This window comes from Pseudomonas sp. AC463, assembly GCF_979253585.1.
In genome coordinates this window covers 114,506-164,150 of the sequence record NZ_CEEDDZ010000015.1, presented here as the reverse complement: position 1 = coordinate 164,150, position 49,645 = coordinate 114,506, and the positions used below count along the sequence as shown (strand labels likewise).

46 protein-coding genes and 2 tRNA genes (2 of these 48 cut by a window edge) are annotated in these 49,645 nt (G+C 61.2%); 32 read left to right on the top strand and 16 right to left on the bottom strand.

All coding sequences use genetic code 11. From position 1 onward, the window contains the following. Positions 1 to 57: transfer RNA gene (locus AC0IYH_RS19845), tRNA-Leu, on the bottom strand; it reaches 130 nt to the left of the window's first position. A gap of 153 nt (positions 58 to 210) precedes the next feature. Next, positions 211 to 297, bottom strand: a tRNA-Leu gene (locus AC0IYH_RS19840). Positions 298 to 522: 225 nt separating this feature from the next. Between AC0IYH_RS19840 and rnr the strand changes: the two genes are divergently transcribed. The 10 genes from rnr to AC0IYH_RS19790 all read left to right on the top strand — a co-directional run bounded on the left by rnr (position 523) and on the right by AC0IYH_RS19790 (position 11,775). Next, positions 523 to 3,153 (top strand): ribonuclease R, encoded by a 2,631-nt coding sequence (gene rnr / locus AC0IYH_RS19835; protein ID WP_471835852.1) that lies wholly within the window; start codon positions 523 to 525, stop codon positions 3,151 to 3,153. Then, positions 3,150 to 3,905, top strand: a complete 756-nt coding sequence (rlmB, locus tag AC0IYH_RS19830; RefSeq protein ID WP_017734971.1) for a 23S rRNA (guanosine(2251)-2'-O)-methyltransferase RlmB — start codon at positions 3,150 to 3,152, stop codon at positions 3,903 to 3,905. Before rnr ends, rlmB begins: the two co-directional genes overlap by 4 nt. Positions 3,906 to 4,212: 307 nt before the next feature. Next, positions 4,213 to 4,635, top strand: a complete 423-nt coding sequence (gene rpsF, locus AC0IYH_RS19825; RefSeq protein ID WP_003236224.1) for a 30S ribosomal protein S6 — start codon at positions 4,213 to 4,215, stop codon at positions 4,633 to 4,635. 28 nt (positions 4,636 to 4,663) lie between these two features. Beyond that, positions 4,664 to 4,894 carry a 30S ribosomal protein S18 gene (rpsR, locus tag AC0IYH_RS19820; RefSeq protein WP_002551829.1) on the top strand — a complete coding sequence of 77 codons (231 nt, stop codon included), beginning with the start codon at positions 4,664 to 4,666 and terminating at the stop codon, positions 4,892 to 4,894. Between the two features lie 36 nt (positions 4,895 to 4,930). Beyond that, entirely contained in the window at positions 4,931 to 5,824 is an 894-nt protein-coding gene (locus AC0IYH_RS19815) for a hypothetical protein (protein WP_116627332.1), read from the top strand. A gap of 18 nt (positions 5,825 to 5,842) precedes the next feature. Continuing rightward, entirely contained in the window at positions 5,843 to 6,289 is a 447-nt protein-coding gene (rplI, locus tag AC0IYH_RS19810; protein ID WP_003171376.1) for a 50S ribosomal protein L9, read from the top strand. Positions 6,290 to 6,399: 110 nt separating this feature from the next. Then, entirely contained in the window at positions 6,400 to 7,794 is a 1,395-nt protein-coding gene (gene dnaB, locus AC0IYH_RS19805) for a replicative DNA helicase (RefSeq protein ID WP_101265926.1), read from the top strand. A 99-nt stretch (positions 7,795 to 7,893) separates the two neighbouring features. Further along, on the top strand, positions 7,894 to 10,197 hold the full coding sequence (locus tag AC0IYH_RS19800; RefSeq protein ID WP_471835849.1) for a YgiQ family radical SAM protein: 2,304 nt from the start codon (positions 7,894 to 7,896) through the stop codon (positions 10,195 to 10,197). A gap of 211 nt (positions 10,198 to 10,408) precedes the next feature. Next, the gene (locus AC0IYH_RS19795) at positions 10,409 to 11,335 is read left to right on the top strand and encodes an NAD synthetase (protein ID WP_116627329.1); all 927 of its coding nucleotides are present in this window, start codon (positions 10,409 to 10,411) and stop codon (positions 11,333 to 11,335) included. Next, positions 11,335 to 11,775 (top strand): hypothetical protein, encoded by a 441-nt coding sequence (locus tag AC0IYH_RS19790; protein ID WP_116627328.1) that lies wholly within the window; start codon positions 11,335 to 11,337, stop codon positions 11,773 to 11,775. Before AC0IYH_RS19795 ends, AC0IYH_RS19790 begins: the two co-directional genes overlap by 1 nt. A gap of 2 nt (positions 11,776 to 11,777) precedes the next feature. Here the strand turns inward: AC0IYH_RS19790 and AC0IYH_RS19785 are convergent, their stop codons facing one another. Continuing rightward, positions 11,778 to 12,266: an Hcp family type VI secretion system effector gene (locus AC0IYH_RS19785; RefSeq protein ID WP_471835847.1), complete on the bottom strand. Its 489-nt coding sequence runs from the start codon at positions 12,264 to 12,266 to the stop codon at positions 11,778 to 11,780. 186 nt (positions 12,267 to 12,452) lie between these two features. Between AC0IYH_RS19785 and AC0IYH_RS19780 the strand changes: the two genes are divergently transcribed. The 5 genes from AC0IYH_RS19780 (at position 12,453) to AC0IYH_RS19760 (ending at position 20,824) form a co-directional block, all read left to right on the top strand. Next, a complete protein-coding gene (locus tag AC0IYH_RS19780; RefSeq protein WP_471835845.1) occupies positions 12,453 to 13,367 on the top strand; it encodes an NAD synthetase in 915 nt (304 codons plus the stop codon). Next, positions 13,364 to 13,858: a hypothetical protein gene (locus tag AC0IYH_RS19775; RefSeq protein ID WP_471835844.1), complete on the top strand. Its 495-nt coding sequence runs from the start codon at positions 13,364 to 13,366 to the stop codon at positions 13,856 to 13,858. The genes AC0IYH_RS19780 and AC0IYH_RS19775 overlap by 4 nt, the downstream gene beginning before the upstream one ends. A 201-nt stretch (positions 13,859 to 14,059) precedes the next feature. Further along, positions 14,060 to 17,350: a transglutaminase family protein gene (locus AC0IYH_RS19770; protein WP_471835843.1), complete on the top strand. Its 3,291-nt coding sequence runs from the start codon at positions 14,060 to 14,062 to the stop codon at positions 17,348 to 17,350. Between the two features lie 97 nt (positions 17,351 to 17,447). Next, a complete protein-coding gene (locus AC0IYH_RS19765; protein ID WP_471835842.1) occupies positions 17,448 to 19,934 on the top strand; it encodes a circularly permuted type 2 ATP-grasp protein in 2,487 nt (828 codons plus the stop codon). Beyond that, positions 19,934 to 20,824, top strand: coding sequence for a transglutaminase-like domain-containing protein (locus tag AC0IYH_RS19760; protein ID WP_116627322.1), 891 nt, complete (start codon positions 19,934 to 19,936; stop codon positions 20,822 to 20,824). The genes AC0IYH_RS19765 and AC0IYH_RS19760 overlap by 1 nt, the downstream gene beginning before the upstream one ends. A 46-nt stretch (positions 20,825 to 20,870) precedes the next feature. Here the strand turns inward: AC0IYH_RS19760 and AC0IYH_RS19755 are convergent, their stop codons facing one another. Beyond that, the gene (locus AC0IYH_RS19755; protein WP_471835841.1) at positions 20,871 to 21,053 is read right to left on the bottom strand and encodes a hypothetical protein; all 183 of its coding nucleotides are present in this window, start codon (positions 21,051 to 21,053) and stop codon (positions 20,871 to 20,873) included. A 331-nt stretch (positions 21,054 to 21,384) separates the two neighbouring features. On the opposite strand from AC0IYH_RS19755, the gene azu reads away from it, so the two are divergent. Continuing rightward, positions 21,385 to 21,831, top strand: a complete 447-nt coding sequence (azu, locus tag AC0IYH_RS19750) for an azurin (protein WP_116627320.1) — start codon at positions 21,385 to 21,387, stop codon at positions 21,829 to 21,831. A gap of 126 nt (positions 21,832 to 21,957) precedes the next feature. Here azu and nadE read toward each other — a convergent pair whose 3' ends face one another. The 3 genes from nadE to AC0IYH_RS19735 form a co-directional block, all read right to left on the bottom strand. After that, a complete protein-coding gene (nadE, locus tag AC0IYH_RS19745; protein ID WP_471835840.1) occupies positions 21,958 to 22,785 on the bottom strand; it encodes an ammonia-dependent NAD(+) synthetase in 828 nt (275 codons plus the stop codon). A 3-nt stretch (positions 22,786 to 22,788) separates the two neighbouring features. Continuing rightward, positions 22,789 to 24,003 (bottom strand): nicotinate phosphoribosyltransferase, encoded by a 1,215-nt coding sequence (pncB, locus tag AC0IYH_RS19740; RefSeq protein ID WP_116627318.1) that lies wholly within the window; start codon positions 24,001 to 24,003, stop codon positions 22,789 to 22,791. Between the two features lie 206 nt (positions 24,004 to 24,209). Continuing rightward, entirely contained in the window at positions 24,210 to 25,100 is an 891-nt protein-coding gene (locus tag AC0IYH_RS19735) for a LysR family transcriptional regulator (RefSeq protein WP_116627317.1), read from the bottom strand. A gap of 153 nt (positions 25,101 to 25,253) precedes the next feature. Between AC0IYH_RS19735 and amaB the strand changes: the two genes are divergently transcribed. From amaB to AC0IYH_RS19690, 9 genes are all read left to right on the top strand, one after another. After that, a complete protein-coding gene (gene amaB, locus AC0IYH_RS19730; protein ID WP_471835838.1) occupies positions 25,254 to 26,744 on the top strand; it encodes an L-piperidine-6-carboxylate dehydrogenase in 1,491 nt (496 codons plus the stop codon). Positions 26,745 to 26,924: 180 nt separating this feature from the next. After that, positions 26,925 to 28,208 carry an L-pipecolate oxidase gene (gene amaA / locus AC0IYH_RS19725; RefSeq protein ID WP_471835836.1) on the top strand — a complete coding sequence of 428 codons (1,284 nt, stop codon included), beginning with the start codon at positions 26,925 to 26,927 and terminating at the stop codon, positions 28,206 to 28,208. Positions 28,209 to 28,582: 374 nt separating this feature from the next. Further along, positions 28,583 to 29,719 (top strand): branched-chain amino acid ABC transporter substrate-binding protein, encoded by a 1,137-nt coding sequence (locus AC0IYH_RS19720; RefSeq protein ID WP_116627314.1) that lies wholly within the window; start codon positions 28,583 to 28,585, stop codon positions 29,717 to 29,719. 139 nt (positions 29,720 to 29,858) lie between these two features. Beyond that, positions 29,859 to 30,773, top strand: coding sequence for an ABC transporter permease subunit (locus tag AC0IYH_RS19715; RefSeq protein WP_012721939.1), 915 nt, complete (start codon positions 29,859 to 29,861; stop codon positions 30,771 to 30,773). A gap of 2 nt (positions 30,774 to 30,775) precedes the next feature. Further along, positions 30,776 to 32,053: a high-affinity branched-chain amino acid ABC transporter permease LivM gene (gene livM / locus AC0IYH_RS19710; protein WP_116627313.1), complete on the top strand. Its 1,278-nt coding sequence runs from the start codon at positions 30,776 to 30,778 to the stop codon at positions 32,051 to 32,053. Then, entirely contained in the window at positions 32,050 to 32,925 is an 876-nt protein-coding gene (locus AC0IYH_RS19705) for an ATP-binding cassette domain-containing protein (RefSeq protein WP_116627312.1), read from the top strand. Before livM ends, AC0IYH_RS19705 begins: the two co-directional genes overlap by 4 nt. Then, positions 32,922 to 33,638 carry an ABC transporter ATP-binding protein gene (locus AC0IYH_RS19700; protein ID WP_116627311.1) on the top strand — a complete coding sequence of 239 codons (717 nt, stop codon included), beginning with the start codon at positions 32,922 to 32,924 and terminating at the stop codon, positions 33,636 to 33,638. The genes AC0IYH_RS19705 and AC0IYH_RS19700 overlap by 4 nt, the downstream gene beginning before the upstream one ends. A gap of 779 nt (positions 33,639 to 34,417) precedes the next feature. After that, positions 34,418 to 35,182, top strand: a complete 765-nt coding sequence (locus tag AC0IYH_RS19695; RefSeq protein WP_471835833.1) for an SDR family oxidoreductase — start codon at positions 34,418 to 34,420, stop codon at positions 35,180 to 35,182. A 211-nt stretch (positions 35,183 to 35,393) separates the two neighbouring features. Next, complete coding sequence (locus AC0IYH_RS19690; protein ID WP_471835832.1) at positions 35,394 to 36,299, top strand: cation diffusion facilitator family transporter; 906 nt, start codon at positions 35,394 to 35,396, stop codon at positions 36,297 to 36,299. A 58-nt stretch (positions 36,300 to 36,357) separates the two neighbouring features. Here AC0IYH_RS19690 and AC0IYH_RS19685 read toward each other — a convergent pair whose 3' ends face one another. The 5 genes from AC0IYH_RS19685 to ureE all read right to left on the bottom strand — a co-directional run bounded on the left by AC0IYH_RS19685 (position 36,358) and on the right by ureE (position 40,030). After that, positions 36,358 to 37,467 carry an AGE family epimerase/isomerase gene (locus AC0IYH_RS19685; RefSeq protein ID WP_471835830.1) on the bottom strand — a complete coding sequence of 370 codons (1,110 nt, stop codon included), beginning with the start codon at positions 37,465 to 37,467 and terminating at the stop codon, positions 36,358 to 36,360. A gap of 171 nt (positions 37,468 to 37,638) precedes the next feature. Next, positions 37,639 to 38,211, bottom strand: a complete 573-nt coding sequence (locus tag AC0IYH_RS19680; RefSeq protein ID WP_122774782.1) for a HupE/UreJ family protein — start codon at positions 38,209 to 38,211, stop codon at positions 37,639 to 37,641. A gap of 22 nt (positions 38,212 to 38,233) precedes the next feature. Continuing rightward, entirely contained in the window at positions 38,234 to 38,848 is a 615-nt protein-coding gene (gene ureG / locus AC0IYH_RS19675) for an urease accessory protein UreG (protein WP_003188109.1), read from the bottom strand. Between the two features lie 10 nt (positions 38,849 to 38,858). Then, a complete protein-coding gene (locus AC0IYH_RS19670; RefSeq protein ID WP_116627306.1) occupies positions 38,859 to 39,533 on the bottom strand; it encodes an urease accessory protein UreF in 675 nt (224 codons plus the stop codon). Then, entirely contained in the window at positions 39,530 to 40,030 is a 501-nt protein-coding gene (gene ureE, locus AC0IYH_RS19665; protein ID WP_116627305.1) for an urease accessory protein UreE, read from the bottom strand. Before ureE ends, AC0IYH_RS19670 begins: the two co-directional genes overlap by 4 nt. Before the next feature lie 276 nt (positions 40,031 to 40,306). Between ureE and AC0IYH_RS19660 the strand changes: the two genes are divergently transcribed. Beyond that, positions 40,307 to 40,801: a C40 family peptidase gene (locus tag AC0IYH_RS19660; protein ID WP_122774781.1), complete on the top strand. Its 495-nt coding sequence runs from the start codon at positions 40,307 to 40,309 to the stop codon at positions 40,799 to 40,801. Positions 40,802 to 40,806: 5 nt separating this feature from the next. Here AC0IYH_RS19660 and AC0IYH_RS19655 read toward each other — a convergent pair whose 3' ends face one another. Further along, a complete protein-coding gene (locus tag AC0IYH_RS19655; RefSeq protein WP_116627303.1) occupies positions 40,807 to 41,439 on the bottom strand; it encodes a TetR family transcriptional regulator in 633 nt (210 codons plus the stop codon). A gap of 151 nt (positions 41,440 to 41,590) precedes the next feature. Further along, the gene (locus AC0IYH_RS19650) at positions 41,591 to 42,001 is read right to left on the bottom strand and encodes a hypothetical protein (RefSeq protein WP_471835827.1); all 411 of its coding nucleotides are present in this window, start codon (positions 41,999 to 42,001) and stop codon (positions 41,591 to 41,593) included. A 370-nt stretch (positions 42,002 to 42,371) separates the two neighbouring features. Here AC0IYH_RS19650 and AC0IYH_RS19645 point away from each other — a divergent pair, with 370 nt between their 5' ends. Further along, the gene (locus AC0IYH_RS19645; RefSeq protein WP_471835825.1) at positions 42,372 to 44,441 is read left to right on the top strand and encodes an AsmA family protein; all 2,070 of its coding nucleotides are present in this window, start codon (positions 42,372 to 42,374) and stop codon (positions 44,439 to 44,441) included. Between the two features lie 142 nt (positions 44,442 to 44,583). On the opposite strand, the gene AC0IYH_RS19640 is transcribed toward AC0IYH_RS19645, so the two are convergent. Continuing rightward, entirely contained in the window at positions 44,584 to 45,114 is a 531-nt protein-coding gene (locus AC0IYH_RS19640) for a ferritin-like domain-containing protein (protein ID WP_116627300.1), read from the bottom strand. Between the two features lie 176 nt (positions 45,115 to 45,290). Here AC0IYH_RS19640 and AC0IYH_RS19635 point away from each other — a divergent pair, with 176 nt between their 5' ends. Further along, the gene (locus AC0IYH_RS19635) at positions 45,291 to 46,181 is read left to right on the top strand and encodes an esterase/lipase family protein (protein WP_471835823.1); all 891 of its coding nucleotides are present in this window, start codon (positions 45,291 to 45,293) and stop codon (positions 46,179 to 46,181) included. Here AC0IYH_RS19635 and AC0IYH_RS19630 read toward each other — a convergent pair. Continuing rightward, complete coding sequence (locus tag AC0IYH_RS19630) at positions 46,178 to 47,047, bottom strand: DMT family transporter (RefSeq protein WP_116627298.1); 870 nt, start codon at positions 47,045 to 47,047, stop codon at positions 46,178 to 46,180. The genes AC0IYH_RS19635 and AC0IYH_RS19630 overlap by 4 nt on opposite strands. Positions 47,048 to 47,144: 97 nt before the next feature. Between AC0IYH_RS19630 and AC0IYH_RS19625 the strand changes: the two genes are divergently transcribed. The 4 genes from AC0IYH_RS19625 to AC0IYH_RS19610 form a co-directional block, all read left to right on the top strand. After that, positions 47,145 to 47,933 carry an AraC family transcriptional regulator gene (locus AC0IYH_RS19625; RefSeq protein WP_471835821.1) on the top strand — a complete coding sequence of 263 codons (789 nt, stop codon included), beginning with the start codon at positions 47,145 to 47,147 and terminating at the stop codon, positions 47,931 to 47,933. 71 nt (positions 47,934 to 48,004) lie between these two features. Beyond that, positions 48,005 to 48,304 (top strand): PsiF family protein, encoded by a 300-nt coding sequence (locus tag AC0IYH_RS19620; protein WP_116627296.1) that lies wholly within the window; start codon positions 48,005 to 48,007, stop codon positions 48,302 to 48,304. A 119-nt stretch (positions 48,305 to 48,423) separates the two neighbouring features. Then, a complete protein-coding gene (locus AC0IYH_RS19615) occupies positions 48,424 to 49,437 on the top strand; it encodes an AI-2E family transporter (protein ID WP_122673989.1) in 1,014 nt (337 codons plus the stop codon). Between the two features lie 153 nt (positions 49,438 to 49,590). After that, on the top strand, positions 49,591 to 49,645 hold the start of the coding sequence (locus AC0IYH_RS19610) for a thioredoxin domain-containing protein (protein WP_116627295.1). It continues 287 nt past the right edge of the window; 55 of the gene's 342 nt are visible here — the first part of the coding sequence; the start codon lies at positions 49,591 to 49,593; its stop codon lies beyond the right edge, outside the window.

Here is a 49,645-nt window from a genome sequence, read left to right as displayed (position 1 = left end):
GACCTTGCGATCACCAGCACCTGAAGCTGGCGTGTCTACCAATTTCACCACCTGGGCATTATCGAACAACGTTGCCGCTGTTGATGGGGCGAACTATACGGCGGGGTTTTTAATCTGTAAACCCCTGATTCAAAAAAATAAATCGAGTTTCGCGTTAAAAATCAAAGGCCTGAAACGAAAAAACCCGCTTTCGCGGGTTTGATCTGAATTTGGTGCCCAGGAGAAGACTCGAACTTCCACGACCTTGCGATCACCAGCACCTGAAGCTGGCGTGTCTACCAATTTCACCACCTGGGCATTATCGAACAACGTTGCCGTCGTCGATGGCGCGCACTATACGGAGCGGTTTTTGAGCTGTAAACCCCTGCCATGAAAAAAGCCTGGAAAATTTCGCCAATGGTCGTGCAAGGTGCTCGCCAGGGGCCGTAATGGGCTTTTAAACGCTTGTTGATGCCTGAAATTTCCCGTTTCAATACGCGTATGCCAAACTAACCCGCATATAGACAAGGTGAAAACTCTCTAATGGCCGATTGGCAGTCCCTCGATCCCGAGGCCGCTCGTGAAGCGGAAAAATATGAAAACCCTATTCCTAGCCGCGAACTGATCCTGGCGCATCTCGCCGATCGTGGTTCGCCTGCTAGCCGCGAGCAGCTGGTTGAAGAATTCGGTCTGACCACCGAAGACCAGCTCGAAGCCCTGCGCCGCCGTCTGCGTGCCATGGAGCGCGATGCTCAGCTGATCTATACCCGCCGTGGCACGTATGCTCCCGTGGACAAGCTCGACCTGATCCTGGGCCGCATCGCCGGTCACCGTGACGGCTTCGGCTTCCTGATCCCGGACGACGGCAGCGACGACCTGTTCATGAGCCCGGCGCAAATGCGCCTGGTGTTCGACGGCGACCGTGCCCTGGCCCGCGTCTCCGGCCTGGACCGTCGTGGTCGCCGTGAAGGCGTGATCGTTGAAGTGGTGTCCCGTGCCCACGAGTCCATCGTTGGCCGTTACTTCGAAGAAGGCGGCATCGGCTTCGTTGTGCCGGATAACCCGAAGGTCCAGCAGGAAGTGCTGATCACCCCGGGTCGCAATGGCGCCGCCAAGGTCGGCCAGTTCGTCGAGGTGAAAATCACCCACTGGCCAACGGCGCGCTTCCAGCCCCAAGGCGACATCGTTGAAGTGGTCGGCAACTACATGGCGCCGGGCATGGAAATCGACGTTGCGCTGCGCACCTATGATATTCCTCACGTCTGGCCTGAGGCTGTGCTCAAAGAAGCCGCCAAGCTCAAGCCGGAAGTCGAAGAGAAAGACAAAGAAAAACGCATCGACCTGCGCCATCTGCCGTTCGTCACCATTGACGGCGAAGATGCCCGCGACTTCGACGATGCGGTCTACTGCGAAGCCAAGCCCGGCAAACTGCGCCTGTTCTCCGGCGGCTGGAAGTTGTTCGTCGCGATTGCCGACGTGTCCAGCTACGTGAAGATCGGTTCGGCGCTGGATAACGAAGCCCAGGTGCGCGGCAACTCCGTGTACTTCCCTGAGCGCGTGATCCCGATGCTGCCTGAGCAGCTGTCCAATGGCCTGTGCTCCCTGAACCCGAAAGTCGACCGTTTGGCCATGGTGTGCGAGATGACCATCTCGAAAACCGGCGAAATGACCGACTACCAGTTCTATGAGGCGGTGATTCACTCCCAGGCGCGCCTGACCTACAACAAGGTCAGCACCATCCTGGAAACGCCGAAGACCAGCGAAGCCAAGGCCCTGCGTACTGAATACGCCGGCGTGGTGCCGCACCTCAAGCAGCTCTACTCGCTGTACAAGGTGTTGCTGGGTGCTCGTCACGTGCGTGGCGCGATCGATTTTGAAACCCAGGAAACCCGGATTGTCTTCGGTTCCGAGCGCAAAATCGCCGCGATCACCCCGACCACCCGTAACGATGCGCACAAGCTGATCGAGGAATGCATGCTGGCGGCCAACGTGGCCACGGCTGAGTTCCTGAAAAAGCACGAAATCCCTGCGCTGTACCGGGTGCACGACGGCCCGCCGCCGGAGCGTCTGGAAAAACTGCGCGCATTCCTCGGCGAGCTCGGCCTGTCCTTGCACAAAGGCAAGGACGGCCCGACGCCGAAGGATTACCAGGCTCTGCTGGCCAGCATCAAGGACCGCCCGGATTACCACGTGATCCAGACTGTCATGCTGCGCTCCCTGAGCCAGGCGGTGTACAGCGCCGACAACCAGGGCCACTTCGGCCTGAATTACGAGGCATACACCCACTTCACCTCGCCAATTCGCCGTTATCCGGACCTGCTCACGCACCGGGCGATCCGCAGCGTGATCCATTCCAAGCAGAACACCCCGCACGTCCAGCGCGCCGGTGCCATGACCATTCCGAAGGCACGGATCTATCCGTACGACGAAGCGGCCCTGGAACAGCTGGGCGAGCAATGCTCGATGAGCGAGCGCCGCGCCGACGAAGCAACCCGTGACGTGGTGAACTGGCTCAAGTGCGAGTTCATGAAAGATCGCGTGGGCGAAACCTTCCCGGGTGTGATCACCGCCGTGACCGGCTTTGGTCTGTTTGTCGAGCTGACCGATATCTACGTTGAAGGCCTGGTGCACGTCACCGCCTTGCCGGGTGACTACTACCACTTCGATCCTGTGCATCACCGCCTGGCGGGCGAGCGCACTGGCCGCAGCTTCCGCCTTGGCGACACCGTGGAAGTGCAGGTCATGCGCGTCGACCTCGACGAGCGCAAGATCGACTTCGGTATGCCTGACAAGCCGGCCGAACCGGCTGGCCGTAAAAAGCGTGGCAGCGAACCGACTGCACCGGCCAGCAAAGGCAAAGGCGCACCCGCGAAAGCGAGCGCAGAGCCAGCGCCTGCCAAGGCCGGTCGCCGCCCTGCCGCCAAGGAAAAAGCCCCCGAGGCTTACCGCCCAAGCGACGCAGCGGCCAAAAACGCCGAGCTGCGCAAGAGTCGCGAGTTGAAGCAACAGCTGCTCAACGAAGCCAAAAGCGGTGGTAAAGCGGCGTCTGGGGGAAAGTCCCGCGAGGCGGAAAAGCCGTCGAGCAAGCCGAGTAAACACCGTAAAGGCCCGCCCAAAGCGGGTTCGGCCCCCGCTAAAAGCGGCGGGTCGCGCAAACCTAAGGCCAAGTCATGAGTCTGGAAAAAATCTACGGCGTGCACGCCGTAGAAGCACTGCTGCGTCACCATCCAAAACGCGTCAAGCAAGTGTGGTTGGCGGAAGGTCGCAGCGAGCCGCGCGTACAAGCGCTGGTCGAGTTGGCTACGCAAAATAAAGTCGCCATCGGCCAGGCCGAGCGGCGTGAAATGGACGTGTGGGTGGAAGGCGTTCACCAGGGCGTGGTAGCGGACGTAAGCCCGAGCCAGGTCTGGGGCGAAGCCATGCTCGACGAGCTGCTCGACCGCACCGAAGGCGCGCCATTGCTGCTGGTGCTGGACGGCGTGACCGACCCGCACAACCTCGGCGCCTGCCTGCGTTCGGCAGATGCTGCCGGCGCGCTGGCGGTGATCGTGCCTAAAGACAAGTCGGCAACTCTGACGCCGGTTGTGCGTAAGGTTGCCTGTGGTGCGGCGGAAGTGATTCCGCTGGTGGCCGTGACCAATCTGGCGCGCACCCTGGAGAAACTCCAGCAGCGCGGCCTGTGGGTCGTGGGCACGGCGGGGGAGGCCGAGGTCAGCATTTATGACCAGGACCTCACCGGCCCTACCATCCTGATCATGGGCGCGGAAGGCAAGGGCATGCGTCGCCTGACCCGCGAGCATTGTGATTACCTGGTGCACCTGCCGATGGCCGGTAGCGTCAGCAGCCTCAACGTGTCGGTAGCCACCGGCGTGTGCCTGTTCGAGGCCCAGCGCCAGCGTGGCGCCAAGGCCAAGAGCAAGAAGTAACCAAATGTGGGAGGGGGCTTGCCCCCCCGATAGCGGTATTTCAGTTACAGGTGTTGTGACTGATCCACTGCAATCGGGGGCAAGTCGAATCGTCGCACCGCCCCTCCCACATTTGTTTTGCGGTGTTTGGGAGATTGTTCAAATAATCACCAATCACCTTGCGCCGCTTCTCCCCCTTCTCTACAATTGCGCCCCTTGCCTTCCTGGGCAGGCACCGATGTGCCTCCCTGCGGCAAGATCCATAAGTGTCATTCACTCCTTGTCTGACCGTTTTTGAGCGGCAGGCTACAACCCGTAAGGAGCATTCATGCGTCATTACGAAATCATCTTTTTGGTCCACCCGGATCAAAGCGAGCAAGTCGGCGGCATGGTTGAGCGTTACACCAAGCTGATCGAAGAAGACGGCGGCAAAATCCACCGTCTGGAAGATTGGGGCCGTCGTCAACTGGCCTACGCAATCAACAATGTTCACAAGGCTCACTACGTGATGCTGAACGTTGAGTGCACTGGCAAGGCCCTGGCCGAGCTGGAAGACAACTTCCGCTACAACGATGCAGTGATCCGTAACCTGGTCATCCGTCGCGAAGAAGCCGTTACCGGCCAATCCGAGATGCTCAAGGCTGAAGAAAACCGCAGTGAGCGCCGTGAGCGTCGCGACCGTCCTGAGCACGAAGGCGCTGATAGCGCTGATAGTGATGACAGCGACAACAGCGATAACGCTGACGAGTAATCCACGGACCTTTTAAGGAGCCTATCAAATGGCACGTTTCTTCCGTCGTCGTAAATTCTGCCGCTTCACCGCTGAAGACGTGAAAGAGATCGATTACAAAGATCTCAACACTCTGAAAGCCTACGTATCCGAGACCGGCAAAATCGTTCCAAGCCGTATCACCGGTACCAAAGCACGTTATCAGCGTCAGCTGGCCACCGCTATCAAGCGCGCCCGCTTCCTGGCCCTGCTGGCCTACACCGACAGCCACGGCCGCTGAGACCGGGCAGTCGACAAGTAGTAAGGGATTGAATGCATGCGCGCCTTAGCTGAGTTCATCATGCGCGGTCGTGTGCAGGCCACTCTGGTAGTGGCTGGATGTGCGGCATTGCCGTTGCTTTATTGGTTGGGTGCTGCCGCAGGTTGCCTTGTGCTCCTGCGGCGCGGTTTGAAGGACGCCCTTGGCGTTCTTGCCCTGGGACTGCTGCCGGCCTTGGTCTGGTGGCTGCAATTCGACGATCCACGGGTACTTCTGGTACTGCTGGGGTCATCGAGCCTTGCGTTGGTTTTGCGCGCAAGCGAATCCTGGGTCCGCACGCTGCTGGTCAGCGTGGCAGTGGGGTTGGTGTATTCAGTGATGCTTGGCGCGGCTTTCCGCCCGCATATCGAGGCGCTGGCGCAAGAGATCGTCAAGATCCTGCCGCTGGCTCTCGGGGATCTCTACCAGCAATTGTCGGTAGATGAGCGAGCGCGGTTCGCGTCACTGATTGCACCGGTCCTGACCGGCCTTATAGCGGCACTGATGCAGATCGTCAGCGTGCTGAGCCTGATTCTTGGGCGTTATTGGCAGGCGTTGTTGTACAACCCGGGTGGTTTTGGTCGCGAATTTCGCAGTATCAGAATCCCTGCGGGGCCGGCGATGTTGCTGCTGGCGTGCATGGTTGTCGGGCCGAACTTCGGAACCCAGATGGCCTTGCTGGCGCCGATTTGCAGCGTACCGCTGGTGTTTGCCGGGCTGGCCCTGATTCATGGGCTGGTTGCGCGAAAGCGCCTGGCCAAGTTTTGGCTGGTGGGGTTGTACGTCACGCTGTTGCTGTTCATGCAGCTGATCTATCCGTTACTCGTGGTTCTGGCCATTGTCGACGGCCTGATTGATTTTCGCGGTCGTCTGGCGTCGAAAGACGCCGATAACGCGAACGGTGAAGGTTAAAAGTTAGAGGATTTTCACATGCAACTGATCCTTCTGGAAAAAGTCGCCAACCTGGGCAACCTGGGCGACAAAGTGAACGTTAAGGCCGGCTACGGTCGTAACTACCTGCTGCCTTACGGCAAAGCCACCGCTGCAACCGCTGCCAACCTGGCTGCGTTTGAAGAGCGTCGCGCTGAGCTGGAAAAAGCCGCAGCAGACAAAAAAGCTTCGGCCGAAACTCGCGCTGCCCAACTGGCTGAGCTGGAAGTGACTATCACTGCCACTGCCGGTGACGAAGGCAAGCTGTTCGGTTCGATCGGCACCCACGACATCGCTGATGCACTGACCGCCTCCGGCGTTGAAGTGCAGAAGAGCGAAGTTCGTCTGCCGAACGGCACTATCCGCAACGTAGGCGAATTCGACGTAGCCGTGCACCTGCACGCTGAAGTTGAAGCCACCGTACGCGTTGTCGTGGTAGCAGCTTAAGCAGCACCTAACTGGGTGGCACCTCGCGTGCCAGCCGGTTAACATCGGGCACGATCCTGTTTACAGGTCGTGCCTTTTGTTTTTCTACACTCCCCAAATTCCAAGTGGCCATGAACGATATTTCAGCTCCTGAGCAATACGATCTGCAAACCGCTGCCCTGAAGGTGCCGCCGCATTCCATCGAGGCCGAACAGGCCGTGCTCGGTGGCTTGATGCTGGACAACAACGCCTGGGAACGCGTGCTGGATCAAGTCTCGGACGGTGACTTTTATCGCCATGACCACCGCCTGATCTTCCGCGCCATCGCCAAGCTGGCCGACCAGAACTCACCGATCGACGTGGTGACCCTGGCCGAGCAGCTCGACAAGGAAGGCCAGACTTCCCAGGTCGGCGGCCTGGGTTACCTCGGCGAGCTGGCGAAAAACACGCCGTCGGTCGCCAACATCAAGGCCTATGCGCAGATCGTTCGCGCACGGGCCACGTTGCGCCAACTGATCGGCATCGCCACCGAAATTGCCGACAGCGCCTTCAATCCCGAAGGCCGCACTGCTGAAGAGATTCTCGACGAGGCCGAACGGCAGATCTTCCAGATCGCCGAAGCCCGCCCGAAGACCGGCGGCCCGGTCAGCGTCAACGACCTGCTGACCAAGGCCATCGACCGCATCGATACCCTGTTCAACACCGACAACGCCATCACCGGCCTGTCCACCGGCTACACCGACCTGGACGGCATGACCAGCGGCCTGCAGCCGTCTGACTTGATCATCGTCGCCGGCCGTCCGTCCATGGGTAAGACCACCTTCGCGATGAACCTGGTGGAAAACGCCGTGTTGCGCAGCGACAAGGCGGTGCTGGTGTACTCTCTCGAGATGCCAGGTGAATCGCTGATCATGCGTATGTTGTCGTCCCTCGGTCGTATCGACCAGACCAAGGTGCGCGCCGGCCGCCTGGAAGACGACGACTGGCCGCGCCTGACCTCGGCGGTCAACCTGCTCAACGACCGCAAGCTGTTCATCGATGACACCGCCGGTATCAGCCCGTCGGAAATGCGCGCGCGTACCCGGCGTCTGGTGCGTGAACACGGCGACATTGCCCTGATCATGATCGACTATCTGCAGTTGATGCAGATCCCGGGTTCCGGCGGCGACAACCGTACCAACGAAATTTCCGAAATTTCCCGCTCGTTGAAAGCCCTGGCCAAGGAATTCAACTGCCCGGTGGTGGCGCTGTCGCAGCTCAACCGCTCCCTGGAACAGCGGCCGAACAAGCGCCCGATCAACTCCGACTTGCGCGAATCCGGAGCGATCGAGCAGGATGCCGACGTGATCATGTTCGTTTACCGCGACGAGGTGTATCACCCGGAAACCGAATACAAAGGCGTCGCCGAGATCATTATCGGCAAGCAGCGGAACGGCCCCATAGGCACTGCGCGCCTGGCGTTCATCGGTAAATACACGCGCTTCGAGAACCTGGCACCGGGCAGCTACAACTTCGAAGACGAGTAAAACACCGCGCCGCCAATTCCGACTGCAAAGGTCGGAATTGGTCAAAATTTGTGCTATATTCCGCGCCCGCGATTTTTCATCTCAACACCGGTCACCGTCATGCAAACAGCCAAGCCGTTATTTGACTATCCCAAGTACTGGGCCGAATGTTTCGGTCCTGCGCCATTCCTGCCGATGAGCAGGGAGGAGATGGATCAGCTTGGCTGGGATTCCTGCGACATCATCATCGTCACCGGTGATGCCTACGTTGACCATCCGTCGTTCGGCATGGCGATCATCGGCCGGCTGCTGGAGTCCCAGGGCTTCCGCGTCGGGATCATTGCCCAGCCGAACTGGCAGTCCAAAGACGACTTCATGAAGCTCGGCGAGCCGAACCTGTTCTTCGGCGTCGCGGCCGGCAACATGGACTCGATGATCAACCGCTACACCGCGGACAAGAAAATCCGTTCCGACGACGCCTACACCCCTGGCGGCATGGCCGGCAAACGCCCGGACCGCGCGAGCCTGGTGTACAGCCAGCGTTGCAAGGAAGCCTACAAGAACGTGCCGATCGTGCTCGGCGGCATCGAAGCTTCCCTGCGTCGCATCGCTCACTACGACTACTGGCAGGACCGCGTGCGCAACTCGATCCTGATCGACGCCGCCGCCGATATCCTGCTGTACGGCAACGCCGAGCGCGCGATTGTCGAAGTCGCCCAGCGCCTGTCGTGGGGCCACAAAATCGAAGACATCACCGACGTGCGCGGCACCGCGTTCATTCGCCGTGACACGCCTGAAGGTTGGTACGAAGTCGACTCTACGCGCATCGACCGTCCGGGCAAGATCGACAAGATCATCAACCCGTACGTGAACACTCAGGACACCCAGGCCTGCGCCATCGAGCAGGAAAAAGGCCCGGTTGAAGACCCGGAAGAAGCCAAGGTCGTACAGATCCTGGCCAGCCCGCGCATGACTCGTGACAAGACGGTCATTCGTCTGCCGTCCGTGGAAAAAGTCCGTGGCGATTCGGTGCTCTATGCCCACGCCAACCGCGTGTTGCACCTGGAAACCAACCCGGGCAACGCCCGCGCCCTGGTGCAGAAGCACGGTGAAGTGGACGTGTGGTTCAACCCGCCGCCCATTCCTATGACCACTGAAGAAATGGACTACGTGTTTGGCATGCCTTACGCACGTGTTCCGCATCCTGTGTACGGCAAGGAAAAAATCCCCGCCTACGATATGATTCGCTTCTCGGTGAACATCATGCGTGGCTGTTTTGGCGGCTGCACCTTCTGCTCGATCACCGAGCACGAAGGCCGCATCATCCAGAACCGTTCCGAAGAGTCGATCATTCGTGAAATCGAAGAGATCCGCGACAAGGTCCCGGGCTTCACCGGGGTGATTTCCGACCTCGGCGGCCCTACCGCGAACATGTACCGCATCGCCTGCAAAACGCCGGAAATCGAATCCGCATGCCGCAAGCCGTCGTGCGTGTTCCCGGGCATCTGCCCGAACCTGAATACCGACCACTCGTCTTTGATCCAGCTGTACCGCAGCGCTCGTGCGTTGCCGGGTGTGAAGAAGATTTTGATCGCCTCCGGCCTGCGCTACGACCTCGCGGTCGAGTCTCCGGAATACGTCAAGGAACTGGTCACCCACCACGTCGGTGGCTACCTCAAGATCGCCCCGGAACACACCGAGGAAGGTCCGCTCAACCAGATGATGAAACCGGGCATTGGCAGCTATGACAAGTTCAAGCGCATGTTCGAGAAGTACACCAAGGAAGCGGGCAAGGAGCAGTACCTGATTCCTTACTTCATCGCCGCCCACCCGGGCACCACCGATGAAGACATGATGAACCTGGCCCTGTGGCTCAAGGGCAATGGCTTTCGCGCCGACCAGGTGCAGGCGTTCTACCCGTCGCCGATGGCTACCGCCACCGCGATGTACCACTCGGGCAAGAACCCGCTGCGCAAGGTCACCTACAAGAGCGACGCGGTGACCATCGTCAAGAGCGAAGACCAGCGCCGTCTGCACAAGGCGTTCCTGCGCTACCACGACCCGAAAGGTTGGCCGATCCTGCGTGAAGCGCTGACCCGCATGGGCCGTGCCGACCTGATCGGGCCGGGCAAGGACCAGTTGATTCCGCTGCACCAGCCGAGCACCGACAGCTACCAGAGCGCGCGTCGCAAGAACTCGACGCCCGCCGGCAGCCACAAGGTCGCCAAGGAAACCACCACCAGGATCCTCACCCAGCACACCGGCCTGCCACCGCGTGGCAGCGACGGCAGCAACCCGTGGGACAAGCGCGAACAGGCCAAGGCCGCCGCGCAGGCGCGTAACAAGCAAGCGGCCAAGGAGCGCAGTGATGCGGCCAAGGGCAAGGGCGGCAAGCCTGCGCGCAAACCGGTAGTGCCGCGTTGATCGTGGTCTGAATGTGTAAAACGCCAGCCTTGTGCTGGCGTTTTGCTTTCTGGCGGGTGGGTGGTCTGTTTGTTAAGGTGGCGGCCATTAGATCGCTATCGGGGGCAAGCCCCCTCCCACATTTAGATCTGTGAATACAGTTAAGTGTGGGAGGGGGCTTGCCCCCGATTGAGGCCCAACCGGCCACCCTCACTTTCAAGGACGAACACCCATGGGCAACCCCCTGGCCGGCATCGGCATGGACACCAACCGCTCCCAGTTCATGGCGCGCCAGCGCATCGAAAGCGAAATCAACCTGCCACGCCTGTTTGCTGCCATCGACGCCGACCCCGGCATCGTCGGCGCGGGAGTGGTGTACATCGACGCTGATTTCAACGTAGTCACCCTGCGTGAATTCAAGCCGATCTGCAGCATCAAGCCCAAACGCATCATTGTGCGCGAGGCGCAGAAATACATCGCGCCAGCGCAGTTCGCCGACCAAGTGCTGAACAACCCGCGCGAGTCGCGGTTGATGAGCGAGGCCTTCAACACCACCCTGGCCTGTACGGGCGCGGTGATCGGTTGGCTGGTGGTGCTGAGCGGCACCATCGCCATCCCGTTTACTGCCGGCGCCAGCACCGTGGTGACGGCCATCGGCTACACCGCCGCCTCGGCGAGTACCGTCTCTTGCCTGGTTGGCGGGTTTCGCACACGCAATGAAATCAGCAACCCGGGCATGAACGATTACCTCGATAACGAGGAGTGGTATCAGGCCGCGACCAAGGTGCTGGATGGTGCTGCCCTGGTCGGCGTAGGTGCGTCTGCACTCACCACCGTCAAGCTGGTCAACATCACCCGGGCCGCCACCGGCAAGAGCATGCGCCAGGTGCTCAAAGGCCTGAACGGGCAGGAGCGCGAGAAGCTGACCAAAGAACTGCTGAAAGTGGCTGACCCGCAAATGTCGACCAAAATGCGCAAGCTGCTGCAAATGAGCGGCGAATTGCCCAAGCGCTTTACGCCGACGCAACTCAAGCACGCCACCTATGTGCAATTGGCAGACTCGATCGGCGCCGGCATCAGCGTGTGGGGGCTCAAGCGTTCGGACAACTACAAGCAGGCCAAGACCTTTGCCGTCGGTTTGTACGAGGAGGCTGAATGATGAGTGGCGTGCCGTCGCTGAAGCCGTTTTTGCTGGCGCATTTTCCCGCGTTCATCGGCGTGATCCTCTCTGGTTGCCTGGGTGGGTCCGGCGTCATCTCCCTGGCGGCCAGCACCTATTTTGCCGATGTGCCCGTGGCCACCAATTCCACCGTGTCCTGGTTCGTGGTGGTCGCTGCCGGGCTATTCGTGGCCAACAGCAATTTCCTGGTGGTGCGCGGGTATGCCTGGGCGGTGTGGGGGATGGTCGGATTTTTCCTGGTCTGCCTGCTGGTGGCCTTGCCAACGCTGGCGTATCGGCCGCACTGGTTTATCTACAGTGAATGCCTGTTCTGGCCATTGCTGGGGTTGTTGCTGATCAACAGCAAAGGCTATCGATCGATGGTCGGGAAACTGGTGGAAGTGCGCCGGCTGCGTGAGGCAGCCAAGGCCGGCGCGTAGTATCAAATTTTGATGTTCTGACGAATATTCCAGCCATATTTAACCGCGCCGCCGTCCTTGCCGCCGTCAGCTTTCTGCGGCTGGTAGCTGACTTCGACGGTGGCGAAATTCAGGCCGACCACTTCCGTCAAGGTATCGGCTGAGGTGACCGCATCGGTCTGGTACGAGATGACCATGACCTCCTTCATCGTCAGCACCAGGTACTCCACGGCGCTTGCGCCTCCGGCCTTGCGCACCACCAGCCGCGCTTCGGGGTAATGCTTGCCGGTGGAGCAGGCCATCATCAGGTTGGGTGAAGACTTGTCCATGTCCTTGGAGATGACCAGGTTCTGAATATCGACCTTGCCCGCGCCGCCGCCACTGCCGGTGTGCATGGAGCCGGTCTGGGTCATGCCCCACCCCCATTTGCTGATCTCGATTTCATCGCGGTGAGACTGGTCCTTGGACTCGCCCTTGATGTCCCCCAACTTCAAAAACATATCAGTTGTCATTGTCGCTCCCTGTTTTGGTGTTCGCCGTAAGTGGCGCGGGGCGTACTTTTTCCTATTCGGGATATGGCCTACAAGACGCTACATCACGATCAGGAAGTGCCTGTCCGGATAAAGCGAAGCTTCTGACATTTTTAGCGGGTGCCCAGTCTTTAACCTCTGCGCTCCAGTGAAAACCGGAGTAAAGGGATGACTTCCAGTGTGTTGAAAGACGGTTTCCCCAGTGCCCATTTGACGACGCGGCAGTGGGTTGAAAGCAATATTGATCTGCGCAAGTTGTTTGCAGCCATTGATGCTGACCCCGCCATTGTCGGGGCGGGTGTGGTGTATCTCGATGCCCAGTTGCGGGCGGTGGTGTTGCGGGAATTTCAGCCGATTTGCAGTGTTGCGCCGAAGAAGGTGATTTTGCGCGAGGCGCCGAGTTACGTCGGGCGGGTGGAGTTTGCTCGCGGGCTGGCGAATGAGCCGCGTGAGTCGAGGGTGGCGTTTGAGGCGGTGAATACGGGGTTGGCGTGTACTTCGGCGGTGATTAGTTGGTTGGTGATTGCGGGAGGATTTGCGCTGACGCCGTTTACTTTTGGGGGCTCTGGTGTAGCGGCTGCGATTAGCGTTGTTGGCGCGTCAGCCAGCACTATCCAATGCGTGATTGGCGCCGGTCGAACTAAAAATGAAATGAATGACCCAGCCCTTAACGACGCTCTGGATAGCGATCCGTGGTATCAGGCCGTTATGGCCGGATTGGATGCGGCCTCGTTGCTAGGTGCGGGTAACGCAGCCATGTCGACAATTCGACTCGTCGACACGTTTAAAAAGGCAACGGGGAAAAGCACGCACCAGGTACTCAAAGGGTTGAATCGGCAGGAGCGAGTAAAGCTCACGAGGGAGTTGCTGCGTATCAACCATCCGGAAATGACCCGAAAAATGATCAAGCTAAAACAAATGGCCGGAGCGATGCCAAAGCGCTACACCTCGGCCGAAGTAAGGCGTGGCACCCTCTTACAGATGCTTGATGCTCTTGGCGCCGTATCAGGCATTGCCGGCAGTGTGCGGACCGGGAACGTCCGGATCATTGCGGTTGGGCTGTATGAGGAGATCGCAGAATGAGACTTCTGGGAAGGAGGTATCTCGTTCCTATTCGGCCTTTTTTGATCCGCAATTTTCCCGTGTTTATTGGCGTGATTTTTTCGGGCATTTTCAGTAGTGCTAATGTTGTTGTGTTGGTAGAAAACTATTATTTGCCATCTTTACCGAGCCTTGCTGCTTTTAAAACCGGCGTAGCATTGGCCCTCTTTATCACCCTCTGCAACGTCATGATCGCCGCCGGGCGCCCGAAAGGCGCTTGGGGCATGTATGCCCTTTTCATCGCCTGCCTATTGGTTGCTGTGCCGGGCTTTCTTTTTTCGCCCAGCTTATTCCTTTATGCGGAGTGCTTCTTCTGGCCGATCCTCGGCCTGCTACTGCTTCGCAGCAAACGCCACCGGGAAATGCGTGCCGCCTACGTTGAACTCCGTCACCTGCGCGCAAAAGTCCAGGCCGCCATCAACAAGCGCCGCCAACACGAGCGCGCCATCATCAGAATAAAAAAACCGAGGTAATTCCCCACCTTGCCGCCCACCCAATCGCTACCGCTGCACCCACTCGCGCCACAAATATGTGCAGCGCCTGCACCATGACCCCACCGTTGGCGTCGTTTTGGTGCTGTACTGCACCGGGTCTTACGATAAAGCGCAATGACCGCCGCTCTGGCATAAGTCTTGCGCGCTTTGTACCCATGCCCTGGCTCGCAGGAGGCCGCCGTGTCGATTCATGTCGCGTTGCACCACGTTACGCATTACCGCTACGACCGCGCTGTCGAACTCGGCCCGCAGATCGTGCGTTTGCGCCCGGCGGCCCACAGCCGCACGCGGATTTTGTCCTACGCGCTGAAAGTGCTGCCCGAGCAGCATTTCATCAATTGGCAGCAGGACCCCCAGGGCAATTATCTGGCGCGCCTGGTGTTCCCGGAAAAAACGGACGAGCTGCGCATCGAAGTCGACCTGGTCGCCGAGATGGCGGTGTTCAACCCGTTCGACTTTTTCCTCGAACCCTATGCCGAAAAAATCCCCTTCAGCTACGCCGCCGATGAGCAGCGCGAGCTGGCGCCGTACCTGGAAACCCTGCCGTTGACGCCAAGGTTTGCCGCCTACCTGGCCGGTATCGACCGCACGCCATTGCCGGCGGTGGACTTTCTGGTCGGTCTCAACCAGCGCCTGGCGGCCGATATCGGCTACCTGATTCGCATGGAACCGGGTGTGCAAACCCCCGAGTTCACCCTGGAGAACGCCTCTGGCTCTTGCCGCGACTCCGCCTGGCTGCTGGTGCAGTTGCTGCGCAACCTGGGGTTGGCGGCGCGGTTTGTGTCCGGTTACCTCATCCAGCTCACCGCCGACGTCAAAGCCCTAGACGGCCCATCCGGCACCGAGGTGGACTTCACCGACCTGCACGCCTGGTGCGAGGTGTACTTGCCCGGCGCCGGCTGGATTGGCCTGGATGCCACCTCTGGTCTGTTCGCCGGTGAAGGCCATATCCCGTTGGCCTGTAGCCCTGATCCATCGTCCGCCGCGCCGATCAGTGGCTTGGTGGAACCCTGCGAGTGTGAATTCACCCACGAAATGTCCGTAGAGCGGATTTGGGAAGCCCCACGGGTGACCAAGCCCTACACCGAAGAGCAATGGCTGGCGATCCAGGCCCTGGGCCGGCAGATCGACGGCGACCTGCTCAAGGACGACGTGCGCCTGACCATGGGCGGCGAACCGACCTTCGTGTCCATCGATGACCCCGACGGCGCCGAGTGGAACACCGCCGCCCTTGGGCCGGACAAGCGCCGGCTGTCCGCCGAGCTGTTCCAGCGCATGCGCAAACACTACGCGCCCAAGGGCCTGGTGCACTTCGGCCAGGGCAAGTGGTACCCCGGCGAGCAACTGCCGCGCTGGTCGCTCAATTGCTACTGGCGCCGCGACGGCGTGCCGATCTGGCACAACAGCGCGCTGATCGCCGATGAGCAACAGGACTACGGCGCCGATGGCGTGATGGCCGGGCGCTTCCTGGCCAGCGTGGCCGAGCGCCTCAAGTTGCCGGCGCGCTTTGTGTTCCCGGCCTTTGAAGACAATTTCTACTACCTGTGGCGTGAGGGTGCGCTGCCGCAAAACGTCAGCGCCCAGGACTCACGCCTGAGCGACGATCTGGAGCGCGAACGCCTGCGCAAAGTGTTCAGCCAGGGCCTGGATAAAGTCATCGGCCAGGTGCTGCCGCTGGCACGCACCGCCGCCAATGACCGCTGGCAGAGCGGGCGCTGGTACCTGCGCGATAACCACTGCCGCCTGGTGCCGGGAGATTCGCCGCTGGGCTATCGCCTGCCGCTGGCGTCGCAGCCGTGGGTGACGGCGGCGCAATACCCGTTTGTGCACCCCACCGACCCTAACCAGGATCAGCCTGAGCTGCCGACCAGCGCCCAGCTGCAAAGCCATGGCGAGCCCGCCCCGAGCGATGAGCGTGTGCCCAAGGTGGACGAGTCCGCCGACTGGCTGACCCGCACCGCCCTGTGTGCCGAAGCGCGGGAAGGGCGCCTATACCTGTTCATGCCGCCGCTGGAGCGCGTCGAAGACTACCTTGAGCTGGTGGCCGCCATTGAAGCCACCGCCGAAGAGCTGCATTGCCCGGTATTGCTGGAAGGCTACGAGCCGCCGTTCGATATGCGCCTGAGCAACTTCCGCGTCACCCCGGACCCGGGTGTGATCGAGGTCAACGTGCAGCCGTCCGCCACCTGGGACGAGTTGGTGGAGCGCACCGAATTCCTCTACGAAGAGGCGCGGCAAACGCGCCTGACCACTGAAAAGTTCATGATCGACGGCCGCCACACCGGCACCGGCGGCGGTAACCATTTCGTGCTCGGGGGCGCCACGCCCAAGGACTCACCGTTTCTGCGCCGGCCTGATTTGCTGCGCAGCTTGATCAGCTATTGGCATAACCACCCGTCTTTGTCCTATCTGTTTTCCGGTCTGTTTATCGGCCCTACCTCCCAGGCGCCACGGGTGGATGAGGCGCGTAACGACGCGTTGTACGAGCTGGAAATCGCTTTCGCGCAAATGCCCGAGCCGGGCGAAGAATGCCCGCCGTGGTTGGTCGACCGCTTGCTGCGCAACCTGCTGATCGATGTGACGGGCAACACCCATCGCGCCGAATTCTGCATCGACAAACTCTACTCACCGGATGGCGCCACCGGCCGCCTCGGCCTGCTGGAATTGCGTGCGTTTGAAATGCCGCCCCACGCGCGCATGAGCCTGACCCAGCAACTGCTGCTGCGCGCGCTGGTCGCACGGTTCTGGCGTGAGCCCTATGCGCCGCCCAAGCTGGCGCGCTGGGGCACCGAGCTGCATGACCGCTTCCTGTTGCCGCATTTTATCGAGCAGGACTTTGCCGACGTGATCGTCGAACTCAACGCCGCCGGCTACCCGCTGCGCGCCGAATGGTTTGCCGCGCACCTTGAGTTCCGTTTCCCCAAGGTCGGCGACTACGCCGTCAGCGGTATCGAACTGGAACTTCGCCAGGCCCTGGAACCCTGGCACGTACTGGGCGAGGAAGGCGCGGTAGGCGGCACGGTGCGTTATGTGGATTCATCCCTGGAACGCCTGCAAGTGAAGCTCAGCGGTCTGCCGCCGCAACGTTACTTGCTGACCTGCAACGGCATCCCGGTGCCATTGCAACCCACTGGCCGGGTCGGCGAGTTCGTCGCCGGCGTGCGTTATCGCGCCTGGCAACCGGCCAACTGCCTGCAACCGACCATCGCGGTGCATGCGCCGCTGGTGTTCGACCTGCTCGACACCTGGATGCAGCGCTCGCTGGGCGGCTGCCAATATCACGTGGCGCACCCGGGCGGGCGCAATTACGACAGCTTGCCGGTGAATGCCAATGAGGCCGAGAGCCGGCGGATGGCGCGGTTTTTCCGTTTGGGGCATAGCCCAGGGAAATTGCCGGTGCCGCCTGTCGTGATCAACGACGAATTGCCGATGACCCTGGATCTGCGACGCTTCCCCAATAAAAATGACTGAATGCAATCCAAATGTGGGAGGGAGCAAGCCCCCTCCCACATTAGATTGCAGTGAATTTGATTTAAACTGACTCCCCCTTGCCTCTGCCGAGCGTTCCATGTCCGACTTGCTCGACCGTTACCCGCTGACCGCGGGCACTTATCACGAACTGCTCGATGACAGCGGCGCAGTGCGTGCCCACTGGCAGCGCCTGCTGGATCACCTGCAGCGCAGCACCCCTGCGCAACTGGCCCAGCGCCAGGCGTTGCTGACCCGGCAGATCCAGGAAAACGGCGTCACCTATAACGTTTACGCCGACCCCAAGGGCGCCGATCGCCCGTGGGAGTTGGACCTGCTGCCCCATGTGCTGGCTGCCGATGAGTGGCAGCATTTGTCTGCCGGTATCGCCCAGCGTGCGCGTCTGCTCAATGCCGTGCTCGCCGACCTCTACGGCCCGCAGCGCCTGATCAAGGAAGGTTTGCTGCCGGCGGAGTTGGTGTTCGGGCATAACAATTTTTTGTGGCCCTGCCAGGGCATCCAGCCGCCCGATGGTGCCTTCCTGCACCTGTACGCCGTGGACCTGGCGCGCACCCCGGATGGCCGCTGGTGGGTCACCGCCGACCGTACCCAGGCGCCGTCGGGCGCAGGTTATGCGCTGGAAAACCGTACCATCGTGTCCCGCGCCTTCCCGGACCTGTACCGCGACTTGCAGGTGCAGCATCTCACCGGTTTTTTCCGCACGCTCCAGGAAACCCTGGCCCGCCAGGCGCCAAGTGATGAGCAGCCGCCGCTGATCGTGTTGCTCACACCGGGGCGTTTCAACGAAAGCTATTTCGAACACCTCTACCTCGCGCGCCAGCTCGGCTACCCATTGGTGGAAGGCGGCGACCTCACCGTGCGCGACAGCACCGCGTTCCTCAAGACCCTCAGTGGCCTGCGCCGGGTGCACGCGATCATGCGCCGCCTGGACGACGACTTCTGCGACCCATTGGAACTGCGCACCGACTCGGCCCTGGGCGTGCCCGGCCTGCTCGGCGCCGTGCGCGAGGGCAACGTGCTGGTGGCCAATGCCTTGGGCAGCGGCGTGCTGGAGTCGCCGGGGTTGCTCGGCTTTCTGCCGAAGATCAACGAATTTCTGTTTGGCGAAGAGCTGATCCTGCCGTCCATCGCCACCTGGTGGTGCGGCGAGGCGCCGGTGCTGGCCGAAGCCCTGGAGAAACTGCCCGAACTGCTGATCAAACCGGCGTTCCCGTCGCAGAGTTTTGCCCCGGTATTCGGTCGTGACTTGAATGACGAGCAGCGCCAGGCCCTGGCCGAACGCATGCGCGCGCGGCCGTATGCCTATGTCGCCCAGGAGCTGGCGCAGTTGTCCCAGGCGCCGGTGTGGCACACCGTGGATGATCACCTGCAACACCGCGCCATCGGCATGCGCGTGTACGCCGTGGCCAGCGCCGACGGCTACCGCGTGCTGCCCGGCGGCCTGACCCGCGTGGCCGCCGAGGCCGACGCCGAGGTGGTGTCGATGCAACGCGGTGGCGCCAGCAAAGACACCTGGGTGCTCGGCGAACGTGCCGCCGGCGGCGAGCAGTGGCGCGCGCAACGCACGATCGGCGCCCATGACCTGGTGCGCCGTGACCCGTATCTGCCGTCGCGCGTGGTGGAAAACCTGTTCTGGTTCGGCCGTTATTGCGAACGCTGCGACGACAGCGCGCGCTGGCTACGCATCGTGCTGGCGCGCTACGTCGACGGCGACGATCCGCTGGCCTTGCAGGCGGCCGTCGAGTTGGGTGAGAACCTGCGCCTGCTGCCGGAGGAGGGCGAGTTGCCCGAACGCCTGCTCGCGGCGATGCTCGGTGATGACTGGCCGTCGAGCCTGCGCGCCAACCTGCAGCGTTTGCAGTGGGCGGCGTCCCAGGTGCGCGGCAAGTTGTCCCGCGAGAACTGGCAGGCCTTGGTCGAGTTGCAGCGCGAAGCCATGGAGCTGGAAAGCGAGGCGCCGGATTTTGGCGAGTTGCTGGATTTTCTCAACCGCCTGGTGATGTCCCTGGCGGCGTTGTCCGGGTTTGCCCTGGACGACATGACCCGCGACGAAGGCTGGCGCTTTTTGATGATGGGCCGGCGCATCGAGCGCCTGCAATTTCTCAGCAGCAGCCTCGCGGCATTCCTGCGCGGCGTGGCAGTGTTCGATCAGGCCGGGCTGGAATGGTTGCTGGAACTGGGCAACAGCAGCATCACCTATCGCTCGCGCTACCTGGCGGTGCCGCAGTTGATTCCGGTACTCGACTTATTGCTGCTGGACGAACAGAACCCCCATGCGGTGCTGTTCCAGCTCAAGCTGGTGAGCCGCACCCTGCGGCGCCTCAATGACGACTTTGGCGTGCCTCGGGAAACCGGGCTGGCGCCGTTGGTGGAGCGCCTGGCGCGCTTCGACCTGGGCTGCCTGGAGAACCCGTTATTTGGCGAGTCCAGCGTGCGTGCAGCACTGGACGGCCTGGCCGACCTGCTGCAAGCGGTCGCCGATGAAAGCGGGCAAGTGTCGGATCGCCTGGCGCTGCGGCACTTTGCCCATGTGGATGATGTGAGCCAGCAAACGGTGTCGGTGTAATGAGCGCGCGTTATCAGATTTTTCACGATACCCACTACCACTACGACAGCCCGGTGTCCCTGGCCCAGCAGCTGGCGCACCTGTGGCCACGGCCGTGTGCCTGGCAGCGCTGCACCTGGCAGCAGCTGGACATCAGCCCCGAACCCACCGCTCGCCGCGACGAGCTGGACGTGTTCGGCAACCCGATCACGCGCCTGGCGTTCGAGCGGCCCCACGATGAGTTGCTGGTGAACGCCGGGCTGACTGTGGAAGTACTGGCGCGGCCGCTGCTGGATTTTCGGCAATCGCCGCCCTGGGACCAGACCCGCGACAGCCTGACCTACAGCAGCCAGCCGATGACTGCCGAGCGAATCGAAGCCTGTCGGTACCGCTTCGAATCACCCTACGTGCACCTGAAAAAAACCTTCGTCGAGTTTTCCGAAAGCTGCTTCCCGGCGGGCGAGCCCTTGCTGTTGGGCGTGCAAGCCTTGATGGAAAAGATCTTCAGCGAATTCACCTTCGATGCCGAAGCCACCCAGGTCGCCACGCCGCTGGTGGAAGTGCTGGAGCGCCGGCGCGGCGTGTGCCAGGACTTTGCCCACCTGATGCTCGCGTGCCTGCGCTCGCGTGGCTTGGCGGCGCGTTATATCAGCGGCTACCTGCTGACCCAGCCGCCACCCGGCCAGCCACGGCTGATCGGCGCCGATGCGTCCCACGCGTGGGTCTCGGTGTATTGCCCGGTATCGGGTTGGGTGGATTTTGATCCGACGAACAATGTGCAGCCGGCACTGGAGCACATCACCCTGGCCTGGGGCCGGGATTTCTCCGATGTGTCGCCGTTGCGGGGGGTGATTCTGGGGGGAGGGAGCCATGACCCGGAGGTGCGGGTGACGGTGATGCCGCTGGAGTAACCGTGAATTGTGGTGAGCCAGGCAGGCCGGCTCACCACAAAGGAATTTATTCAGCCGGATCTTTGGGTGTTTCAGTCTCGTCGCTTGCCACTTCACCTTCGGCATCCGGGTTCAGTGCGCCTGCTTCTTCGTCTGCAGCGGCTTTCTTGCGTTGCAGTTTTTCCTCTTTCTTCTGTTCCTTGGCCAAGTCTCTCTGACGTTTGGCGAAGGAGTAATTAGGTTTGGCCATGGGCGATCCTCTAGGGTCGAAGGTGAGGGTGGCGGCGCGCAGCTGCCTTGGGACGACATGGTAGCAGCTTCAAGGTGCGCTTGGCCTTCACTTACCGCAGGCGTACGCGGCCAGCAGGCCGTTGAAGAATTGATTGAAGTGCATGGCAGAGCCTCCGAAGGGTGATGGGCCGATCATAGGCGGAGAGCAGTAGTTTGGCTGGTAGATTGTGTTGATCAGTCTGATAGCCTAAAGTTGTATACAATCTGTTGATGCAGATCATAAGAATTCAAGCCTGCTTGAGGCACCCTTACCGCAATCCGCGTTTTTAAACCCTGCCTTGGAGATTCACATGTTTGCCAAACTCGTTGCTGTTTCCCTGCTGACTCTGGCGAGCGGCCAGTTGCTTGCTGCAGAGTGCAAGGTCACTGTCGACTCCACCGACCAGATGTCCTTCAACACCAAGGAAATCACGATCGACAAGAGCTGCAAGACATTCACCGTCGAGCTGACTCACTCCGGCAACCTGCCGAAAAACGTTATGGGTCACAACTGGGTGCTGACCAGCGCGGCCGATATGCAACCGGTCGCCAGCGAAGGCATGGCTGCTGGCATCGACAAGAACTACCTGAAAGAGGGTGACGCGCGCATCATCGCGCACACCAAGATCATCGGTGCCGGCGAGAAGGATTCGGTGACTTTTGATGTGTCGAAGCTGGCTGCGGGTACTGACTACGCGTTTTTCTGCTCGTTCCCGGGGCACATCTCGATGATGAAAGGTACGGTGGTGGTCAAGTAACACCGCGTTATCGTTCATCGGGGGCAAGCCCCCTCCCACACTTTGATTTGTGAACACATTCAAATGTGGGAGGGGGCTTGCCCCCGATAGCTATCTGACAGTCAACACAAAACTACCTGACTCACCTCAAGGCGCAAACGGCATCACCCGTTTGTGCTCGGTCTTGCGATACGTCTCGCAGATAATCCTGAACGCTTCCTCGCGCACCGGTTCGCCGTGCAGGAACGCATCAATCTCCGCATAGGTCACGCCGTGTGACGCTTCGTCCGGCTTGCCCGGCGACAAGTCTTCCAAGTCCGCCGTCGGCACTTTTTCCACCAACGACTCCGGCGCACCAAAGTGCCGCGCAATCGAACGCACCTGGTTTTTCACCAGCCCGCTCAACGGCGCGAGGTCGCAGGCACCGTCACCGAACTTGGTGAAAAAGCCCATCACCGCTTCCGCCGCATGGTCGGTTCCGATCACCAAACCACCGGCCGCGCCGGCGATGGTGTACTGCGCGACCATGCGCATGCGCGCCTTGGTGTTGCCCAGCACGAAGTCGCGGGACACCGCCGCCTTGCCTTCAAACGCCGCCACTTCACTGGCCAGGGCTTTCACCGCCGGGCCGATATTCACGGTGTGGCGCTCGTCCGGCTCGATAAAGTCCACTGAGGCCTGGGCGTCGATTTCGTCGAACTGGGTTTCGTAGGGCAGGCGCACGGCGATAAACCGGTAAGCCTCGTCGCCGGTGCTGGAACGCAGTTCCTGCATCGCCCGTTGGGCCAACAGGCCGGCAGTCAGGGAGTCGACGCCGCCGCTGATGCCGAGCACCAGGGTCTTGAGCCCGGAATTGCGCAGGCAATCCTGGATAAACGCTACGCGGCGGGCCACTTCGGCCTCAAGCGCGGCCTGGTCTTTGAACGGTGCTTGAACCTTGAGCTGCTGCGCAATCTCACGCTGTACGGCTTGCATGATTCACTCCTTGCTGGAAAGGGCAGGTACTTTGAAAACGTGCCGCAAATAGGCGACAAAATTCGGGTCGGTGCAGTGGGTCTTGCCCGCTTCATCGGAGATCTTGGCGACGGGCTGGCCATTGCAGGCAGTCATTTTAAGCACGATGCTCATCGGCTCCACCCCTGGAATGTCACAGGTCAGGTTGGTGCCGATACCGAAGCTCACATTGATGCGACCGCGCAACGCGCGGAAAATCTCCAGCGCCTTGGGCAGCGACAGGCTGTCGGAGAACACCAGGGTCTTGCTCATCGGCTCGATGCCGAGCTTGTGGTAATGGGCGATGGCTTTTTCGGCCCACTGCACCGGGTCACCGGAGTCGTGGCGCAGGCCGTCGAAGAGCTTGGCGAAGTACAAGTCGAAGTCGCCGAGGAAGGCGTCGGTGGTGATGCAGTCGGTCAGGGCGATGCCCAGCAGACCACGGTATTCACGGACCCAGCAGTCGAGGGCGGCGATCTGGCTGTCGATCAGGCGCGGGCCGAGTTGCTGGTGGGCCATGATCCACTCGTGGGCCATGGTGCCCAGCGGCTTCATATCGAACTCACGGGCCAGGTGCACGTTGCTGGTGCCGACAAAACGCCCGGGGAAGTCATGCTTGAGCACGCTCACCACTTCTTCCTGCACCCGGTACGAAAAGCGCCGACGCGTGCCGAAGTCGGCCACTTGCAGCTCCGACAGTTCTTCGCTGCTGGCATTTGCCGTGAGCCAGTCGAACTTGCGGTACAGCTGCTCGCGGGCCTGTTCGAGGATCACGGTCTGGTAGCGGTAGCGGTTACGCACTTCGCTGACGATGGCCAGCATCGGCACTTCAAACAGGATCACATGCAGCCACGGCCCGCGCAGGCGGATAAACAGCTCGCCGTTCTCGATGCCGGTTTGCACGTAGCGCAGGTTGAAGCGGAACAGCCCCAGGAAGCGCAGGAAATCAGGCTTCATAAAGCTGATGCGTTCGAGGAAACCCAGCTGGTCCGGGCTCAGGCTCAGCTCGGCGAGGCGCTCGATCTGGTAGCGGATCTCCGCCAGGTACGGGCGCAGGTCTTCGCTGTTACGGCAACGAAACTCCCATTCAACTTCCACGTTCGGGTAGTTGTGCAGCACCGCCTGCATCATGGTCAGCTTGTAGAAGTCGGTGTCGAGCAGGTTCTGCACGATGCGATCGGCAAACACACTCTCGCTCATAACGGGAATCTCCAGACGGGTCGACGATGGGCGCCGGCCTTTACGCACAATTAAGGAAGGGGGCTAGTGGCGCATAGACCTGTGGGGTTTTGCCAGTGATTTTTTTGGTGTGGCCACTGGCGCCATCGAGGGCAAGCCCCCTCCCACACTTGGAATGCAGTGCAAATGTGGGAGGGGGCTTGCCCCCGACGGCTGTATTGCAGGCACTAAATCACTTGCTCCATCATCCATTTCACAAAATCGCGCACCTTGGGCACCTCCGCCGAATGCTCCGGATACGCCAGGTAGTAAGCATCCTGGCTCGGCATCGCGTGCTGCCAGGGAATCACCAACTTACCGTCGGCCAATTCCTCTTCCACCAGAAACCTCGGCAACAACGCCACGCCGCAGCCGACCTGCGCGGCGCGAATGCACATATAGAACGTGTCGAAACGCGGCCCATGGTAGCTGTGCTCGGTCTGGTAACCCTGGCTGGCGAACCAGTCGTGCCAGCCCTGGGGGCGTGAGGCGTTTTGCAGCAGCACCAGCTCGCTCAATTGCGTCGGGTCGGTGAAGGGCTTGGCGGGCAGGCTCTCCGGGGCGCACACGGGGATCAGCTCTTCGCTGAACAGTTTCAGGCTCTCGGTGCCGGGGCGCGCGCCCTGGCCGAAGTAGAACGCCATGTCGGCCTTGCCTTGCAGCAGCTCGTCGGGCTCCTGCTCGTTGCACAGGTCCAGGTGGATCTGCGGGTGACGCAGGCGCCAGCCCTTGAGGCGCGGCACCAGCCAGCGCGCGCCGAAGGTGTAGGGCGTGGACACGCGCAGCACTTCGGTTTCGCCGCCGTAGGAACGCAGGTAATGGGTGGACATCTCCACCTGGGTGAGGATCTTGCGCACTTCCACCAGGTACAGGTCGCCCGCCGGGGTCATCTGCAAGCGGCGGCGCACCCGGCGAAACAGCAGGTGTTGCAGCAACTCTTCCAGCTGCGCTACTTGTTTGCTCACCGCGCTTTGCGTGAGGTTCAGTTCCTCGGCGGCGCGGGTGAAGCTCAGGTGGCGGGTGGCGGCTTCGAAACACTGCAGGGCAGTGATCGAGGGCAAATGTCTTTTGTTCAGCACGGCGTGCCTCTTTTTATGCTTTGCATGAATAAACGGAATGATATCTCGCCTAATGGTCGTTTGTTGGCAAGTCTTGGGCCAGCTACAAATAAGCTCTGGATCGCCGTGTCCGTAGCGGCGCGAATTTTTTGTTTGAGATTGAAGGAGTGACCCATGGTTGCCGCATTGCTTGATCGTCTCGGGGTAAACCCGGCGCTGTACCAGTCGGGCAAACAGCCCGTGCATTCGCCGATCGACGGCAGCCGTATCGGCAGTGTGCATTGGGAAGGTGCCGCCGAGGTGGAGCAGCAGGTCAGTCGCGCCGAGCATGCATTCGACGCCTGGCGCAAAGTGCCGGCCCCGCGTCGCGGCGAGCTGGTGCGCCAATTCGGCGACGTACTGCGCGAATACAAGGCCGACCTTGGCGAGCTGGTGTCCTGGGAAGCCGGCAAGATCACCCAGGAAGGCCTGGGCGAAGTGCAGGAAATGATCGACATCTGCGACTTCGCCGTCGGCCTGTCGCGCCAGTTGTACGGCCTGACCATCGCCTCCGAGCGCCCAGGCCACCACATGCGTGAAACCTGGCACCCGCTGGGCGTGGTCGGCGTGATCAGCGCGTTCAACTTCCCGGTCGCCGTGTGGGCCTGGAACACCACCCTGGCGCTGGTGTGCGGCAACGCCGTGATCTGGAAACCCTCGGAAAAGACCCCGCTCACTGCCCTGGCCTGCCAGGCCTTGTTCGAGCGCGTGTTGAAGAGCTTCAAGGACGCGCCGCAGTACCTCAGCCAAGTCATCATCGGCGGCCGCGACGCCGGTGCAGCCCTGGTGGATGACCCGCGAGTGGCCCTGATCAGCGCCACCGGCAGCACCCGCATGGGCCGCGAAGTGGCGCCGAAAGTCGCCGCACGTTTTGCCCGCAGCATCCTCGAGCTGGGCGGCAACAACGCGATGATCCTCGGCCCAAGCGCCGACCTCGACATGGCCGTGCGCGCCATCCTGTTCAGCGCCGTCGGCACCGCCGGCCAGCGTTGCACCACCCTGCGCCGGTTGATCGCCCATGAGTCGGTCAAGGAAGAAATCGTCACCCGTCTCAAGGCCGCCTATTCCAAGGTGCGCATCGGCCACCCGCTGGAAGGCAACCTGATCGGCCCGCTGATCGACAAGCATGGCTTCGACAACATGCAGGACGCTCTCGAGCAAGCCCTGAGCGAAGGCGGCAAGGTGTTCGGCGGCAAGCGCCAGCTCGAAGACACCTTCCCGAATGCCTACTACGTGTCGCCGGCCATCGTGGAAATGCCCGAGCAAAGCGACGTGGTGTGCACCGAAACGTTCGCACCGATTTTGTACGTGGTTGGCTATAGCGATTTTGCCGAAGCCCTGCGCCTGAACAACGCCGTGCCTCAGGGCCTGTCGTCGTGCATCTTCACCACCGATGTGCGTGAAGCCGAGCAATTCATGTCGGCGGTGGGCAGCGATTGCGGGATCGCCAACGTCAACATCGGCCCAAGCGGCGCGGAGATTGGCGGCGCGTTTGGCGGCGAAAAAGAAACCGGCGGCGGGCGTGAGTCGGGTTCGGATGCGTGGCGCGGGTATATGCGCCGGCAGACCAATACCGTGAACTACTCGCTGGAGTTGCCGTTGGCGCAGGGTATTACCTTCGACTGAGGTTGGAATGCAGTAAAAATGTGGGAGGGGCGGTGCGACGATTCGACTTGCCCCCGATTGCAGTGTGTCAGTCAACAGATGTACAGCTGATCCACCGCTATCGGGGGCAAGCCCCCTCCCACAGTTGATCGTATTTACACATCAAGATTGTTGTTTGTTAGGTCTCACCGGAGTCTGGCAATGGCACTACGCGAAACATGTTTATGGGAACACCTCACCCCCAGCCGCCCTGATCGCGCCGCCCTCAACGGCGAGCTCAAGGTCGATGTGTGCGTGATCGGCGCCGGCATCACCGGTTTGTCTGCCGCCATTCACTTGCTGGAACAGGGTAAAAGCGTCGCCGTGCTGGAAGCTCATCGCACCGGCCATGGTGGCTCGGGGCGCAACGTCGGGTTGGTGAATGCCGGCCTGTGGATCCCGCCGGACGAGATCGAAGCCGGTTTCGGTGAAGCGGTGGGCAGCCAGCTCAACCGCATGTTGGGCGCGGCGCCGTCGCTGGTGTTCAGCCTGATCGACAAATACAGCATCGATTGCCAATTGCGCCGTGAGGGCACCTTGCACATGGCGCACAACGCCCGTGGCGAGGCGGATTTGCGCAGTCGTGAAGAACAATGGAAGCGCCGTGGCGCGCCGGTGGAACTGCTCACCGGCCAGGCTTGCGAGCAGGCCACGGGCACCAAAAAAATCGCCGCCGCCTTGCTGGATCGGCGCGCCGGCACCTTGAACCCGATGGCCTACACCTCTGGCCTGGCCAACGCGGCAGCCGGCTTGGGTGGGCAATTGTTCGACCATTCCCCGGTGACCCAATTGGAACGCCAAGGCGCGCACTGGTCGGTGCAGGCTGCCCAGGGTTCAGTGCAGGCTGCCCAAGTGGTGATCGCCTCCAATGCCTACACCGAAGGCGAATGGACCGAGCTGCGGCGCAATTTTTTCCCCGGCTATTACTACCAGGTCGCATCCGCGCCGCTGACCGACGAGGCGGCCGGGCAGATTCTCCCAGGCGGGCAGGGCTCATGGGACACGCGCCAGGTCTTGAGCAGCATTCGCCGCGACGCCGATGGCCGCCTGTTGCTCGGCAGCCTGGGCAATGGTAACCAGAAACCGGCGTGGTTCCTCAAGGCGTGGGCCGATCGGGTGCAGCAACACTACTTCCCGTACCTCAAATCGGTGCAATGGGAATACACCTGGACCGGCTGCATCGCCTTCACCCCCGACCACTTGATGCGCCTGTTCGAACCGGCGCCAGGACTCGTGGCAGTAACGGGCTATAACGGACGCGGCGTAACCACCGGCAGCGTGGTCGGGAAGGCGTTCGCCGACTACCTGTGTCACCAGAATCCACAGGCCTTGCCGATCCCGTTTGCGCCGATGCAGCCGCTGGCTGGGGTGGGGTTGCGCAGTTGCCTGTATGAAGCCGGATTCTCGCTGTATCACGCCGGGCAATGCCTGCGGATCGTGATCTGATCAGCGAAATACCGCTCAAAAGCCTGCATTTTCTTAGCAGGCTACTAATCTGTATTGGTGCAAGTCGTAGCAATCGCGCACTGTAAATGTGCAGTTCCGTTACGCACATTGTTACAGGGGTAGGAACTGTCGTTTATGCCTCCGGTTGCAGGTGCGACCTGCCAGGGTTGTACTTTTTTGATCGATGGGTTGCACCTCCAGGCGCTAGACGGTTGCACGTCCAGACAAAAGGAGCCGAAACGCCCGTAATAACAATGACACCGTGTCTTTTTGAAGAATAAAAACGTACTGGCACGAGGCTTGCTCAGGGCTTTCAGTGAAAAGTTTGAACGCAAGTTGTCGTGCCAAAAATCAAAAATATCGGAGCACCACTCATGTCCCAGACGTTTTACAAGAAAGGTTTTCTGGCCCTCGCCGTTGCTGCGGCGCTGGGTGTTTCTACGTTTGTTCAAGCTGATGTGAAAATTGGTGTAGCGGGGCCGATGACCGGCGCCAACGCCGCTTTCGGTGAGCAGTACATGAAAGGTGCCCAGGCGGCAGCCGATGTGATCAACAAGGCCGGCGGCATCAACGGCGAGAAAATCGTCCTGGTGGCCGGCGACGACGCCTGCGAACCCAAGCAAGCCGTGGCCGTGGCCAACCGCCTGGCTGACCAGGACAAAGTGATCGGCGTGGTCGGGCACTTCTGCTCGTCCAACACCATCCCGGCCTCCGAGGTTTACGACGAAGCCGGCATCATCGCCATCACCCCGGGCTCCACCAACCCACAAGTGACCGAGCGCGGCCTCGGCGCCATGTTCCGCATGTGCGGGCGTGACGACCAGCAAGGCATCGTGGCCGGCGACTACATCGTCGACGTGCTCAAGGGCAAGAAAGTCGCGGTCATCAACGACAAAGACACCTACGGCAAAGGCCTGGCCGACGCCACCGCCGCCCAGTTGACCAAGCGCGGCGTCAAGCCGGTGCTGGAAGAAGGCCTGACCCGTGGCGAGAAAGACTTCAGCGCCCTGGTCACCAAAATCCGCTCCACCGGTGCTGACGTCGTGTACTTCGGCGGCCTGCACCCGGAAGCCGGTCCACTGGTTCGCCAGATCCGTGAAGCCGGCCTCAAAGACGTCAAGTTCATGTCCGATGATGGCATCGTGACCGACGAACTGGTGGCCACCGCCGGCGGCAAGCAATACGTCGATGGCGTGTACATGACCTTCGGCGCCGACCCGCGCAAACTGCCGGACAGCAAGACCGTGGTGGAAGAGTTCCAGAAGAGCGGTTATGAGCCGGAAGGCTACACCCTGTACGCCTACGCGTCGGTCCAGGCCCTGGCCGCCGGCTTCAACGGTGCCAAGTCCAACAAGGGCGAAGACGCCGCCAAGTGGCTCAAGGCCCACCCGGTGAAAACCGTCATGGGCGAAAAATCCTGGGATGCCAAGGGTGACCTGAAAGTCTCCGACTACGTGGTTTACCAGTGGGACAAAGACGGTAAGTACCACCAGCTCGATAAGCAGAAGTAAGCACAGGCACCAAAGATCCAGTGTGGGAGGGGGTAAGCCCCCTCCCACACTGGACAGTGCTGTTATCGAGATCTGTCTTTTCCTCCAGAAGCGCCGCACACCCACCGGTGTGCAGGTGCTCACCGCGTGAGATTGCGTTATGGATGGTATTTTCCTGCAGCAACTGGTCAACGGCCTGACCCTCGGGTCGGTCTACGGCCTGATCGCCATCGGCTACACAATGGTCTATGGCATCATTGGCATGATCAACTTCGCCCACGGCGAGGTTTATATGATTTCCGCTTACCTCGCGGCGATCAGTCTGGCACTGCTGGCTTACTTCGGCATCGAATCCTTCCCGCTGCTCATTCTCGGTACGTTGGTCTTCACCGTGGTCGTCACGGGCGTGTACGGTTGGGTCATCGAGCGTGTCGCCTACAAACCGCTGCGCAACTCCACCCGATTGGCTCCGCTGATCAGCGCCATCGGTATCTCGCTGATCCTGCAGAACTACGCGCAGATCGCCCAGGGTGCCAAGCAACAAGGCATTCCAACCCTGCTGGCCGGCGCCTGGCGTGTCGACATCGGCAGCGGCTTCGTGCAACTCACCTACACCAAGGTCTTCATCCTCGTGGCGGCGTTTGCCGGCATGGCGTTGCTCACCTACATCATCAAATACACCAAGCTCGGCCGCATGTGCCGCGCCACACAGCAAGACCGCAAGATGGCCTCGATCCTGGGTATCAACACCGACCGTGTGATCTCCTACGTATTCGTCATCGGCGCCGCCATGGCCGCATTGGCCGGCGTGCTGATCACCCTTAATTACGGCACCTTCGACTTCTATGCCGGCTTCATCATCGGCATCAAGGCATTTACCGCAGCGGTACTCGGCGGCATCGGCTCCCTGCCTGGGGCGATGCTCGGCGGGATTATCCTCGGGATTTCCGAGTCGCTGTTCTCCGGGTTAATCAACTCTGACTACAAAGACGTGTTCAGTTTCTCCCTGCTGGTGGTGATTCTGATTTTCCGTCCCCAGGGCCTGCTGGGTCGCCCACTCGTGGCTAAGGTGTAAACATGTCTGCTGCCAAACCTATCGATATCAAGAAAAGTGTGGTCGATACGATCCTTGCCGGGCTGATTTCGTTGATCGTGTTCGGTCCGATCGTCGGCGTGGTCCTCGACGGCTACAGCTTCAACCTGGAACCGGCCCGCGTGGGCCTGCTGGTGGCCATCGTAATGGTCGGCCGCTTCGCCATGAGCCTGTTCCTGCAAACCCCCAAGGGCGTGAAGATTCTGCAGGGCTTCGAAAGCAGTGGCTCCGGCGTGCACGTGCTGGCGCCGGACTACAAGTCGCGGCTGCGCTGGATCATCCCCGCGCTGATCGTTATCGCCATCGTGTTCCCGATCTTCGCCAACAAGTACCTGCTGACCGTGGTGATCCTCGGGCTGATCTACGTGTTGCTCGGCCTGGGCCTGAACATCGTGGTCGGCCTGGCCGGCCTGCTCGACCTGGGTTACGTGGCGTTCTACGCCATCGGTGCCTATGGCCTGGCGCTGGGTTATCAATACCTCGGCCTGGGCTTCTGGACCGTGCTGCCACTGGCGGCCATCGCGGCGGCGTTAGCGGGGTGCATACTCGGGTTCCCGGTGCTACGAATGCACGGTGACTATTTGGCCATCGTGACCCTGGGCTTCGGTGAAATCATCCGCCTGGTGCTGAATAACTGGCTGTCGTTTACCGGTGGTCCAAATGGCATGCCGGTGCCTTCGCCGACCTTCCTCGGCCTGGAGTTCGGCAGACGTGCGAAGGATGGCGGGATTCCCTTCCATGAATTCTTCGGCATCGACTACAACCCCAATATCAAATTCCTGTTTATCTACATCGTGCTGTTCCTGGTGGTGCTGGCCGTGCTGTACATCAAGCACCGCCTGACCCGCATGCCGGTTGGCCGCGCCTGGGAAGCCTTGCGCGAAGATGAAATCGCCTGCCGGTCCATGGGCCTGAACCACGTGTTGGTCAAGCTTTCGGCGTTCACCATCGGTGCGTCCACGGCCGGGCTGGCCGGGGTGTTTTTTGCCAGCTACCAGGGTTTTGTGAACCCGTCGTCGTTTACCTTCTTCGAGTCGGCGCTGATCCTGGCGATCGTGGTGCTGGGCGGCATGGGCTCGACAGTGGGCGTGGTGATTGCGGCGTTCGTACTGACCGTCGCGCCGGAACTGCTGCGCAGCTTCTCCGAATACCGCGTGCTGCTGTTTGGCGTGTTGATGGTGGTGATGATGATCTGGCGGCCACGCGGCCTGATCCGGATCAGCCGAACCGGTGTGACGCCACGTAAGGGGGTAGCGCCATGAGCAAGGAAGTCGTTCTCTCCGTGGAACACCTGATGATGCACTTCGGTGGCATCAAGGCCTTGAGCGATGTGAGCCTCAAGGTCGAACGCAACTCGATCTTCGCCCTGATCGGCCCCAACGGCGCGGGCAAGACTACGGTGTTCAACTGCCTCACCGGCTTCTACAAAGCCAGCGGCGGCAAGATCGAACTCAACATTCGTGGCAAGCAGACCAACGTGATCCAACTGCTCGGCGAGCGCTTCAAGGCCACCGACTTTGTCTCGCCCAAAAGCTTTTGCAGCCGCGTGTACTACAAAATGTTCGGCGGCACCCATCTGGTGAACCGTGCCGGTTTGGCGCGGACCTTCCAGAACATTCGCCTGTTCAAGGAAATGTCGGTGCTGGAAAACCTGCTGGTGGCCCAGCACATGTGGGTCAACCGCAACATGCTCGCGGGCATCCTCAATACCAAGGGCTACCGCAAGGCTGAAAGCGACGCGCTCGACCACGCGTTCTACTGGCTGGAAGTCGTCGATTTGGTGGACTGCGCCAACCGCCTGGCCGGCGAGCTTTCCTACGGCCAGCAGCGCCGTCTGGAAATCGCCCGCGCCATGTGCACGCGGCCGCAGATCATCTGCCTGGACGAACCGGCGGCGGGCCTCAACCCGCAGGAAACCGAAGCCCTCAGCGCGATGATTCGCCTGCTGCGCGACGAACACGACCTCACGGTGGTGCTGATCGAACACGACATGGGCATGGTGATGAGTATTTCCGACCACATCGTGGTGCTGGATCACGGCAACGTGATCGCCGAAGGCGGGCCGGAGGCGATCCGCAACGACCCGAAAGTGATTGCCGCCTACCTGGGCGCCGACGAGGAGGAGCTGGTATGAGTGCACCTATCCTCGAAATGAAAGACCTGGACGTGTATTACGGCCCGATCCAGGCCCTGAAAAAAGTCTCGCTGCACATCAACGAAGGCGAAACCGTGAGCCTGATCGGCTCCAACGGCGCGGGTAAATCCACGTTGCTGATGTCGATCTTCGGCCAGCCGCGGGCCGAGTCGGGGCAGATTCTGTACAACGGCGTCGACATTACCCACAAGTCATCCCACTACATCGCCTCCAACGGCATTGCGCAGTCGCCGGAAGGGCGGCGGGTGTTCCCCGACATGACCGTCGAGGAAAACCTGCTGATGGGCACCATCCCGATTGGCGACAAGTTCGCCCAGGAAGACATGCAGCGCATGTTCGAGCTGTTCCCACGGCTCAAGGAGCGGCGCACCCAGCGCGCCATGACCATGTCCGGCGGCGAGCAGCAAATGCTCGCCATCGCCCGCGCGCTGATGAGCCGGCCCAAGCTGTTGCTGCTGGACGAGCCGAGCCTGGGCCTGGCGCCGATTGTGGTGAAGCAGATCTTCGCCACCCTGCGCGAGCTGGCGGCCACCGGGATGACCATCTTCCTGGTCGAGCAGAACGCCAACCACGCGCTGCGCTTGTCGGACCGGGCGTATGTGATGGTCAACGGCGAGATTCGCCTGACCGGCACCGGTAAGGAATTGCTGGTGAATGAGGAAGTGCGTAACGCCTACCTTGGCGGCCATTAACTACGCGTTACCCCTGTGGGAGGGGGCTTGCTCCCGATAGCGGTGTGTCAGTTTCAGATGTTTTGACTGATCCACCGCTATCGGGGGCAAGCCCCCTCCCACATTTGGTTTTGTGCTGTCCACAAGCTCCCCGGCAAATTGTGGAAAACAAATCCAGCCACCCTCCAAAGCGCGACATATAGCCGCCGCAAATCCCTGTTTTGTCACAGTTTTGACTTGTCCCCATCCGCTGTGGAACCGGCTGTGGGTAACGTGGGTGTAGCTGGCTGTAGGCCTTTGATTACGTGGCTTGTAGCGTGGCGGTTGTTTTTTGATCAGCGGGTTTTTCGCGGCCACCCAAGGGGTTTGTCAACCTGTTTAAAGACACAGGTATATGACCGGAATATGTCCCGTCAGCCTGTGGATAAGTCTGTGACTAAACTCTGGAAAGACTTCCGCAGAGGCCGGAATGACTGGCCTGGAGCCATCGCTCGGATTTTCCTGCTGCGCGTGGGGCTACATACGCCCTGGCCAAGGTCAAGCAAAAAACTTTCTAAAACTGCCTGCAGGCCTTGTGCGTAGCGGCCTAAGCGCTATTGTACTTGCCCCCAAAGACTGTGGGCGCAGTTGTGGATAACCTGCGTGTATATGGCTGCAGGCCACGGTTTATAAGGCTTTGCCTGACATGGTTAAAAACTGATCAGCCGTGCGTGATGTTGTGCGCATAGCGGTTGCCGCCACCGCGGCGTAAGGGCATTCTGCTGGCTGATTTTTTTCCCGATGCCCGCAAGGAGAACACCATGTCCGACACGCTGTTTATTACTGGCGCAACCTCAGGTTTCGGCGAAGCCTGCGCCCGTCGTTTTGCCGAAGCCGGCTGGAAACTGGTGCTCACCGGCCGTCGCGCCGACCGCCTGAATGCGCTGGTCGAAGAGCTGTCCAAGCAGACCGAAGTGCACGGCCTGGTCGTGGACGTGCGTGACCGCAAGGGCATGGAAGACGCCATCTCCAACCTGCCGCCGTCGTTCGCCAAGCTGCGTGGCCTGATCAACAACGCCGGCCTGGCCGTGGGCACCGACCCTGCGCCCAAGTGCAGCCTCGACGATTGGGAAACCATGGTCGACACCAACATCAAGGGCCTGCTGACCACCACCAGCCTGCTGCTGCCACGCCTGATCGCCCACGGTCGCGGCGCCGGCATCATCAACCTGGGTTCCATCGCCGGCAGCTACCCGTACCCGGGCAGCCACGTGTATGGCGGCTCCAAGGCGTTCGTGAAGCAGTTCTCGCTGAACCTGCGTTGCGACCTGCAGGGTACCGGCGTGCGCGTCACCAACATCGAGCCAGGCCTGTGTGAGAGCGAGTTCTCGCTGGTGCGCTTTGGTGGTGATCAGGCGCGTTATGACGCGACCTATGCCGGTGCCGAGCCGATTCAGCCGCAGGACATTGCCGACACGATTTTCTGGGTGATGAATACGCCGGCACATGTGAACATCAACCGGTTGGAGTTGATGCCGGTGAGCCAGACCTGGGCCGGGTTTGCGATTGAGCGTGGGGCCAAGTAAGGCTTAAGACCGAGTCGCTGCCATCGGGGGCAAGCCCCCTCCCACATTCGATCGAGTTCCAACTTTGAAATGCGGTCAATGTGGGAGGGGGCTTGTCGAATCGTCGCACCGCCCCGATGAGGTCAAATCAGCCAAAACAGGCCATAAGGTACACTCCCTTCCTGAAAACCCCTCCGCACTGTGCGGTTTTAAGGTTTTAACGGGAGGAAATGTGAGTAACCGAGGTGAGCAGGCACTGCTCAAACAATCGACCATCCTGATGTTCGCAGTCGCGATCGCCGGGATTGTCACGGGTGTGGTATCCGGCGCCCAATCCATTTTGTTCGACGGCTTTTTCTCGCTGATCGCCACCGCCATCAAGGTGTTGATGCTGATCACGGCCAAGCTGATCGCGAAGAAAAGCAACCAGCGCTTCCAGTTTGGCTACTGGCACCTGGAGCCGATGGTGCTGTTGATCGAAGGCAGCTTCCTGCTGCTGATCGCTATTTACGCATTCCTTAACGGCGTGTTCGGCATTATCAATGGCGGGCGCGAGATCGAGTTGGGCCTGGTGATCATCTATGCGGCGGTGTTTACCGTGGTGGAATTCGCCTATTTCTTCTATGTGCGTTATCGCAATCGCACGTTGAAATCCTCACTGATCCAGTTCGACAACATCAGTTGGCTGGTGGACGCGATGCTCTCGGTGGGCTTGCTGATCAGCTTTCTTGCCGCGCTGTTGCTCACGTCCCAGGGCTATGGCGAGTGGGCGGTGTATGTCGACCCGTTGATCTTGATCCTGCTGGCCCTGAGCATGCTGGCGCCGGCGTTCAAGATCCTGCGCCCGGCGTTGCGCGAGGTGCTGGGGATTGCCCCGGACCACTTGGACGACAAGGTGCGTGAAGTGATGGACGCAGCCCAGGCCCGGCATGGTTTCGACGACTACGTGTCCTACGTGCAAAAGCACGGGCGGGCGCGGTTTATCGAGATTCATGTGGTGCTGCCGGCGGATTACCCCGTGGATAAGGTGGCGACGCTGGATGCGTTGCGCGAGGAGATATCCACAGGGCTCGGCACGCCGGATGCGGCGCGCTGGTTGACGATCAGTTTTACCGGGGATCGCAAGTGGGTTGCGTGATCGGTCTTTAGACCGAGGCGAGGCTATCGGGGGCTTGCCCCCGATGAGGCCCTCAACCTCACCCCAGATACTTGACCAGCCCCTGATAGCAAGTCGCCAAATGATAAGGGGTAGTAGAAGGCATATCCCGTCGGCTCACGGCACCCTTGGCATCCAGGCACTCATGCCAGCCTTTCTCATGCAGAAAATGCGCTTGCAGCGCCAGCAACTGGCGCTGCAATACCGCCTCACTGCCCGGTCGCAACGTCAGCGCCCGCAGGTATTCAGCCTGCGCCCAGATGCGCTGTGTGCCGTCGCGCACCGTGCCGTCCAGCGCCAACATGCCACTGACCGCACCGCTCAACTTATCCACACCCATTTGCTCGGCGTAGGCAAACGCGCGCGTCAGTGACGCATGCAACGGCGTACCACGCAGCACGGGCGAGGATTCGAGCAAAAAGCACCATTCGAACTGGTGCCCCGGCTCAAACCAGTTATCCACAGCGCCCAGCGGTTTTTCCATCATCACGCCGTGTTGGCGGTCGATGAAGCGCTTTTGCATGGCGTGGACGAGGTCCAGCAGGGCGTCCTGGGTGACGGCGTCTTCACGCACGGCGAGCGTGGCGAGGAAACCCTCAGCCAGGTGCATCAACGGGTTTTGCAGCGGGCCGGACTTGAGCGATGACCAGTTGCGCTCCAGCACCGCTTCGTACAGGCCGTCGCCGGTGGCGAAACGTTGGGCGACCACTTCCAGTGCGGCATCGAGCACCGATTCCACCAGCGGCTCGCGCACCTTGGCCCAGTAATGGGCGCAGGCGAAGATGATGAAGGCGTGGGTGTAGAGGTCTTTGCGCTTGTCCAGCGGCTGCCCGGCGGGGTCGATGCTGTAGAACCAGCCGCCGTGTTCGGCATCATGGAAATGCCGTTGCAGGGAGCGGAACAGCGCGGCCGCGCGCTCTTCAGCAAAGGCGGCACCGGGCTCGCCGATCAGGCTGGCAAACAGGTACAACTGTCGGGCGCAGGCCATGGCGCGGTAGCGTTGCGGGGGCAGCGGCTGGTGATCGGCGTCCAGCGCCTCGTAGGGCAGCGCCAACTCGGCATTCCAGCCCGGGCCTTGCCAGAGCGGCACGATCAGTTCATGGAAGTGGGTGAGCACGGGATTCAAAGAGGGTTGGAAAGCGCTGGGCATTGGCTGGCGTCGTCACGGCAGGGGTGTAGGCGCGCATGGTAGCAGGCTTGGGTTGTGTGGTGTCTGTGCCAAAGCTATCGGGGGCAAGCCCCCTCCCACCTTTGAATGTATTCACAAATCAAAATGTGGGAGGGGGCTTGCCCCCGATTAGGCCCTCAGCAGCCCCGCAAATCAGCCCGCCAGCAACCAAACCCCAGTCGCCGCCGAAGCCGCCCCGGCAATCCGCACCAACGGCGCCGCCGCAGCCGGCAGAAAGCGCACCACGGCATACCCGGCCGCGTGCAGCACAGCGGTCGCGCCGACAAAGCCTGCGGCATACGCCCAAGGGCTGGACATGTCCGGCAGCTCAAGCCCGTGTGCCACACCGTGGAACAGCGCAAACAGCGCCGTGGCACCCACCGCCATAAACAATGGCGGCCGTACCGCCAATGCTACGGCCAGGCCCAGGGCCAGCACCGAGGCAGCAATCCCGCTTTCCAGCGCCGGCAATTGCAGGCCTTCAAACCCCAGCACGCCGCCAAGCAACATGGTGCCGACGAAGGTGCACGGCAGCGCCCAGCGTGCCGCGCCTTTTTGTTGTGCGGCCCACAAGCCGACCGCGACCATGGCCAGCAAGTGGTCGAGCCCGCTCAGGGGATGGCTGATCCCGGCAAACAGGCCGTTGTCGCCATGGCCCGGGTGGGCGAAGGCCAGGGCGGGCGTGAGCAGCAGGGCGGCAGCGGCGAAGAGTTTCTTGAGACTCATGGACAGGTTCCTTAAGGGTTGATCAGGCGGCGGTCAGCAGGCCTTGGCGTTCGATAAAGGCGACGATGTCATCCAGGCCGACACCGGTTTTCTGGTTGCTGAACACAAAGGGTTTGCCGTTGCGCATGCGCTGGGTGTCGCTGTTCATCAGCTCCAGCGAGGCGCCGACCAGCGGCGCGAGGTCGATCTTGTTGATCACCAGCAGGTCGGATTTGCAGATGCCCGGCCCGCCCTTGCGCGGCAGCTTGTCGCCGGCCGACACGTCGATCACGTAGATGGTCAGGTCCGACAGCTCCGGGCTGAAGGTGGCCGAAAGGTTGTCACCGCCGGACTCCACCAGGATCAGGTCCAGGCCGGGAAAGCGGCGGTTAAGCTGGTCGACGGCTTCGAGGTTGATCGAGGCGTCTTCGCGGATTGCCGTGTGCGGGCAGCCGCCGGTTTCCACGCCGATGATGCGCTCGGGCGCCAGGGCCTGGTTGCGCACCAGGAAGTCGGCGTCTTCACGGGTGTAGATATCGTTGGTCACCACCGCCAGGTTGTAGCGATCGCGCAGTGCGAGGCACAGGGCCAGGGTCAGGGCGGTTTTGCCGGAGCCCACCGGGCCGCCGATGCCGACGCGCAGAGGTTGTGTGTTCATGGTGCTTCTCCTAGGAACGGAACAGGCGGCTGTACTGGCGCTCATGGGCCATGCACGCCAGGGACAGGCCAAAGGCGGCGCTGCCGAAATGGTTGGGGTCGATGCGTTCGGCGTCCTGCTGGGCTTGTTGCAACAGGGGCAACAGCTCGCTGGTCAGGCGTTGCGCGGCTTGCTGGCCCAGGGGCAGGGTTTTCATCAGCACGGCCAATTGGTTTTCCAGCCAGCTCCAGAGCCAGGCGGCGAGGGCGTCGTCGGGGCTGATGCTCCAGGCGCGGGCGGCCAGCGCCCAGCCCAGGGCCAGGTGCGGCTCGGCGAGGTGTTCAAGAAAGCTGCGTGCGGCGGCGTCAAGTTCCGGCAAACCGTTGAGCAGTTGCTGCAGGGAGTAGCCCATTTGCCGGCTTTCCTGGTACAGCTCGCGGGTTTCGCGGCTGGCGCGGTGCTCTTCGCACAGTTGGGTCAGGCGCGGCCAGTCCTGCTCGGCTGCGGCGCGGCAATGGGCGAGCAACAGCGGCGCTTCAAAGCGCGCCAGGTTGAGCAGCAATTGGTCGCTGATCCAGCGTCGTGCACTGTCGGCATCCTTCACGCGGCCGTTTTCCACGGCCATTTCCAGCCCTTGGGAATAGCTGTAGCCGCCAATCGGCAATTGCGGGCTGGCCAGACGCAGCAACGCCCAGGCTGGGTTCATAGACGCACGCCGAACTGGTGCAGCTTGGGCGGGTAATTGAAGTCTTCGTCGCCATGGCGCGAATGATGGTGGCCGCCGCCGTAGGCGCCATGTTCCGGCTGGAATGGCGCTTCAAGCGTCTCGGTGTGGGCGCCCAACTGCTCGAGCATGGCCTTGAGCACGTAGTCATCGAGCAGGCGCAACCAGCCATCCCCAACTTGCAACGCCACATGGCGGTTACCGAGGTGATAGGCGGCGCGGGTCAGTTCGAAGGCGCTGCTGCAGGTGACATGCAACAGCTGTTCAGGCCGCGCGCAAACGCGTACGACGCGTCCGTCTTCGGCCTGCAGGAATTCGCCGTCATGCAGCGGCGGCTGGCCACGCTCCAGGAAAAGGCCGACGTCTTCACCGTCGGCACTGAAACAGCGCAGGCGGCTTTTGCTGCGCGCTTCGAAATTCAGCAGCAACTCGGCAGCCCAGAGGGCTTGGGGGGCGATTCGGCGGTGGATCACCAGCATCAGAAATCTTCCAGCTATGAGCGATGAAAGACCTAGAGCAAGGGGCTTGCCAACCCCGACTGAGGGTAGGAATTGCCTGTAGGTAACCGCGCGAATGCCACTAAACAGGGCGCAGGGCGGGTGTGTGCGTGATCCAAAAAGGTGCGCGCCGTAGCCTGGCGCACCTGCGCTGGGCGTTTCGGGCTTTTCCTACAGCCCTGTAAGCAAAGGCTTTAAACGCGCCGATGATCGGTTCATTAGCCTGTCTGCCCTTTTTAGTTCATGGCGACGTTGAGCATGTTCAAGTCATTGTGTTGTTGGGTCATTTTCAGTCCGGTTTTCGCCATTGCCTCTGCCTCGGCCAATCTTCAATCACGCCCCGGCGTCGAGGCCACTGTTCAGCCCTCGATCAACAAGGTGATCCGCCGCGCCCATGCGTTGCTCGGCACGCCGTATAAAGGCGGCGGCACCACGGTCGAGCAGGGGTTCGATTGCAGCAGCCTGCTGGTGTACCTGTTCAAGACCGAAGCCAACATACGTTTGCCGCGCACTTCGATGCAGATGCACCGCTCGGGCGCCACGACCGTCCAGCGAGAGGCGCTGAAGCCGGGCGATGCGGTGTTCTTCAAGGGCAATGGGCGCAGCGATGTCAGCCATGTGGGCCTGTATATCGGCAAGGGGCAATTCATTCACTCGCCCAGCACCGGCAAACGCGTGCGTATCGACTCGCTGAGCGACAGCTACTGGAAAAGGAACTACACCTCCGCCAAGCGCTTTCACACGGCGGGCTGACCGGCTTACTCGGTGCTGCCCAGCCCTTGCCAGTGCTTGAGGCCGATAAAGATAAAGCGCAGTTGCTGGGTGATTTTCGCCTGGGGCGTGAGGTGGGCAGGCAAGGCCTGGGCGGGCGGGTCGATGATGTCGGGGAGGGTGGCGAACACACTTTTGACGATCAGGTCGGCCATCACGTGCAAGCCTTCGCCATCCAGGTGTTGCAGCTTGGGCATCAGTGTGAGGTCGGCGGCCAGGTCGCGGGTGATGTCTTCACGCAGCGCGCCGATGGCCTGGCGCACGGCCAGGCAGCCACCGTATTGCTCACGGGCCAGGAACAGGAATTGCGAACGATTGGCCGACACCACGTCGAGAAAAATCCGCACGGAAGCATCGATGATGCCGCCCATCACGAATTCGTTGTGGCGTACCAGGCGGATCGTGGCGCGAAAGGTCTGGCCCACTTCGCTCACCAGTACCAGGCCAAGCTGGTCCATGTCGTCAAAATGACGATAGAAACCGGTAGGCACAATGCCGGCCGTCTTGGCCACTTCGCGCAGGCTCAGGCTGCCAAACCCACGGCCACACTCCATCAGATGGCGGGCTGCGTCCATCAAGGCGAGGCGGGTCTGTTGCTTCTGTTCGGCGCGGGGCAGCATTGGCAGGCGGGCTTTGTCGACAAGTACAGCGATGCACTCTAGCAAAACAGCTTCGTTGACGTCGAACTTGGCGCAGCGGGGGCGTAAGGCGATTTACATAAAAGCAAAAGCCCGATCGACAGATCGGGCTTTTTTCTCGGCCACCACAGGCTTAGCTCTGTGCTTGATGCGGTTCTTGCAGACGGTCGGAACCGCCTTCAGCAACGCCTTCGGTGTAAGCGCGTTCGTTGGCGTTGTCGGAACCGCCTTCAACCAGACCTTTCTGTTCCAGGCGATCACGGCCACCTTCAGCAACACCTTCGGTGTAGGCGCGTTTGTTGGCTTGTTCAGCACCGCCCTCAACCAGGCCTTTTTCTTCCAGACGGTTGCGGCCGTTTTCAGCGACGGCGCCTTTGGCGTAGTCACGGTTTTCTTCTTCTTGCGAACCGCTGCGGGCCAGGGTCTGGCTCGACTCAACGGCTTGAGCTTTGTTCTGTGGGGTTACCTGTTCGGCGGCTGGCAGGGCAAAGGCGCTGGAAGCCAGGACGGATAACAGGACGGTAGCGAGTACTTGGCGTTTCATGATGGGTTGCTCCTTGGGAGGGCGATAAAGTGGGTACAGGGCTAATGCTACTCTCGATAAGTCGATATAAAAGTTCATAAACACAATGGTAATAATCAACAGAATTGATTGTTCGTCCGAGAGGCTCTAGAACGGGCCTCTCAAGCACGCGGTTTTGCACCATGGTGGGTATTTTCGACCCGTCTGTGGGTAACACCGGTGCATTGTTGATTGTTCGATGCACTTGCGCTGTAGGAAAAATCGCCTTTTTTCCCGGTTTATTCGTACTTCGGCTAAACCCCTAAGCCATTTGCCAGTCGTAGCCTTATAAGCTGTAGTCAAAAGGTGCACCGCAGGGCGCACCCTCAGTCGTATTCAGGAGTCCTGTGCAATGACGCGCACTCGTAAAATCGTGGTTTGGAGCTGCGCCAGCTTCGTTCTGCTACTCGCCATACTGGTGCTGGTTCTGGTGTTCTTCGACTGGAACCGCATCAAACCGCCGCTCAATGCCAAGGTTTCCGAAGAATTGCATCGCCCGTTTGCCATCAATGGCAACCTCGCCGTGGTGTGGGCGCGTGAGCCCGATGAGGGTGGCTGGCGGGCCTGGGTGCCGTGGCCCCATGTGATTGCCGAAGACCTGACCCTGGGCAACCCGGACTGGTCGAAAAAACCGCAGATGGTCACGCTCAAGAAGGTCGAGTTGCGCATTTCGCCGCTGGCGCTGCTGGTTCAGCGCGTGGTGATCCCGCGTATCGACCTCACCGAGCCCAGCGCCGAGTTGCAGCGCCTGGCTGACGGCCGCGCCAACTGGACTTTCAAGTTCGATCCCAAGGACCCCAACGCCGAACCGTCCAACTGGGTGGTGGATATCGGTGCCATCGGCTTCGACAAAGGCCACGTGACCCTCGATGACCAAACCCTCAAGACCCAACTGGATGTGATCATCGACCCGCTGGGCAAACCCATCCCGTTTGGCGAGATCGTCGGCGACGCCGATGCCAAGAAGGCTCTGGAAAAAGGCTCCGCACCCCAGGACTACGCCTTCGGACTCAAGGTCAAAGGCCAATACCACGGCCAGAAACTCGACGGCAGCGGCAAGATCGGCGGCCTGCTCGCTCTGCAGGACGCGGCCAAACCGTTCCCACTGCAAGCTCAGGTGAAGATTGCCGACACCAGCATCGCCCTCGCCGGCACCTTGACCGACCCGCTCAACCTCGGTGCCCTGGACCTGCGCCTGAAGCTCGCGGGCAGCAGCCTGGGCAACCTCTACCCGCTGACCGGCGTGACCCTGCCAGACTCGCCGGCGTATTCCACCGACGGCCACCTGATCGCCAAACTGCATGAAGCCAGCGGCGCCTCGTTCACCTACGAGAACTTCAACGGCAAGATCGGCAACAGCGATATCCACGGCAGCCTCAGCTATGTGGCCAGCCAACCCCGGCCCAAGCTCAGCGGTGCGCTGGTCTCCAATCAATTGCTGATGACCGACCTGGCACCCCTGATCGGCGCCGACTCCAATGCCAAGCAAAAAGCCCGTGGCGGCGACAGCAAGCAGCCGGCGACCAAAGTGCTGCCGGTGGAAGAGTTCCGCACCGAGCGCTGGCGGGTCATGGACGCCGATGTGGAGTTCACCGGCAAACGCATCGTGCACAGCGCCGACTTGCCCTTTACCGACCTCTACACCCACCTGGTGCTCAACGACGGCGAGCTGAGCCTGGAGCCCCTGCGCTTTGGCGTGGCCGGCGGCAAGCTCGACGCGCAGATCCGCCTGAACGGCCGCACCGTGCCGATGGAAGGCCGCGCCAAGCTCACCGCGCGCAACTTCAAGCTCAAGCAGCTGTTCCCGACCTTCGAACCGATGAAAACCAGCTTTGGTGAACTCAACGGCGACGCGGATATTGCCGGGCGCGGCAACTCGGTGGCAGCGCTGCTGGGCACGTCCAACGGCGACCTGAAAATGCTCATCAACGATGGCGCCATCAGCCGCAGCCTGATGGAAATCGCCGGGCTCAACGTCGGCAACTACGTGGTGGGACGCCTGTTTGGCGACAAGGAAGTGAAGATCAACTGCGCGGCGGCCGACTTCGGCATCAAGACCGGCCTGGCGACCACGCGCCTGTTTGTGTTTGATACCGAGAACGCCATCATCTACATCGATGGCACGGCGAATATGGCCAGCGAACAACTGGACCTGACGATCACGCCGGAATCCAAGGGCTTCCGCCTGTTCTCCCTGCGTTCGCCGTTGTACGTCAACGGGCCGTTCATCAAGCCGAATGCGGGTGTGAAAGCCATCCCTCTGGCACTGCGTGGCGCTGGTATGGTCGCGCTGGGCGTGATCGCCGGCCCCGCGGCTGGCTTGCTGGCGTTGGTTGCCCCCAGCGGCGGCGAGCCGAACGAATGCGCGCCGTTGCTGCAACAGATGAAGGAAGGCAAGGCGCCGAAAACGGTAAAAGGCTAACGGCCAATCCAACTGTGGAAAGAGATCCAAATGTGGGAGGGGGCTTGCCCCCGATGGCGGTGGGTCAGTCAACATCATCGCTGACTGACCCACTGCTATCGGGGGCAAGCCCCCTCCCACATTGGTTTTGCAGTGTTGCTATTTACAGGCCTTGGAGAATATCCGCCATGTCATCGGCGTGTTCTTCTTCCTGGGCCAGGATGTCTTCGAAGATGCGGCGGGTGGTCGGATCTTTGTCACCGATGTACTGGATAATTTCACGGTAGCTGTCCACCGCAATGCGCTCGGCCACCAGGTCTTCGTAGACCATCTCCTTCAAGTTGCTGCCGGCAACGTACTGGGCGTGGGAGTTCTTCGACAGCAGGTCGGGGTTGAACTCCGGCTCGCCGCCCAGTTGGACGATGCGCTCGGCCAGTTTGTCGGCATGCTCGGCTTCCTGGGTCGCGTGTTCGAGGAACTCGTCGGCGGCGATGCTGGCTTTCAGGCCGCTGGCCATGAAGTAGTGGCGCTTGTAGCGCAACACGCAGACCAGTTCGGTGGCCAGCGATTCGTTGAGCAGGCGAATGATCTCTTCGCGGTCGGCATCGTAGCCTTCGGTCACGGCGCCGTTTTCGACGTTTTGGCGGGCGCGGCTGCGCAGGGTCGCAACGTCAGTCAGGTGTGCTTCAGTCATCTCAATCTCCTGGTACTAATCCGGTTTTGCGCCACGCTCTGCCGGCGTGATCGCTCCAAGTTGTGAGTCCCGCGCGACGCAAAAAGTTTTATCGGATTTGACCGGTGGTGTCACAAGCCCGTCGCCAGACACGGCTACGCTGCAAGCATCCTTTCTCAATCAAGGACGTTCGCTTCATGGCGCAGTCGTTAGCCACGCGTTACCCCCTTGTGCTGGTGCCCGGCATGCTCGGGTTTGTGCGCCTGGGGCTGTTTCCCTATTGGTACGGCATCGTCCCGGCTTTGCGCGCGGGTGGGGCGCAGGTGTTCCCGGTGCAGGTGGCCCCGCTGGATTCCAGTGAGGTGCGTGGCGAGCAGTTGCTGGCGCAGATCGAAGGGATTCTTCGCGACACGGGTGCCGCCAAGGTCAACCTGATCGGCCATAGCCAGGGCGCATTGACCGCGCGGTATGCCGCCGCCAAGCGCCCGGAGTGGGTGGCCTCGGTGACCTCGGTGGCCGGGCCCAACCACGGCTCGGAGCTGGCGGACCATATCCACGCGCATTACCCCGTCGATGGCTTCAAGGGGCGGGTGATGAGCGCGTTGTTCCACGCGGTGGCCTGGGTGATGGGCCTGCTGGAAACCGGCTATCGCGGCCCGCGCTTCAAGGCCGACCTGCACGCCTCCCATCTGTCGCTGACCAGCCAGGGTGTGGCGCTGTTCAATCGCGCGTATCCCCAAGGCTTGCCCGAGACCTGGGGCGGGCAGGGCGCCGAGGTGGTCAATGGCGTGCGTTATTACTCATGGTCCGGCACCTTGCAGCCGGGCATCACCGATCGCGGGCGCAACTTGCTGGACGGTACCCACCGCAGCTGCCGCTTGTTCGCCCGCAGCTTTGTGCGCGAAAAAGGCCAGTGCGACGGCATGGTCGGGCGCTACAGCTCGCACCTGGGCACGGTGATCGGCGATGACTACGCCCTGGACCACTTCGATATCGTCAACCAGTCCCTGGGCCTGGTGGGCAAGGGCGCGGAGCCGATCCGGTTGTTTGTCGAGCATGCCCGGCGCTTGCAGGCGGCCGGTGTCTAGCGTACCGGCGTGGTCCAGCGCTCCGACAGAATCACTCCGCCCAGGGTCAGCAGGCCACCCACCAGGTGGTACAGCGCCAACTTTTCCTTCAACACCACGGCGGCAATCAGCACGGTAATCAGCGGCAGCAGGTTGAAAAACAGCGTGGTGCGGCTCGGCCCCAGGGTCTTGATCGAGTGCATCCACGCCAGTGGCGCGAGCATCGACGCCAGCAGGCAGGCGTACAGCACCAGCGGGATATTGGCCACGCTCAGGCCCTGTTTGGACGAGAACAGGAACAGCGGAAACAACACCACCACCGCCACCAGCACCTGCAGATACAGCAACACCAGCGGCGGCAGGCGCAGCTGCCATTTTTTCAGCAAGGTGCTGTAAATCGCATAGGACAAGGTCGACACCAGCATCAAGCCGTCGCCCAGGTTGACCCCGTGTTGCAGCAGCGCGTCGAGGTTGCCGGCCGATACGACCACCACCACCCCGCCAAACGACAGCACCGCGCCCACCAGCGCGCCGTAGGTCAGGCGCTGGCCGAGGCTGATGATGGCCGCCGTCAGCGACATCAACGGCATCAACGACAAGATGATGCCCATGTTGGTCGCCGTGGTCAGCGTCGCGGCGTAATAGGCCAGGCTTTGGTACACCACCATGCCCATCACGCCGAGGACGGCGATTTTGCCCAGGTTCGGGCGGATCAGCGCCCAATTGGCAAACACCGGCTTGAGCATAAAGGGGGTGAACAGCAATGCCGCCAGCAGCCAGCGGTAAAAGCCGATCTCCGTGGGGAAGATCACGCCCACGGCGAGCTTGTTGACCACGGTGTTGCCGGCCCAGATAAAAATGGCGAGCAGGGGATACGCGTATTGCATCGAAAGAAACCAGGTGTGTTGATGAGGCAGGATTATCCCCTGTCTGGATCGAAGCCTATACTGCGATCCAGACAAGCGACCGTTGTATCCAGACAATATGGCCAGACATACCGTACGCCTCGCGGATTTCCCGCGCCTGCCCAGCCCGGTGTACTTCCGTTATTCCGATTTTGCCCCGGACACCGAGTGCACGCCGCACCAGCACTTCTGGGGCTCGCTGGATTACTCGGCCAGCGGCGTGATGCGCATGGAAGTGGCGGGCAGCCGCTTTATGTCGCCGCCGCAGTACGCCGTGTGGGTGCCGCCGCACACCGAGCACAGCTCCTACAACGCCCATGCGATCGTCTATCACTCGGTGGGCCTGGCGCCCGAGCTGTGCGAGCAACTGCCCAAGCAGCCGTGCACCCTGGCGATCAGCGACATCCTCAAGGCCATCCTGCGCGACTTTGCCCTGCGCGATGTGAACATCCCCCAGAGCGACGCCGACCGGCGCCTGGCCGAGGTGGTCGTGGACCAGTTGCGGCAGGCGCCGATCCACGATTGCTTCCTGCCCTACGCCCGCCACCCCGGGCTGCTCGGTGTGCTCGAAGGTATGCAGGCCGACCCCGCCGACAACCGCCCCCTGGCCCACTGGGCCGAGCACGTGCATGTGAGCGAACGCACGTTGGCGCGCCAATTTGTGCGGGAGCTGGGCATGAGCTTCGGCGAATGGCGCCAGCGCCTGCGCTACCTGGCCGCCATCGAGGCGCTGGACAGCGAGCGCAGCGTGCAACACGTGGCCTTTGACCTCGGCTACAGCACCGCCTCGGCCTTTATCGCCATGTTCCAGCGCCACGCCGGCTGCACGCCGGAGCAGTACCGGCGGGCAAATATTCGCGGCCGGTGAAGATGTAACAGGCTTTGACTACACTCCTCGATAGGCCGTGCCCCTCGGCACGGTAACAGGGAGAAAACTCCATGAAGATGCTGCGTATTCCGCTGTTGATGATGGGCCTGCTGCTGTGTTCCCAGGGTTTTGCCGCCACCGCCCAGCAAAATAAAATGACCACCTGCAACGCCGAGGCCACTACCAAGACCCTCAAGGGCGACGACCGCAAGGCCTTCATGAAGACCTGCCTGTCGGCCCCGGCGGCCAACGACGCCAAGACCCTCACCCCGCAACAGCAGAAAATGAAGGACTGCAACGCGTCGGCAAAAACCAAGGCGCTGGCCGGCGATGCGCGCAAAACCTTCATGAGCACCTGCCTCAAGGGCTGATCACATATCAAATGTAGGAGGGGGCAAGCCCCCTCCTACACTTAATCGCATCCCTCTCGCTTGATTCCCTCAAGGCTGGCAGACTGCCCATCCTTTAGCGCCGTTCGTTTTGAGGCTGTATGCCAACGTTTTCTCAGCGTCACGTGATATTGCTGGCCAGCTACATCATCATTTTCGGCGGACTGCTGCTGGTGCTGCCGCTCAAATTGCTGCCCAGCCTGCTGGCCGGCCTGTTGGTTTATGAACTGGTCAACATGCTCACCCCTCAACTGCAGCGGCTGATCGAAGGCCGGCGTGCACGCTGGCTGGCGGTAGCGTTGCTCGGCACCTTGATCGTCAGCGTGCTGGCGTTGATCTTCGCCGGCGCCATCAGCTTCCTGCTCCACGAAGCGGAAAACCCCGGGGCCTCCCTCGACAAATTCATGGGCGTGGTCGACCGTGCGCGCGGCCAGCTGCCGCCGTTCCTCGACGCCTACCTGCCCGCCAGCGCCGCCGAGTTCCGCGTGGCCATCGGCGATTGGCTGAGCAAGCACCTGAGCGAACTGCAACTGGTCGGCAAAGACGCCGCCCACATGTTCGTGACCCTGCTGATCGGCATGGTGCTCGGCGCGATCATCGCCCTGCAGCGCGTACCCGACCTGACCAAGCGCAAGCCCCTGGCCGCTGCGCTGTTCGATCGCTTGCACCTGCTGGTCCAGGCGTTTCGCAATATCGTCTTCGCCCAAATCAAGATCGCCGCGCTCAACACCGCGTTCACCGCGGTGTTCCTCGCCGTGGTGCTGCCGCTGTGTGGCATCCACCTGCCGCTGACCAAGACCCTGATCGTGCTGACCTTCCTGCTCGGCCTGCTGCCGGTGATCGGCAACCTGATGTCGAACACGCTGATCACTATCGTCGCGCTGTCGCTGTCGATCTGGGTGGCGGTGGCGGCGCTGGGCTATCTGATCGTGATCCACAAGGTCGAGTACTTCCTCAATGCGCGCATTGTCGGCGGGCAGATCAGTGCCAAGTCGTGGGAATTGCTGCTGGCGATGCTGGTGTTCGAAGCTGCGTTTGGCCTGCCTGGCGTAGTGGCGGGGCCGATTTACTATGCGTATCTCAAGAGCGAGTTGAAGCTCGGCGGGATGGTTTAACCCTCGGTGCCCGTGTGCCAGCGGGTTCGCCACATAAGCACGGTCTGACTCGTCCATACCTGTTAACTCTGACAGTAGACGCGCGTTTTTCCAGCTGGTTTGCTACGGGCAAGGAGTTTGCGCACGCGGGCTCCATTTCTCGGGAGAGCGTTCATGAGCGTTATCGAGCTAAGTGACGAAACCGCTGTAACCAAGGCCCTTCAATCCA

Excerpts from the sequence above, each read along its gene's own strand:
- rnr (WP_471835852.1), top strand. The coding sequence starts at position 523 with ATGGCCGATTGGCAGTCCCTCGATCCCGAGGCCGCTCGTGAAGCGGAA.
- rlmB (WP_017734971.1), top strand. The coding sequence starts at position 3,150 with ATGAGTCTGGAAAAAATCTACGGCGTGCACGCCGTAGAAGCACTGCTG.
- rpsF (WP_003236224.1), top strand. The coding sequence starts at position 4,213 with ATGCGTCATTACGAAATCATCTTTTTGGTCCACCCGGATCAAAGCGAG.
- rpsR (WP_002551829.1), top strand. The coding sequence starts at position 4,664 with ATGGCACGTTTCTTCCGTCGTCGTAAATTCTGCCGCTTCACCGCTGAA.
- AC0IYH_RS19815 (WP_116627332.1), top strand. The coding sequence starts at position 4,931 with ATGCGCGCCTTAGCTGAGTTCATCATGCGCGGTCGTGTGCAGGCCACT.
- rplI (WP_003171376.1), top strand. The coding sequence starts at position 5,843 with ATGCAACTGATCCTTCTGGAAAAAGTCGCCAACCTGGGCAACCTGGGC.
- dnaB (WP_101265926.1), top strand. The coding sequence starts at position 6,400 with ATGAACGATATTTCAGCTCCTGAGCAATACGATCTGCAAACCGCTGCC.
- AC0IYH_RS19800 (WP_471835849.1), top strand. The coding sequence starts at position 7,894 with ATGCAAACAGCCAAGCCGTTATTTGACTATCCCAAGTACTGGGCCGAA.
- AC0IYH_RS19795 (WP_116627329.1), top strand. The coding sequence starts at position 10,409 with ATGGGCAACCCCCTGGCCGGCATCGGCATGGACACCAACCGCTCCCAG.
- AC0IYH_RS19790 (WP_116627328.1), top strand. The coding sequence starts at position 11,335 with ATGAGTGGCGTGCCGTCGCTGAAGCCGTTTTTGCTGGCGCATTTTCCC.
- AC0IYH_RS19785 (WP_471835847.1), bottom strand. The coding sequence starts at position 12,266 with ATGACAACTGATATGTTTTTGAAGTTGGGGGACATCAAGGGCGAGTCC.
- AC0IYH_RS19780 (WP_471835845.1), top strand. The coding sequence starts at position 12,453 with ATGACTTCCAGTGTGTTGAAAGACGGTTTCCCCAGTGCCCATTTGACG.
- AC0IYH_RS19775 (WP_471835844.1), top strand. The coding sequence starts at position 13,364 with ATGAGACTTCTGGGAAGGAGGTATCTCGTTCCTATTCGGCCTTTTTTG.
- AC0IYH_RS19765 (WP_471835842.1), top strand. The coding sequence starts at position 17,448 with ATGTCCGACTTGCTCGACCGTTACCCGCTGACCGCGGGCACTTATCAC.
- AC0IYH_RS19760 (WP_116627322.1), top strand. The coding sequence starts at position 19,934 with ATGAGCGCGCGTTATCAGATTTTTCACGATACCCACTACCACTACGAC.
- AC0IYH_RS19755 (WP_471835841.1), bottom strand. The coding sequence starts at position 21,053 with ATGGCCAAACCTAATTACTCCTTCGCCAAACGTCAGAGAGACTTGGCC.
- azu (WP_116627320.1), top strand. The coding sequence starts at position 21,385 with ATGTTTGCCAAACTCGTTGCTGTTTCCCTGCTGACTCTGGCGAGCGGC.
- nadE (WP_471835840.1), bottom strand. The coding sequence starts at position 22,785 with ATGCAAGCCGTACAGCGTGAGATTGCGCAGCAGCTCAAGGTTCAAGCA.
- pncB (WP_116627318.1), bottom strand. The coding sequence starts at position 24,003 with ATGAGCGAGAGTGTGTTTGCCGATCGCATCGTGCAGAACCTGCTCGAC.
- amaB (WP_471835838.1), top strand. The coding sequence starts at position 25,254 with ATGGTTGCCGCATTGCTTGATCGTCTCGGGGTAAACCCGGCGCTGTAC.
- amaA (WP_471835836.1), top strand. The coding sequence starts at position 26,925 with ATGGCACTACGCGAAACATGTTTATGGGAACACCTCACCCCCAGCCGC.
- AC0IYH_RS19720 (WP_116627314.1), top strand. The coding sequence starts at position 28,583 with ATGTCCCAGACGTTTTACAAGAAAGGTTTTCTGGCCCTCGCCGTTGCT.
- AC0IYH_RS19715 (WP_012721939.1), top strand. The coding sequence starts at position 29,859 with ATGGATGGTATTTTCCTGCAGCAACTGGTCAACGGCCTGACCCTCGGG.
- livM (WP_116627313.1), top strand. The coding sequence starts at position 30,776 with ATGTCTGCTGCCAAACCTATCGATATCAAGAAAAGTGTGGTCGATACG.
- AC0IYH_RS19705 (WP_116627312.1), top strand. The coding sequence starts at position 32,050 with ATGAGCAAGGAAGTCGTTCTCTCCGTGGAACACCTGATGATGCACTTC.
- AC0IYH_RS19700 (WP_116627311.1), top strand. The coding sequence starts at position 32,922 with ATGAGTGCACCTATCCTCGAAATGAAAGACCTGGACGTGTATTACGGC.
- AC0IYH_RS19695 (WP_471835833.1), top strand. The coding sequence starts at position 34,418 with ATGTCCGACACGCTGTTTATTACTGGCGCAACCTCAGGTTTCGGCGAA.
- AC0IYH_RS19685 (WP_471835830.1), bottom strand. The coding sequence starts at position 37,467 with ATGCCCAGCGCTTTCCAACCCTCTTTGAATCCCGTGCTCACCCACTTC.
- AC0IYH_RS19680 (WP_122774782.1), bottom strand. The coding sequence starts at position 38,211 with ATGAGTCTCAAGAAACTCTTCGCCGCTGCCGCCCTGCTGCTCACGCCC.
- ureG (WP_003188109.1), bottom strand. The coding sequence starts at position 38,848 with ATGAACACACAACCTCTGCGCGTCGGCATCGGCGGCCCGGTGGGCTCC.
- AC0IYH_RS19670 (WP_116627306.1), bottom strand. The coding sequence starts at position 39,533 with ATGAACCCAGCCTGGGCGTTGCTGCGTCTGGCCAGCCCGCAATTGCCG.
- ureE (WP_116627305.1), bottom strand. The coding sequence starts at position 40,030 with ATGCTGGTGATCCACCGCCGAATCGCCCCCCAAGCCCTCTGGGCTGCC.
- AC0IYH_RS19660 (WP_122774781.1), top strand. The coding sequence starts at position 40,307 with ATGTTCAAGTCATTGTGTTGTTGGGTCATTTTCAGTCCGGTTTTCGCC.
- AC0IYH_RS19655 (WP_116627303.1), bottom strand. The coding sequence starts at position 41,439 with ATGCTGCCCCGCGCCGAACAGAAGCAACAGACCCGCCTCGCCTTGATG.
- AC0IYH_RS19650 (WP_471835827.1), bottom strand. The coding sequence starts at position 42,001 with ATGAAACGCCAAGTACTCGCTACCGTCCTGTTATCCGTCCTGGCTTCC.
- AC0IYH_RS19645 (WP_471835825.1), top strand. The coding sequence starts at position 42,372 with ATGACGCGCACTCGTAAAATCGTGGTTTGGAGCTGCGCCAGCTTCGTT.
- AC0IYH_RS19640 (WP_116627300.1), bottom strand. The coding sequence starts at position 45,114 with ATGACTGAAGCACACCTGACTGACGTTGCGACCCTGCGCAGCCGCGCC.
- AC0IYH_RS19635 (WP_471835823.1), top strand. The coding sequence starts at position 45,291 with ATGGCGCAGTCGTTAGCCACGCGTTACCCCCTTGTGCTGGTGCCCGGC.
- AC0IYH_RS19630 (WP_116627298.1), bottom strand. The coding sequence starts at position 47,047 with ATGCAATACGCGTATCCCCTGCTCGCCATTTTTATCTGGGCCGGCAAC.
- AC0IYH_RS19625 (WP_471835821.1), top strand. The coding sequence starts at position 47,145 with ATGGCCAGACATACCGTACGCCTCGCGGATTTCCCGCGCCTGCCCAGC.
- AC0IYH_RS19620 (WP_116627296.1), top strand. The coding sequence starts at position 48,005 with ATGAAGATGCTGCGTATTCCGCTGTTGATGATGGGCCTGCTGCTGTGT.
- AC0IYH_RS19615 (WP_122673989.1), top strand. The coding sequence starts at position 48,424 with ATGCCAACGTTTTCTCAGCGTCACGTGATATTGCTGGCCAGCTACATC.